This window comes from Roseateles sp. GW821-FHT09H11, from assembly GCF_059415845.1.
Genome location: NZ_JBWKOA010000005.1, coordinates 451,383 through 508,365, shown reverse-complemented (window position 1 = coordinate 508,365; position 56,983 = coordinate 451,383). Strand labels below are relative to the sequence as shown.

The following is a 56,983-nucleotide window of genomic DNA, read 5'->3' as shown; positions in this document are numbered from 1 at the left end:
GCTCCGCCGCATGACAGGGCTTCGCCGTGCAGGCCTCGAGCACTTCCGCCAGACGCTCCCGATGGTGCTGCTCCAACTGATCGATGCGCGCATGCAGGCCGCGGAACGGCTTGCCGTGGGCGGGCAGCACCAGCGTGTCGGCGGGCAGGGCGGTCAGCCGCGCGAGCGAGTCCAGGTAGAGCTGCAGCGGATCCGCTTCCGGCTCCCCATCGACGACCGACACGTTGGTCGAGATCCTCGGCAACACCATGTCGCCGGCGATCATCACGCCGAGCCCGTTCCCCTGCGTCTGGCTGAACAGGCTGATGTGCTCGGGCGCATGACCGTAGCCGACGAGGCAGCGCCAGTCGTGATCGCCGATGCGCACCGTCATGCCGTCCATGAGCCGGCGGAAGGCGGCGGGGATCGCCGGCACCATGCTCGGGTAGTAGCTGGCGCGGCCGCGGATCTTCTCCAGTGCCGCGGAGTCGGTCAGCCCATGGCTGCCGAAGAACGCCGCCGCCGCTTCGCCGCCCATGCCGACCGTCGACGACGAGGCGACCTTCGCCAGCTGATAGTCGGTGGCGCTGATCCACAGCCGGCACTGCCAGCGCTCGGTCAGCCAGTGGCCCAGTCCGAGGTGGTCGGGATGGAAGTGCGTGGCGATCACGCGCAGCACCGGCAGGCCGTCCAGGCGCTCGGCGAAGACGCGCTCCCAGTTCGCCTTTGTGGTGTCGTTGTGGATGCCGCAATCGACGATGGTCCAGCCCTCACGACCGTCGAGCACGTCGCGCAGCAGCCAGAGGTTGATGTGGTCCAGCGCGAAGGGCAGCCCCATCCGCACCCACCGCACGCCGGGCAGCAGGTCCAGTGCTTCGCCGGGACCTGGCAGCGTGTCGCCCAGGGGGTAGGAGAGTTCCGATTCGCGAGGATTGGCCATGGCTTTAGACTTACGTTTACGTCAACGTCATTTGCCAGTGTAGCCATGAGCCCCTCACCCCGCCCGACCCCGGCCGATGACCTGCCCGAGGACGCGCTGCCCGAGGCAGGCGACGACGCGGGGCCGCTGTTCACGATCACCGAACTGGCGGCCGAGTTCGACATCACTCCCCGGGCGATCCGTTTCTACGAGGACATGGGACTGCTGACGCCTGCGCGTGCCGGTCGCAACCGTGTCTACACGCAGCGCGACCGCACGCGACTGAAGCTGACCTTGCGCGGCAAGCGGCTGGGCCTGTCGCTGCAGGAGATCAAGCAGTTGGTCGACATGTACGACAACCAGTCGGACACGGTGCCGCAAGCGCGCGCCTTCCTTGGTGTCCTGGAGCAGCACCGCCGCCAGTTGCAGCAGCAGCTGAACGACATCGAGATCACCCTCGAAGAGATTGCTCAGCACGAAGAGCGCTGCCACGCGCTCCTCGCCGAGGCCGGCGCCGAACAACAACGAACCGCCTGACTCGGTCCCAAACCGCGGCAGTACGCCAGTGGTTGGGGACGGCAGGGCGCAGGGTTTCGGCGCTTGCCGCCGGGGCCCTGCGCTCTGGCGGCCAACGCCCCGGTTTCCGCAGGACAGCCCTGCGCAGGACAGCCCCTAAACTCCCAGCCAATGAACGGCTTGCACCTCACCGCCGACCTGGCCGGCTGCGCCAACGAAGATCTGCTCACGGACGGGTCAGGTCTTGCGCGGGCGATCCGAGCGGCCGCGGAGGGTGCGGGCCTGAGCGTCGTCGGCGAACACTGGCACCGCTTCCCCGACGCGTCGGACGGTCAGCCCGGTGGCATCACCGGCATGCTGCTGCTCGCGGAGTCGCACGTCGCGCTCCACACCTGGCCCGAGATCGCGTCGGTCACGCTGGACGTCTACGTCTGCAACTACGGCGGCGACAACTCCGCCAAGGCGCGCGCGCTGATGGCGACGATGGTGGCGCTGTTCGCGCCGGCCGACGCCCGGGAGCACACGCTCGTCCGAGGGCGGCTCGGCGCCGAGGCCCTTTAGTAGACTCTCGCCCGGGCCGCCAGAGCCCGGGAGTAGAGGGATTGATCGAAAGCACGACCGAGCTGACGCTGGTGCCGAAGGCGCCGCCGGCGGCACCAGCCACGTCCGCGCCTGCGCGCGGGCCGGGCTCGGTGTCGCCTGCGCCCGCGCCTGCGCGGCCGGTCGGCCGGTCGTCGGGCGCCGCGTCCGCGCCGGACGCCCCCGCCGCCCAGCGTCATGCGCAGCGGCTCGAGTTCACCGGCACCGGCGGCGACTACTTCCGCGTCTGGATCGTCAACGCGCTGCTGACGCTGGCGACGCTCGGCGTCTATTCCGCCTGGGCGAAGCGCCGCAAGGCCCGCTGGTTCGCGCGGCACACGCTGCTGGCGGGTGAACCCTTCGACTTCCACGGCGACCCGCGCCGCATCCTCGCCGGACGCGTGATCGCGCTGATCCTGCTGATCGCCTACGGCCACGCATTCGACTGGTCCGCGGTGGCGGGCTTCGCCATGCTGGCGGGGCTCTACGCGGCCGGACCGATGCTGTTCGCGGGCGCCCAGCGCTTCAAGCTGGGCAACACCAGCTGGCGCGGCCTGCGCTTCGGGTTCCAGGCAAACGCCGTCACCGTCTATGCGTCCTGCCTGCCGCTGCTGGTGGCGTGGACGCTGGCGTCGTTGGTCGCGGGCTGGGGCTCGAATCCGCTCGTCGACGGGCTGGCCGCATTGGCGCTGTTCCTGCTGCTGCCGCTCGCGCATGGCCGGCTCAAGCGCTTCCAGCATCGCCATGCCCGCTACGGCACGCTCGCCTTCGACTTCCAGCTGTCCGTCGACGCGTTCTACGGTCTGTACGTGCGTCTGGGGTTGGCGCTGATCGTCGGCGGCGTCGTGGCCGCGCTGCTCGGCTTCGGCGTGTCCGCCGCCTTGAAGCTGGTACCGGGCGCGGAAGAAGGGCCGGTGAGTACCGCCCTGCCGCTGATGGCGCTGGCCGTGGTCTGGACCTTCGCCTGGCCGGTCTACGTCGCGCGGCTTCAGCACCTCACCTGGACCCGCACGCACCTGTCGGGCGGCATCGGATTCGCCTACGCGATCTCAGAATTCGCGCTGTTCAAGACGCTGCTGACCCACGGCCTGCTGACGCTGCTGACGCTGGGCCTGTACTGGCCCTTCCTGGCCGTGCGGATCGCCAAGATGCGCATCGAGGGCCTGGTCGTGCTGTCCGATACCCCGATCGGTGAACTCGTCGTGACGGCCCCACAGCGTCGCGGTCGCGGTCGCGGCGCGATCGGCGACGGCGCCGCCGAGGCCTTCGGCCTGGACATCGGCTGGTGAGCGCGCAGGACCCGCCATGAAACCGCAGACCCTCACCGCCACCGCCCGCTGGTTCGACGGCGCCGGGAACCGGCCGCACGAGGTGCGCGTGCGCCTGAGCCGCAATCACTTCGAATTCATGCCGTGGCCGCCGCGCCCGCAAAGCTCGTCGTCGACGCCGCCGTCGGAGGCGGAGCTGGCCGCGTCGCGGCCGTCGATGCCCGGCCTGCGCCGCTACGCCCGCAAGGCGCTGCAGGTCGGCGAATGGTGGCGCGGCCGCCCGACGCCGGTCGGCCTGCCGGACGGCGGCACGGTCTGGCTCCCCGCGGACAGCGCGATGGGACGGGTACTCGGCGGCCAGTCGCTGATGTCGCTGGTCATCGGCAGCTGGAGCCTGGCCGCGTGCGCGCTGGTGGCGCTGATCGCGCTGGTCGTGTGGTTCGACCGCCAGGGCGTGGGGCTGCTGGCGCGTGCCGCGCTGCCGCTGATTCCGACGCAGCTCGACGGCGCGGTCGGCAAGCGGGTCGAGGAGCAGCTCGCGGCCACCTGGCTGAAGCCGTCCCAACTGCCGGCGCAACGCCAGCAGGCGATCCGCGCGCGCTTCGCCGACATCGCCGGACGCGTGTTCCCGGGCGTGGCCCTGGACGTCCGCTTCGCGCGCCAGGGCGACCGCCCCGGCTTCAATGCGATGGCGCTGCCCAACGGCACCCTCTTCGTCTTCGACGGTCTGGCGGAATTGCTGAGCGAGGACGAGCTGATCGCCGTGCTCGGCCACGAGGCCGGCCATGTGAAGCACCGCCACGCGATGCGCCACCTGGTGCAGGGCGCCGGGCTGCTGTCGGTGGCGGGCGTGGTGATGGGCGACTTCTCATCGGTCGCGGCGGGCACGCTGGCCTCGGCGCAGACGCTGCGCTACTCGCGCGACGCGGAGCGCGAATCCGACGCCGAGGCGCAGCGCCTGATCCTGCGGGAACACCTGCCCAACGAGACGCTGGTCGGCGCGTGGCTCAAGGTGCTGGAGCAGATGCGGCGGGACGGCCGCGTCGACAGCGGCACGGCATGGCTGTCGATACACCCGCCGATCGGCGAGCGCATCGAGAGCGCCCGGCGCGCGGCGCAGAACGCGGAACCGCCGCGCTGAGACCTACTTGGCGCTCGTGGAGGTTGACGATTCCTGGCCCTTGGCCACGGCGGTCTCCGCCGGCGGCGTCGCCGGTTTGAACTGGCCCATCACGTCGCGCTTGCCGCGTTCGAGGTAGGGCACCGGCTGGTCCATCCACGTGGGCCGCGGACTGCCGAGCAGGTAGTGATCGAAGAACTCGGCCATGTGCACGGTGAAGTGCTTCATGTTGTCGCGGTCGCGCAGGCCGTGCTTCTCGCCGTTGTAGTTGAACCAGTACGCCTCCTTGCCCAGGCGGCGCAGCGCGGTGAAGAACTCGATGCCCTGGTACCAGGGCACCGCGTCATCCTCGTCGTTGTGGATCGTCAGGTAGGGCGTGGTGACCTTGTCGACACGGAAGATCGGCGAGTTCTCCAGGTACAGGTCCGGACGCTCCCAGGGCGTGGCGCCGATGCGGCTCTGACCGTGCTCGTACTGGAACGCGCGACTGATGCCCGCGCCCCAACGGATGCCGCCGTAGCCGCTGATCATGTTGGCCATCGACGCGCCGGCCTCCGCCGCGCGGAACTGGTTCGTGTGCGTGATCAGGTAGTTGATCTGGTATGCGCCCCAGCTGTGTCCCTGGATGCCGACGCGCTTGGGATCGACGTAGCCCTTGGCGATCTGCTGGCGGATCGCCGGCAGCACCGTGTTCATCGCACTCTTGCCGGGCTGCCCGGTCGTGTAGACGATGTCCGGACGCAGCACCAGGTAGCCGTTGCTGACGTAGCGCGTGACGTTGATGTTCTGCGCCGGCGCCGGCGGGATGTAGCGGTACCGGTTGTCGGTCATCTTCTCGTAGATGTAGACCATCATCGGGTACTGCTTCTTCGGGTCGAAGTCGGCCGGCTTGGCCAGCAGCGCGCGCAGCTTCTTGCCGTCGGCGGCGGTGTACTCGATCAGCTCCTGCGTGCCCCATGCGTAGCGCGACTGCTGCGGGTTGGCGTCGCTGATCTTCTGCGGCTGCTGGAACGCGAGCGTCGAGGTCCACAGGTCCGGGAACTGCGTGAAGCTCTGCTGCGTGAAGACGATGCGGTCCGCGTCCTTGGCCTTGATCAGGCCGCCGATCATGCGGTCGTCCTGGATCAGCGCTTTCGGCACACCACCGGTCGCGTCGACGCGGTAGTAGCCGCTGGCGCGCGTGATGTCCTGCGTTCCCGCCAGCGTCAGTGCATCCGCGGGCAGGGGTTTCTTGTCGGCGTCCTCGGGATCGAGCGGCACGACGCGCAACTGCAGCTGCTGCTTGCGGCCCCAGCCCTGCGTGAGGTTGCGGGACTGGCCGGTGGCCGGCTGCACGGCCCAGAGGTCGAACTTGTCGTAGACGACGACGCTGTCGTCATCCGCGGTCCAGCCGGCGCTGCCGTAGGGGGAGGGCAGGTCGGGCACGTCGCGGTCGTCGTTGTCGAAGCGCGACTTGATCTTGCCGGTCAGGTCGATGGCGGCGGCGGTGTCGGTGCGCCAAGCCATCCAGCGCGCGGCCGGCGCGTCGAAGCCCAGCACGTAGCGGCCGGCCGGCGACAGCGTCGGCGCATGGCGCAGCTTGCGCGCCAGCGGCCGGGCCGCACCGGTGTTCAGGTCGACGGCATAGGCGTCCATGTAGGCACCTTCCCACGACATCAGCTGGCGATACGGCAGTTCGCTCAGGCCGAGCGCGACGGTGGCGTTCTCGTTGACCTGGATCGTGGGCAGGTCCTTCGTCGCGAGCTGCACGAAGCGCGCCGCGTCGACGTCGTTGCCCAGGTGCACGACCGCGCGGTAGCTGCGCGTGCGCTCCCGCTCGGCCTTGGCCTTCTGCGCCGACTGCAGCTCCGGATCCTTCCAGTGCCAGAGGTCGACCTTCATCGGCTCGGGCGCATCCTTGGCCTCGGGCGCGGGGAGCTCGGCGGTGCCGAGGAACAGGCGCTGGCCGTCCTTGCTGAAGGCGAGCGCGGCGTGCTCGCTCGGTGTCCAGCCGGCGGGCATGCCGGCGGTCTGCGCGCTGACCAGCACCGCGGCGCGCTCCTGGCCGGCCTTCCACAGGAAGAGCTTGAACGGCGTGGGATCGGGCTTGTCGGCCTTCTCGTCCTTCTTCTCGTCCTTCTTCTCCTCCTTGTCGTCGGCCCGCTTCGCCTTCTCCGCGGCCTTGGTCTCGGCGACGTGATCGCGGCTGCTGACGAACGCCAGGCGGCGGCCGGCCTCGTCGAAGCGCAGCTGCTTGTAGCTGCCGGCGCCCGACATCACCGCGCGCGCCTGCGTCGGCGCGGCCGGGTCGATCAGGTAGACGCCCTCGCGGGCCGTGTCATCGGGGGCAGGTCTTGCCTCGGCGACGACCGCAGGCGGAACGTCCGATACGGTGGATGCGCCGGGGACGCCTGGGGCGCTCGATGCCGACGCTGCCGGCACAGCGGGCGCGCCCGGCTTGGACGCGTCCTTCTTCGCCGGTTCCTTGACGGACACGACGTAGGCCAGCAGCGTTCCGCCGTTGTTCCAGGCGAAGTCCGACGCGTCCTTGAAGGTGTTGCGCTGCTTCGTCTCCGCGTCGATCAGCAGCAGGTCGTTGCCGGGGACCTTCTTGGCGGATGGCGCGCCGCCCTCGGCGGGCGCTTCCTGATCGCGCGGATTCGCGTCGAGATCGGCATCGATGCCGGCATCGATCCCGTCATCCATCTCGGCGTCGACCTTGGCCGGCGCCGCCTTGGCGTCCTTCGAGCCTTCCTTCTTCGCCGGCGCCTCCAGCAACAACGCCAGGTGCTGGCCGCCGTCCTTGCCCCAGGCGAAGCGCTTCACGCGGTCGACGGTCTCGACCTTGCCGGTGCTCAGGTCCATCCAGGCCGCGCCGGCCTTGGGGGCGTCGTCGCCCTTCTTCTTGTCCTTCTTGGCCTTGTCGAGCTCGATCCGCGTCGGCTGCACGGCGAAGGCGACGAATCGCCCGTCGGCGCTGAACTGCGGCGAGGTCCCGCGCGGCGCGCGGTACTCGCGGCCGTCGGCGACGTGGCGCACGACGAGTTCGCCATCGGCCTCCTGCGCGACCAGCGCGTAAGCGATCCACTGCCCGTCGCGGCTCAGCTGCGTGTGCTGGATGCTGCGCCAGGTGGCGTAGACGTCGTGCGTGATCGGCAGCCTGGCGGCGATGGGCTGCGCCACCGAAGCCGCCGCCGCGGCGACCGGCGTGGCGGACTGCGGTGGGGTGGCCGCGGACAACGGTGCGAGCGGTGCCAACGGCAGCAGGGCGAACGACAGCGCGGGGAGCGAGGACAGGAGGGACCGGTTGGACATGGGGCGGAAGAAGAAGTCGAGGAAGTGGGCGGACAGGCGGTGGGAGCCGAGGGACAGGAGCCGCGGATCAGCCGCCGGCTGAGTCCGCGGCGCCCGCGGCGGTCAGCATCTTCACGAGCCAGGCCTGCAGGTCCTGGATCTCGTCCATGCTGACCTCGTGGGCCATCGGGTACTCGTGCCACTCGACGTCGTGGCCGAGCCGGCGCAGCTCGGCCAGCGACGCGTGCGCGCGGGCCGGCACGACGACGCCGTCGTTGCTGCCGTGCGCCAGGAAGATCGGCGTGTCCGCGTTGGCGGCGTTCCGTTCGGCTTCGGTCGTGCCCAGCACGGGCAGATAGCCGGACAGGCCGACGAGCCCCGCCAGCCGTTTCGGATACCGCAGCCCGGTCATCAGCGTCATCGCGCAGCCCTGCGAGAAACCCATCAACACAACGCGCTCCGGCGGGATGCCGAACTCGCTTTCCTCGCGCGCGATCAGGTCCTCGATCAGGCGCTGCGACACGCGCAGGCCGTCGGCGTCCTCGCGCTGGCTGAGGTCGCCGTGGCGGATGTCGTACCAGGCGCGCATGCGCATGCCGCCGTTGATGGTGACGGGGATCTCGGGCGCGCTCGGCAGCACGACGCGCAGGCCGCCCAGCGCCAGCACCGGCGACAGGTCCAGGGCCTGGACCACGGGCACGAAGTCGTTGCCGTCGGCGCCCAGGCCGTGCAGCACCAGCAGGCTGAAACGGGGCGCCTCGCGGGTCTGCAGTTCGATGGTTTCGAGGTTCATGGACGGGAATGCTAGTCCGCCGCGCGGCGCCGGGCCTGGGTGGAAACGCCCTGTCGCGCCTCATCCGCTCCGCATCGCGCCCAGATGCAGCCGGTCGCACACGCCTCGCGGCGGGCCGGGCCGATGCGTAGTCTTCAACCCATCGCATCTTCCGATGCACGACTCTCCGGGAAAGGAGCCCACCATGTCCGACAGCGAAGAACTCAGCCGCCTGGCCGATCTGCATCAACGCGGCATCCTCAGCGACGAGGAGTTCGCCAAGGCCAAGGAGCGCGTGCTGAACGCCAGCGCCCGGTCGTCGAGCTCGACGTCCTATGCTTACGCCACGCCGCACGGCGGCAGCAGCGGCGCGCCGGTGGTGAACGCGATCAACACCTTCCGCCGCAGCCGCGACGACCGCTGGATCGGCGGCGTGTGCGGCGGGCTTGCCCGGCTGAGCGGACTGGCGGCGTGGTTCTGGCGGATCGTGTTCGTGGCGCTCACGACCTGCGCGGGCGGCGGGGTACTGCTGTACCTGCTGCTGTGGATCTTTGTGCCGCTGGAGGATTGAGGGAGACCGCCTGCCTGCGGAGGGTGGGGCGTTGGCCGCCGAGGCATGAGGCCCCGGAGTCAAGCTCCGAAACCTCACGCCTCGCCGTCCCCAACCACCACCGTCCTTCGACGGTTTCGCGACCGAGAACCCCGTGAGGCCGTGAGGGCTAGACCGAGCCGGTCAACACATACGCGGAGGCGAGCCAGCGGCGCTCGACCTCCGCGTTCTTCATCCGGGACTCGAGCAGCTTCCATGGGCACTCCAGTCCGTCCATGCGCACGATCGAGTGCATCGCCGCACCAAGCACGAACAGGTTGCTCACCGGCATCCACGGCGGCGCCCAGGCGAGTCCCGCCGCCACGATGCGAGCACCGGGCTTGAGCGCCGAGAAGGCGCGCTCCAGGCCTTCCTCGCTCTGCAGCACATCGTGCGTGAAGAAGAAGAGCGCCGCGTCCGCGCGGCGCTTGCCGAGCACTGACGCGTAGTCCGCGTCCTCCGCGGTGGCCGGCAGGAAGTCGATCGATGCATCGAGGTGATCGACCCGCGCGCGCTGCCGCGCCTGGCGCATCATCGTCTCGCAGGGCTCGACGGCCACGACGCGGCCGGTGCGTCCGACGGCGCGGTTGAGGCCGGGCAGGCTCAGCCCCGTGCCCGCGCCGACGTCGAGCACGGTCTGCCCCGGTTGCAGGCCGAGCAGCGCGATCGCCTCGCGCCGCAGCGGCGCCACCGGCATCAGCTCGTAGTCATAGACCGGCGCACGGCGCGCGTACAGCGCGTTCAGGGCCTGAAGCCCGGGCCGAGGGTCTGGCGTGTTCATGGACTCCCTTGTGCTGGCGGGCCAGCTTCGCGGCGTGCGACCCGCGGTGTCAAGCAAGAAAAACGGAGCGTCACGGAACCGTCATGCGGGACCGAAAGAATCGCGTCCCTATGTGCGTCCAACTCACCACAGGTACGCGGCTTGCCCGCCGTGCCGCCCGCTCGATCGCCGCGCTGTGCGCCGCGGTCGCCCTTCTGCCCCTCTCCGTGTCCGGGGCACACGCCGGGCCCGCCCCCGCTGATGCGGTGGCCGATCTGAAGTTCGCTCAGTTCTTCAAGTCGCCGATCGGGCCGGCGGGCCTGGAGCTCTCCGACCAGCTGCGCGCTGCCGATGGCCGCCCCGTGCGACTGGTCGGCTACATGGTCGCGCAGGAGCAGGCCAAGCCGGGCCGCTTCTGGCTCACGCCGCGCCCGGTGCGCATGAGCGAACACGCCGACGGCGAGGCGGATGACCTGCCCGCGGCCACGGTCACCGTGCTGCTCGATCCGGCCCAGCGGGACCGCCTCGTCGCCCATCGCAACGGACTGGTGACGCTCACCGGCACGCTGTCGATCGGCCGCGTCGAGGACGAGACGGGCCGCGTCTCCTGGATCCGCCTGCAACTGCCGACCGACGCCCTTTCCGATTCCCCCGACTCGAGCTCCCAACGATGAAACATCTGCCTTCCCTGCTCGCCGGCGCTTGCGCGTTGCTGGCGCTGAGCGCCGCGAACAACGCCGTGGCGGCTCCGACCGTCACCCGCCTGACGCCGCCGAGCGAGCGCTTCTCCAGCGGCCAGCCGGAGCCGGTCATCGCGCGCTTCCTGCCCGGTCAGCGCTTCGACCTGCAGGCCACGATCAAGCCGGACGCCGGCCAGCGCATCACCGCCGCGCGCTTCGTGATCGATGGGAAGCCTGTCGACGCGACGGTCGCGTTGCGCGACTGCGCCACCGGCTGCGTGAAGGGCGTGAGCGCCGAGACCGCGATCGCGACGATCCGCGCGGTGAGCCTGGAGAAGGCCGGCCGCCATGAGTTCAGCGTCGAGGCCACCCAGTCCGACGGTCAGAAGGTCGCCGCCACCGGCAATTTCGACGTGGTGCCCTTCACCGCGGCGATGGGCCCGAAGGTCAAGAACATCATCATCCTGCTGGGCGACGGCATGGGCGCCGCGCAACGCACCGCGGCCCGCATCGTCAAGGGCGGCTACGCGCAGGGCAAGGTGATCAACCCGCTGGCGATGGACACCTTCCCGGCGACCGGCATGGTCAAGACGGCGTCGCTGAACTCGGTGGTGACGGACTCGTCGCCGGGCATGACGTCCTACGTCTCGGGCAACAAGAACAACAACAATGAAGAAGGCGTGTTCCCCGACGACACCGTCGAGCCCTTCGACAACCCGCGCATCGAATACCTGTCGGAGTACCTGCATCGCACGCAGGGCAAGGCGCTGGGCATCGTGACGACGGCCGACGTGTTCGACGCGACACCGGCTGGCAACGCAGTGCACACGAGCAACCGCGGCGCGGGCACCGGCATCGTCGACCAGTTCTTCGACGACCGCTCGCGCACCGGCCTGACGGTGCTGCTGGGCGGCGGCCGCAAGTGGTTCCTGCCCGCGGGCACGGCGGGCTCGGAGCGCGCCGAGGGCAACGACTACGCGTTCTCGTCGACCGACCCGCACACGTCGGAGATCGTCAAGCGCTGGGGCGCCGCGCCGGGCGCGAAGGACAAGGGCCGCGACCTGATCCAGGAGTTCCAGACCGCCGGCTACCGCTACGCGCCGACGAAGACCGAGCTCGAGGCCGCCACGGCCGGCGCGGGTGCAGACAAGCTGCTGGGCCTGTTCGCGTTCTCCAACATGAACGTGGCGCTGGACAAGATCGACGGCCGCCGCGGCGCGAAGAAGGGCCTGGCGGGCGGCAGCGTCGTCGACGACTACGGTTTCCCCGACCAGCCGATGCTCGACGAGATGGCCAAGGCCGCGATCGCGACGCTGAAGAAGCAGTCCAAGGGCTTCGTGCTGATGATCGAGGGCGCCTCGATCGACAAGCAGGCGCACAACATGGACAGCGAGCGCTGGATGCTCGACACGATCGAGTTCGACCGTGCCGTGCAGGTCGCGCAGGATTTCGCGCGCGAGAACGGCGACACGCTGGTCATCGTGACGGCGGATCACGAATGCTCGGGCGCGGCGCTGATCGGCGGCTCGATGCTGACCGACCAGGCGCTGCTGGACGCGGCGACGAAGAAGGGTGCGGCCAACCTGCGCGACAAGGTCGTCGGCGTGTACGAGAAGGCGGGCTTCCCGCGTTACCGCATCGCCGCCGACGGTTATCCGGAAGCGACCGACATCGACTACCGCCTGCTGGTGGGATACGGCGCGAACGCGGACCGCTACGAAGACTGGCGCACCAACGCGACGCCGCTGCGGGATTCGCAGCAGCCGCTGGCCAAGTCCGAGCCGCTGAAGTGGTACCCGGCCAACGCCGCCGAGCGCGACGACGCGACGGGCGAGTTCCTGGTCACGGGCCAGGTGCCCGGCGAGCAGGCGGTGCACACCGCGACGGACATCCCGCTGTCGGCCTTCGGCCCGGGGGCGTTGGCGTTCACCGGCGTCATCGACAATACGGACGTGTTCTTCAAGCTCGCGCAGGCGGCGGTGAAGGGCGCGACGGCGCCGGCGGATGCAACCGGCGCGAAGCGGCCGGCGAAGCTCACCAAGCAGTGATCGTCATCGCCCGGCAGCGACTTCAATGGCGGGGCCCGTAAGCCCCTGTCCTGCGCAACTCGACACTGCGTCACTCGCAGACAACCGCGACGAAATCTGCGAGGCGGCGAACCTGAAGGGACAAGTTCCGACAAATGAACTTGTCCTTTTTTTTGCCGCTTTCGTGGTCGATCCGTTGTCCGATCTCCGGGCCCACATGCCGGTGTTCGGCTGGGTTATCAGAAGCTGGCCCTGCCGCTGGCGACGCGCGCCCTGATCACCGACGCGCTGAGGCGGGCAAACGATCCGACCCCGTCGCTGCGGGCCCGAGTGGCACGCTGGCAATGAGCGCGAGCGGCCTGGCCCGGCCGTCTGCACGTCGCTGTCGAGGTCACTGCAACAGTCCCGACAGCCGCGCCAGCGCATCGTCGATGACCTCCATGGGCACCTGCTCGATGCGTCGCGCCTTGCGCGCGTTGAGGTCCAGCATCCGGATCTTGTTGACCAGCGCCGCGCCCTGCGTCTTGCATCCTGTGCCGGTCAAGGTCACGGCGAAGCCAGCATGACGAGCGAAGTCGCCTCCCTGAGTGATGGGCGCCACCAGGACGTCTCCGAGCGCGTTGAACTCCTTGGTCGTCAGGACCAGGGCGGGGCGCATCCCGCGCTGTTCGAATCCCAGCGCGGGATCGAGAGGCACCGCGACGATATCGCCTCGGTCAAAAACTTTCCTCACCACGCTTCACCGCCTTCCGGCTTCATGCGATCCCAGTCCGCCATGTCCGCCGGTGGCGCTGCGGAGAGATCGCACTGGGCAATCATCTCGGCCAGCGTGTACTTGCGTTTCGGGGTCAGGACGATGCGACGGTCGGACGTGGTCTCCAGCGTCAGGGCATGACCCGCGGTCAGACCCAGGTTGCGGAGCACGGTCGGCGGGAGGATCAACGCGGTACTGTTTCCCATTTTCTTCAACACCACTTCCATGAGCGCCTCCCTTCCATTGCAGCCTGGGTCGGATTCTAGAAGGGCGATGCCGTTGACGTAAAACAAAGTTGTACGTTCGTTGCAACGCCGGGCGATCCTTCCGAGGCAGTGGAAGGAGATGACGATGTGGGCCGCCCGGCGTGCATCGAACGAGCCCAGATCCTGCACCCGAGACCGGCAGTTGGAAATCGCGCCAAGGGGGGCACTCCAAATGGCGAGACGCAGGAGCGACATCCCTCCTCGCATTTCTCATACCGGGAAACCTTGGCAACACTGCCCCGTTTGCGGCGCGTGGATCGAGCGGCGATCGCCGCCATCCACCACCCAACGCCCGCACCAGCGCCAGCCGGTTCTCCAACTCGCTCTGCAGGATGCGGATCAGGTCGTCGTCCTGCGCGAAGAGCTTGCGCCGCGCGTCGATGACTCAGAAGCAGGTGACGACAAGCGCCCCTTCGCCACCATCTCCTCCGCCGCCCGCACCAGGCACATGGCCGCCGCGCCGGCGGCCAGGCCCGCGCGCCACTGGCGCTCCTCCAGCACGCCGCCGATGCCGACCACCGGTACGCCCGCCATGCGCGCCCACCAGCGCAACTGCGCCAGCCCTTGCGGCAGCCACGGCATGTCCTTGGTCGTCGTCGGCCACAGCGGGCCGCAGGCGATGTAGTCCGGCGCCACGCCGCGCGCGCGGGCGAGCTCCCACAGGCTGTGGCTCGACAGGCCCAGCCGCACGCCGTGCCGCGTGCGGCGCTGCTGAAGATCGTCGCGGTCCTCGCCGCCCATTCCCGCCCAGTCCTCCTGGCCGAGGTGCAGCGCCCGCGCGCCTTCGTCCAGCGCCAGCCGCCAGTGGTCGTTGATCCACAAGCTCGCCGACCGGCCCGCCATGTCGCGCACCGCCTCGCGGATCGCCGAGCGCAGCGCCTCGTCATCGGTCGACGGGCCCCGCTTGATGCGCAGCTGCACATGCTCGAACTGGCCGCTGAGCGCCAGCGCCGCCACGCGTTCCGCTCGGTCCGTGATCGCGTACAGACCGGTGGCGAAGGGCGCCGGACGGCGCGACGCCGGCCACATCACCTCGCGCCAGCGCGTCAGCGTCGCGCGATCGGCTGTCGTCTCGTCGTCGAAGCCCATCACGGGCATCGCGCGGGGATCGTCCACGAAGCGTCGGTCCGGGCGCAGCGGTCCCGCGCCCGCGCCCGCCGCGTGGCCGTCGCGCAAGGCGCTCCAGGTGAGCATCTTCGCGAGGATCACCGCGTCGGGCACGGCGAAGCCGCGCGCCAGCGCGGCGGCCGCCGCGGTCGCGAAGGTGCAGCCGCTGCCGTGGTGGTGCGGCGGTCCGCCGTTGCGGCCGGACAGGCGCGGCAAGGCGATCCATCCCGTCGCCAGCGGACTGTCCAGCCAGTCCATCGAGAGCCCGTCGACCTGCGCCGCATCGTCGCCGCCAGTGATGCAGACCGCCTGCGCGCCCATACCGCGCAGCATCGCGGCCAGTTCCGGCACCGGCAGCTGGCCCGTCGCGACGCCGAGCAGCCGTTCCGCCTCGCGCCGGTTCGGCGTGATCAGCGCCGCGCGCGGGACCAGTTGATGGCGATAGGCGCCGAGCAGGTCGTCGTCGCAGAACGCCGCGCCGCCCGCGCTCGCGCCGAGCACCGGATCGACGACCAACGGGGCCTCGCCGATCTGCGCCAGCAAGGCGTCCACCGTCGCCGCGCTCGCGAGCAGGCCGGTCTTGACGACGCGCGGCGGCAGGTCCTGGCGCAGGGCGCTCAACTGCGCTCGCACCTGGCTGGCGGGAAGCGGGAACACCGCGTTCACGCCTTGCGAGTGCTGCGCCGTGACGGCCGCGACGACGGGGCAGAGATGAACGCCCATCGCCGCCGCCGCGCGCGTGTCGGCGCTCAAGCCCGCGCCGCCGCCGCTGTCGGTGCCGGCGACGCTCCAGATGACCGGCGGCGTCGGATCGTCGGTCCACGGCGTCAGGGTCAGCAGGTCCGGATCGATCGTCGCGGCCCAAGGTCCCGGCAGGCTCGGATGCGGCACGGCCGGCGACGGGCGGGCCATCGCGGCGGACTCGCGCCGATCGCCGTGTTCGTTCTGCCCGTTCATGCGTCCCCCAGCAGGAAGGCATGGCCGCCGACCGGCGTGCTCGCAACCGCGAAGGCCTGCGGCGCCATCAGGCCCGCGCGGAAGGCTTGCCGACCCGCGCGCACGGCGTCGGCGAACGCGCCGGCCATCGCCACCGGATCGGCGGCCTGCGCCACCGCGCTGTTCAGCAGCACCGCGTCGAAGCCCAGCTCCATCGCGCGCGCGGCCTGCGACGGGGCGCCCAGGCCCGCGTCGATCACCAGCGCGGTGTCGGGCAGGCGCTCGCGCAGCGTGCGCAGTCCGTGCAGGTTCAGCAGTCCCTGGCCTGATCCGATCGGCGCTCCCCACGGCATCAGCAGCGGACAGCCGGCATCCAGCAAGCGCCGGCCGAGGATCAGGTCCTCCGTGCAGTAGGGAAAGACGACGAAGCCCTCGCGCACGAGTTCGGTCGCCGCGGCGACCAGCTCGAACGGATCGGGCTGCAGCGTGTGGTCGTCGCCGATGACCTCGAGCTTGATCCAGGCCGTGCCGTAGAGCTCGCGCGCCATGTGGGCGAGCTGCACCGCCTCACGCGCGCTGCGGCAACCCGCGGTGTTGGGCAGCAGCCGCGCGCTCTGCTCGCGCCCGACCGCGAGGGCCTGCGCCAGCGCGCCGTTGTCGCCCGCCTGCAGCGTGCGCTTGAGGCCGACCGTCAGCAGCTGCGAGCCGGACGCGCGGATCGCGTCGCACAGCGTCGCGGGGCTGGGGTAACCGGCCGTGCCGAGGAAGAAGCGGCTGTCGAGCGCGACGCCGTCGATCAGCAGCGGATCGTCCGTTTGAAGATGCGGCGGTGACGGATGGGGCACTCCTGGATCGATGGATTGCGGATCGGTGGACTGCGCAACGGTGGTGAGCAGCATGTCAACCTCCGACGATCGGTTGGAAGAAGAGCACGACGTCGCCGTCGTTGAGCGCCGTGCCTGCGCGCGCGTCGCGGGCGACGAAGCGGCCGTTCAGCGCGGTGGCCACGGCGTCGGCCTCGCGTCGTTCGAGTTCGAGCAACTGCGCCAGCGTCGCGCCGGCGGGCATCGCCACGGCGCGGTCGTCGAGCCGCACGGTGATCGGGGGCGGGGTGGTCATGGGGAGATCTCCAGGAGAGGGGCGGCCAGTCCGGCGTCGTCGAGCAGCCGCTCGACCAGCGCCGGCGCGAGCAGCCAGCCGTGGCGGTACAGGCCGTTGAGCCGCAGCAGGCCGGGCTCGTGATGGGTGAAGGGCAGGTTGTCCGGCAGCGCCGGCCGGAGATGCCGATCGAGTCGCACGATGCGTGCCTCCGACAACACCGGCAGCACGCTCTGCGCCGCCGCCATCAGCTCGACGGCGGAGCGCAGCGAGACGGGACTGCGGTCCTCGCTCTCGATCTCGCTGGCGCCGACGACGAGCTCCTCGTCGGAGCGCGGCACGAGATAGACGCGATGCCGCGGATGCAGCAGCCGGACGGGCCGGCGCAGACCGTGAGCGGGCAGCGAGAGCGTGATGATCTCGCCGCGCACGCCGCGCAGCGGCAGCGGCGGCCGTGCGCCGAGTCCGCGCGCATCGATCGCCCAGTCGCCGCGCCAGCGCCCGCCGTCGGCGAAGTGCAGCTCGCCGGGCAACACCTGGTCGACCGCCCGCCCCCAATGCCAGTGCGCGCCTGTCGCGCCGTCGTGCAGCGCGGCCATCGCGGGTATCGGCGCGATCAGGCCCTCGCGCGGCAGCAGCCATCCCCGCAGGCCCGGCGCGAGCATCGGCTCATGTGCGCGCAGTGCGTCCGCATCGAGCGGTTCCGCGCCCGGCATGCGCATCAGCGCGCGCTGGGCCGCACCGAGGTCCGCGCGATGCGACAGCAGCAGGCTGCCGTCGATGCGCAGCGGCACCGGCTTCGACGCTGAACTCGAGCTCGAGCCAGAGCCAGAGCTAGAGCCCGAGCCCGAGCCCGAGCAGGACTCCGATCGCGACAGCGCCGCGACGATGCCCGGCCACAGCGCCAGCGAGCGCCAGCCCAGGGCGGCGATCTCGGCGCCGCCCTGTTCCTGCTCGGCGAGCGGACTCAGCATGCCGGCGGCGCTGAACGCGGCCGCGCCGTGCGCGTCGAACGCAGGCCCGGGACCGGGCGACGCGTCGAAGACCTCGACGCGATGTCCGGCCCGCGCGAGCGTCCACGCCAGCAGCCGTCCGGCGAGCCCCGCGCCGGCGATGGCGATCGCGGCCATCGCGCTCAGGCCTGGCGGATCGGGATGTAGAGCTCGCCGCCGCCGGCGAGGAACTCGGCGCTCTTCTCCCGCATGCCGGCTTGCGCCTCGGCATCCGCCGCAGCGCCGCCATGGCCGCCATGGCCGTCGGCCTCGCCGTTCGCCGCCAGCTGCGCGCTGTACTCCCGCACGTCCTGCGTGATCTTCATCGAGCAGAACTTCGGTCCGCACATCGAGCAGAAGTGCGCCACCTTCGCGCTGTCCTTGGGCAGCGTCTCGTCGTGGAACTCGCGCGCCGTCTCGGGGTCGAGGCCGAGGTTGAACTGGTCCTCCCAGCGGAACTCGAAGCGCGCCTTGGACAGCGCGTCGTCGCGCGCCCGGGCCGCCGGATGGCCCTTGGCGATGTCGGCCGCGTGCGCCGCGATCTTGTAGGCCATCAGGCCCTGCTTGACGTCGTCGCGGTCGGGCAGGCCCAGGTGCTCCTTGGGCGTCACGTAGCAGAGCATCGCGCAGCCGAACCAGCCGATCATCGCGGCGCCGATGCCGCTGGTGATGTGGTCGTAGCCCGGCGCGATGTCCGTGGTCAACGGGCCCAGCGTGTAGAACGGCGCCTCGTCGCAGTGCTTGAGCTGCTCGGTCATGTTGGCCTGGATCATGTGCATCGGCACGTGTCCGGGGCCTTCGATCATGGTCTGCACGTCGTGCTTCCACGCGACCTTGGTCAGCTCGCCCAGCGTGCGCAGTTCGGCGAACTGGGCCTCGTCGTTGGCGTCCGCCAGCGATCCCGGCCGCAGCCCGTCGCCCAGCGAGAAGCTGACGTCGTACGCCTTCATGATCTCGCAGATCTCCTCGAAGTGCGTGTACAGGAAGTTCTCGCGGTGATGCGCGATGCACCACTTCGCCAGGATCGAGCCGCCGCGCGACACGATGCCGGTGCGGCGCTTGACCGTCATCGGCACGAAGGGCAGGCGCACGCCGGCGTGGATGGTGAAGTAGTCGACGCCCTGTTCGGCCTGCTCGACCAGCGTGTCGCGGAACAGCGCCCAGGTCAGGTCCTCGGCCACGCCGCCGACCTTCTCCAGCGCCTGGTAGATCGGCACGGTGCCGATGGGCACGGGGCTGTTGCGCAGGATCCAGTCGCGCGTCGTGTGGATGTTGCGGCCGGTGGACAGGTCCATCACCGTGTCCGCGCCCCAGCGCGTCGCCCACACGAGCTTCTCGACCTCTTCCTCGATGCCCGAGCTCACGGCCGAGTTGCCGATGTTGGCGTTGACCTTGACCAGGAAGTTGCGGCCGATGGCCATCGGCTCGACTTCCGGGTGGTTGATGTTGGCCGGGATGATGGCGCGGCCGCGGGCGACCTCGTCGCGGACGAACTCGGGCGTGATGATCCCGGGGATCTGCGCGCCCAGGCCCTGGCCGCGCAGGCGCTGCTCGCGCTCGGTGTCGGACAGGTACTCGTGCATCCAGGCGCGGCGGCCGTTCTCGCGGATGGCGACGTATTCCATCTCGGCGGTGACGATGCCGCGTCGCGCGTAGTGCATCTGCGTCACGTTGGCGCCGGACTTCGCCCGGCGCGGCGGACGCGTCAGCGCGGCGCTCTGCGCGCGCAGCGCCTGCTGCTGCGCGGCCTCGCGCAGGCCGTCGTCGAAGAGCTGGATGGCGCGGCCGGTGTAGGGCTCGGTGTCCCCGCGCGACTCGACCCACGCGGCGCGTGTCGTCGGCAGGCCGCGGCGCACGTCGGTCTCGACGGCGGGATCGGTGTACGGGCCCGAGGTGTCGTACACCGTCAGCCGTTCGCCGTTGGTCAACGCGATCTCGCGCAGCGGCACGCGCAGTTGCGGATGCAACACGCCGGGCTCGTGCGTCTTGGTCGACGCGGGCAGCGGCGCGCGGCTGGCGGCGAGGCGGTCGTGGAAGGCGGCGGCGGCCGGGGGCAGGTCTTGCTGCAGGTCAGGCGTCGAGTCGGGCATCAGGGTCTCCGGTTGGGCGCCGGAGGCTGGACTGACGGGGACGTTCGGACGTTCGGAACAGACCCCTTCCTGGGCGGGGCGCACGGGCGCGGTGCGGGACCGCTGGGCGTTGGTGCGGGCCTGGGGGGCTCGCGATTCGCCGAGGTGCGCCTGGAAGGGCGGGCTCTTCTTACGCCGGTACGAACCGGATCAAGTTCAGCGGGTCCACGGCTTCATCGCCATGTCTCAGCCCGTGCCGGCGATGCGCGAAACGCGTCGTCGACCCAGGGCTCCCCGGAGCAGGCGCGCAGTATAGGTCCGGTCGCGCGCGGCGCGGCGCGGATGTGAATTCCTCGACGGAACCCCGACGCCATGGGGCTTCCAGGCCGCTGTTACATCCTGATTCCGGGGAAACACCGAGGGGGATCCACCCAGGTGACTTCTTACACTGCGGCGCTCATGCCGGGGCGCGAAAGAACCACAGCAACAAGCAGTAGACAAGACCGGCGTTGTCTCCAAAAGAGAGCAACCAGCGCAATCGAGAGGGTGGAGTGATGAGCAGCCGTAGTCTCCCGAGCGTCCGACGCCGCGGCCTGGTCGCGTGCCAGGTGTTGACCCAGGCCCTGACCTGGGGTCTGGTCGCGATGACCGCGCAGGCGCAGACCGCGCAACCCGCGCAGACAGCACCGACCGCGGCGGCCACGTCGGCCGCGCCGGTCGATCCGAAGGCGGCCTTGAGCGACGTCGACCGCGCCAAGCGCGATGCCGACAAGGTGTTCCAGTGGATCAAGTTCCACGCGGAGAAGGGCGAGAAGAAGCCCGCGCACGAAGCCAAGGCCGAGGCGCCCAAGCCGGTCGCCCGGCCCGTGGCCACGGCCGCGCCGGCCGCCGCGCCCGTGGCGCGTCGACAGGACCTGGACCCCGCCGCCGAGCGTGCGCTCGCGGCCCGCAATGCCGCGCCCGATACGGCGCCGGTGCCAGTCGTTGCCACGGCGTCGCCCGCGCCCGCGGCGATCGGTCAGTCCGCCGCGCAGACGATCGCACCGCCGACGCCCGTGCCGCAGCCGATGTCGGAAGCGCCGGCGCCGCAGGTCGTGTCGATGGCGGCACCGTCGACCGCCGCGCCGGCCGGCAAGGCGCCCGAGCCGGAGCCCGACGACGAGCCCGTGCCGCTGAAACTGCTGCGCAAGGTCGATCCCGAGTACCCCCGCTCCTTGCTGGCGCAGCAGCGCGCCGGCTCGGTGCTGGTGCAGTTCACGGTCCGGCCGGACGGCTCGGTCGATGGGGCGCAGGCCTTGCGCTCGCCGGATCGCAAGCTGAGCACGGCCGCGATCAACGCGGTCAAGCAGTGGCGCTTCGGACCGATCCCGGCGCCGCGTCAGGTCAGCGTGGAGATCGGCTTCCAGGTGGAGTGACGCCCCGGCGATCGAAGACGTGAACCGCGAGGGGGTGTGCAGCGCACCAACCCCTCCTTGTTCATGCTTCCTGGGGTGTTCGCCGTGTATCCATCGTTCTCTCAATCGCCGCCGTTCCTGAGCTTCGACTGGCCGTTCCCGTCGACCACGCCGTCGGAGGTGTGCGCTCGCAGCGACGTGAACGGACCGGCGCGCGATGAGTTGTCCGTCCTCTTCCGCCGGCTGACGGCGTCGCTTCCGGCGACGGGCCCGCATGCGGACGTGACGCAGGCCATCGGACGACAGGCGGCGGGGTGGACCGATCCGCGCTCGGCCATGGGCCCTGCGCAGGCGCAGATGTCGGGTGCCGGCAAGCGCCTGCTGGTCGAGTTGTGCCAGGCCCTGGAGGCCAATCCGCAGCCCGACATCCAGGCCTTGGCCTGCCACCCTCTGCGTGCCGGCTTCGTGCCCGGTACGGACCTGGATCCGCGCGCCGTCACGGCGATCGGACGGGCGCTCTCCGCGGTGATCGCCGCCAACGATCCGGACCTTGCGCTTCGTCGCCGCGAGCAGGCCCTGTCGAAGCTGGAGGCCTGGGCGCGCACCTGCAGTTTCCCGGGTGTCACGCCGGCCGACGTGGCGCGGAGTTTCCTGCAGTATCTCGGCTTCGACGAGACGTCCAAGGTCTCCGCCAAGCGCGAGTTCTGTGCGATGTCAGCCGATGCCCAGACATGCGACGCGGCCGCTGCGGCCTGTGCGGGGCTCCTGCCACGGCGCCCGGACTCCTCGGTGCCCGAAGAATACTTGCATGAACGCGTCGAGGAACTGCGCCAGCTGGCCGTCCAGTTTCGCGTCGGGCCGGTGGAATCGCTCGACCGGTTCATCGAACGATTCGCCGGGCGCAGTCCGACAGGCGGGCAGGTCGACCCGGTAGGCAATCTGCATCGCTTCGGGTTGGAGGCGCTGAAGCACCTGTGCTCGCGGGCGAAGGAACGGGGCTGGAAAGAGGAGGGCAAGGTGCGTGACGTGCTCGAGCGCGTGCTGCATGGCATCGGAAGTGCCGAGGAACCCGCGGCGCTTCTGCTGAGCGCCCTCCGATACCGTCTGCCCAGGTTGGATATCCGACCCGGCGACAGTGATGTGGAGGATCAGGCTCGTGTGCGTGTGATCCGCGATGCCGTTGAACGCAGCGCCGAAGGACCGCTGATGAACTGGTCGGCGCGGGAACGAGAGGCCCTCGTCGAATCGGCGGTGGCCAAGGTGGCGGAGCTGCTGGGGATTGCCCTGAGCGTGCCCGAAAGCCAGTGGTCGACGACCTCGGGGCTCATCGATGTCTCGACGGACAACCTGGCGGTGCTGCTCCAGAAGACCCGTGACGAGGCCGGACGTGCCGTCGACCCGCGGTTCTCCCATCGTCATTGACGACCCTGGGTGCGCGGCCGTCCTGGTCGCGGCGCTTCGGACCGCTGCCGGCGCCTACATCCCGTACATCGCCGCCTGATCGAACGGCGTCAGCGCCGCGGCCATCGCGTCCAGGAACAGCCGCGTGCGCAGCGGCATCAGGCGGCGCTGCGGGAACACCGCCCAGCAGGTCGACGGCTCCGCGCACCAGGCCGGCAGCACGCGCAGCAGCTCGCCGCGGTCGACGAAGGCCTGCGCATACTGGTTGCCGACCCAGGTGATGCCCAGGCCCGCGCGGGCCATCTGCAGCAGCATGTCCGGCGCGTTGACCAGCGTGCGGCTGTCCGGCACGCCGACCCATTCGATGCGCTGGTCCGCCTGTCCGTCGACGATGCCGAACAGGCGCCAGGGCAAGGGCTCGCCGGCGCGGCTCAGGATCATCAGGCCGTGCATGCTCAGCAGGCCCTCGGGCAGTTGCGGCTCGCCGTGCCGTTGCAGGTAGTCCGGCGAGGCATACAGGCCGCTGCTGAACATCGCCATGCGCCGGGCCGCCAGTTGGCTGTCCGGCGGCAGCTGGCCCATGCGCACGGCGATGTCGAAACCTTCGGCGATCAGGTCCACGCGACGCGGTGACAGGTCCAGCTCCAGCTGCACCTCCGGGTAGTCGCCGACGAAGCGGCTCAGCATCGGGATCAGCATCTGGTTGGCGAAGTCCGCCGGCATCGACACGCGCAGGCGCCCCGTCGGCCGCTGCTGCCGATGCAGCGCCAGCGCGAGCGCGCCGTCCACCTCGCCCGCCAGCACGCGCGCATGCTCCAGCACGCCCTGGCCGAACTCGGTCAGCGTCAATCGCCGCGTGCTGCGCTGGAGCAGCTTCTCGCCCAGCCGCTCCTCCAGCGCCGCGATCCGGCGTGACACCGTCGACTTGGGCAGCTGCAGCCGCTCCGCCGCGCGGCTGAAGCTGCCGCTTTCGATCACGCGGGCAAAGACCAGCAGGTCGTCGGCATCAAGGCTCATGGACGAGGTGCTTTCAAGGCAATTGGATTGTTCGTTGAATGGAACAATCTTATCCAGTTCGACGTCTTCCGGTGCTGACAGGGGATCAATAGAGTTCACTCCATCCCATCACACCCCGGCTGATCCAGCCGAAACGCCCGGAGAAACGCACCATGAACATCCTCCAGATCAACTCCAGCGCCCGCCGTCTGCATGAGGGCCAAGGCTCGGTCTCGACCCTGCTGGCCAATGAAGTCGTCGCCCAGCTGGTGGCCCGCAATGCCGGCGCCACGACAGTCGTCCACGATCTGGCGGTGCGCCCGCTGCCCGCGATGGACGAAGCCACCCTCGGCGCGCTGTTCACGCCGGCCGACGCCCGCACCCAGGCGCAGGCCGACCGCGTGGCCTTCAACGACCAACTGATCGCCGAGCTGAAGGCCGCCGACGTCATCGTGCTGACCGCGCCGATGATCAACTTCGGCGTGACCTCGCAGCTGAAGAACTGGATCGACGCGGTCGCCCGCGCCGGTGCCACCTTCAAGTACGGCGCCAACGGCCCCGAAGGGCTGGTGACCGGCAAGCAGGTCATCGTCGTCAGCACGCGCGGCGGTGTGTACCGCGGCCAGCCGGCGGACAACATCGTTCCCTACCTGCAGCTGACGCTGGGCTTCCTCGGCATGACCGACGTGAAGTTCGTGCTGGCCGAAGGCCTGAACATGGGCGAGGAAGCTGCGGCCAAGGGCCTGGCCACCGCCCGCGAAGAAATCGCCGCGCTGTTCGGCGAAACGCAGCCGGCTTGATCGCCGTGACGGTGGCGTAACCGGCCTGATAGACCGCGCGCGCCCTCCACGGGGCATGGGGGATCCCTCCTGGACCCCCAAGCCCCATGCCGGGCCGGCAGCACCCGCTGACGGCCGGCACAGACATTCATCGACACCTTGGAAAGGAATCCATCATGACCGCCGCCACCCCTGTCACCTCTCTTCGGACGCCCCGCCAGGTCGAGCGCCTGGTGCAGGGCAGGGCCACCAGCGACGGCGCCGGCGTCAAGCTGACGCGCGTGCTGACGCAGGACCTGCAGCGGCGCCTGGATCCTTTCCTGATGCTGGATGCCTTCGGCACGGACAACGCCGACGACTACATCGCCGGCTTCCCCGACCATCCGCATCGCGGCTTCGAGACGGTGACCTACATGCTCGAGGGCCAGATGCGCCATCGCGACTCGGCGGGCAATGAAGGCCTGCTCGGTCCCGGCGGCGTGCAATGGATGACCGCCGGCCGCGGCGTGGTGCATTCCGAGTTGCCCGAGCAGCAGGAAGGCCGCATGGAAGGCTTCCAGCTGTGGCTGAACCTGCCCGGCCGCGACAAGATGCGCGACCCCTGGTACCGCGACATCGCCAGCGCCGAGATCCCCGAGCTGACGCTGCCGGGCGCGACGGTCCGCGTGATCGCGGGCGAGAGCCACGGCGTGGCCGGCGCGATGCAGCGCGACGTCACGTTGCCGATCTACCTCGACGTGCATCTGGAACCAGGCGCGACCTTCGAGCAGGCGCTGCCGGCGACGCACAACGCGTTCCTGTACGTGTACCGCGGGGCGCTGCGCTTCGACACCGGCTGCCTGGTGCCGAGCGGCCGCATGGCGATCCTCGCCAACACGGCCGGCTCCGATGGTGCGCGACTGACGGCCTCCGATGAAGGCGCCCGCGCGATCCTGATCGCGGGTCAACCGCTCGGCGAACCGATCGCGCAGTACGGTCCGTTCGTGATGAACACGGAAGGCGAACTGCTGCAGGCGGTTCGCGACTTCCAGGCGGGCAAGTTCGCCTGAGGACAGGCCCGGCACCATGGGTTCGGTGCCGGAGCACTTGTCGCCGGAACCAGAACGGGTGGGAATGAACTGATACGGCCTCAACTTCTGGAGCGGCCATGTATCAATCCCCCGTTCATCGACAAGAGTCCGCAGGGCTGTCGATTGCGTCAACCATTGAGACCGGAGGTGCCGCCGATGCGGCGGTGGTCGACCCGATCCGATTCTCCGGCGAACAAAAGCGCTTCCTGCTGTCGCTGGTCGAGAGACTGGAAAAGCGTCCGTCACCGAGCACGGTGAATGCGGTCTGCGGCGAGTTGCGCCTGGCGACTGACGCACCGGATGCAAAGGCGCATGGAGCAAGGCCCGTGCCGCAACCCAGGCGAGCTTTGATCGCTGGTCCGAAGGCACTGGCCGTCCCCTCAACGAGCGCTCCCGCCGTAGCGCCGCTGCCGCAGTCCGACGATGTGGTGATCACTCAGGCTCTGACGGACATGGGGGCCGAGGAAGTCCGACGACGCTGCACACGACTGAGTAGCAGCGTTGACCGGCTGCTCCGCCTTGTGCCGGAGGACATGCACACCTTCCGAGGGCACCTGATCGCCCTGCGCGACCGTTATGCGACCCCGCCGGCGCGTATTGAGGGGGAGCACGCCGAGATGCTGGAGGGCGGCCACCTCGTGCTCACTGCAATCTGCAATGAGCTGGAAAGACGCGATCCCAGCACCCGCAAAGGAGCGCTCTGGTACCTATCGTTCAATGTGCCTAAGGAAGGCGAGAGAGGATCTCAAGTCAGCAGGCTGTTCCACGGCTTGACCTTCTCGGAGAGCTTCGATGTGGATGGAGACGGGTCCGGAGACAACGACCTTCATCTGAGCGAACGGCGCACGCGATTCGAAGCCTGGGCCGAGCCGCTGCTAAAGAGTTCGAAGTTGACGGTGGCAGAGGTCAGCCGGGGCATGAAAGACCTGGGCCTGGAACTTCCCGACTTGGAGGGCGAGGGAGTTTCCATGTGGCTGCACCCTGTCTACAACAACGCGGCCTGGCGCGCGTGTCTGGGGATCCCGCTCGATCCGAATGATGTGCCTGCGCTGGCGAACGTTGACAGAGCCGAACTGGTCCTGGCGCTGGATGGGTTGCGGCAACGCTGCGAGGGCCTGAGGGTGGACACGACCGCGCTCGACAGGTTCTCCGACACCTGGCTTGGACACAAGCCATCGGACGATCGCGACGACAGGGTGTGGCGGCTCCAGGGGGCCGGTGTGGATTCGTTGTGGCGTATCAACGAACACCTTGCCGGCAAGGGCGATCGCGGATCCAAGCGTCAGTTTCTGGTCAACATGATGCGCTCCTTGTCGGTGGCCCAGGACCCCGCAAACGAACTGCGCTTCCTTACCAACCGGATGAAGAAGTGAGCTGTCATGTATCACCACTCCGACTATCGCAACGCGGTCTCGGGACTGTCGACGGCGTCAATGATCGAGACCGACGGTCCTTCCGATGCCGCCATGGCCCGGATGATCCGGACTGCAAGGGAGCAGACGCACTACTCGGATGGACTGAAGCTGGAGACGTTCAAGCACTGGTCGGAATTTCCCGCAGCGCGCAAGGAGTTGTTCTGCTGCCTGCCATGGCTGACGACCTTGCTTCCCGGGGACGGCGAGGTGGCCACCGTGAGGGCCGCGATCGCCAGCAAGGCCGGAGAACTCAGCGACCCCATCCCCCCCTCACGACAGCGCTGATCGATCCCGACATCGATATCGACGGCGAACTCACCCGGATGCATCCCATCCGCAACAACGCGGCGTGGCGTGTCTGCCTGGGGATGTCCGTCGAACCGGGCCATGTGCCCCCCCTGGCGGGCCTCCGCTACGCGGACCAGGCTCCGGCGCGACACAACGGCGCAATCAGAATCTGACCGCAGCACGACAAAGCGGAGCTCATCGCTCCGTCGTGCCCCATGTCGTCGTTCCTCGCCCTCCCTTCGCCTCCGCTCGACGCCGCCTTCGATCCGCACTTCGGGTTCGCGCCCGGCATCGAGCCGGACCTCGCCCCTGTCGCGCCGGCCAAGGGCGTCGAGGCCGGACGCGACCCGGCGCGGGCCCTCGCCTCGGCCTGCGCCGACCTGTCGGCCGGCGCGAGCGCGCTGGGCGCGACACGCGAGGCGTCGCTGTTCGGCGACCTGCCGGCGCGCACCCAGGACGTCGAAGACCCGGCGTCGGAGTCCGATCGCAGAATCTTCTTCCATGGTGAGGGCGCGGCGCTGCTGCAGGCGCTCGCCCGGCTGGCCGTCGATCCGGCCATCGCCGCCTTGCTGCGGCGGGAACAGCTGGTCCTGGCCGCCGAGGCCATCGGCCTGTGCGTGAGAGGTTGCGTCACGGCGTTGCGCGACGCGGTGCACCGGCTGAGCTGCGCCGCGGGCGGTGCGACGCAGGCCGCCGCGCTGCGTCGCACCGAACTCGTCCGGCAGACGCTGATCGAGGTCGTGCGCGCGACCGTGGGCCGTGATCCGGACGAGGGGTTCCGGTCGCTCGCGAATTACGAGTCCCACTACGTCACCGCGCTGGAGCAGCGGTTGCGACTGCCGTTCGCCCCGGATCAGCCTCACGACCGCTACTTCGACGCCGGGACCTTGGCGCCCGAGATCGTGACGCGCGCCCGGCTCGCCTTGCGCCAGCGTGTGACGCCGACGGCGGTCGCGCGCTCGCTCGCCGAAGAGGCCTTGGAGCGCCTGCGCGCACGCCTGGGCGAGGCGGGTGTGAATCTGGCGTGCGTGTGGCCGGCGACTGCGGACCAGCAGGCGGTGATCGACGAGGAGATCGTCTCCATCGAGCGTGCGCTAGGACCGGTGGACCGCTGGGCCTTGTTCCATGAGGACACCGACAGCGGCCAGGCCGGCCTGCTCGGACATCCGACGTGGCTGGCCGTGCAGGTGCTACTGAACCTCATGGACAACGGGGCGCTGCCGGCCCGTGCGATCGACACGCGCCTGGCCTGGACGGCCGCCAACGGACCCCACCGGCTGCGCCAGCTGGGCGAGGGGCTCTGGTGGGTGCAGACCGGCCGCGCGGAGGACTTCGACCCCGGCGAGGCCTTGCCGGTTCGTGTCCGGCAGTTGCGCGAACTCGATCACGAGGAGACCCGGGGGCCGCCTCATCGCAGGCGCCTGGGCGCGGGGGAGCGCGAGGGCCTCGCGCGGATGCCGATCCTGTTCGATACCGAGGACGCCTTGCGATGGATCGCCCCGCATTGGCTGGTGACCGATGAGCTCACCGGCATCTGGTGGCGCCGCATGGGCGAGGCGCGCTGCAAGGACTGGCTGCAGAGCCATCGGACCGATGGCCTGCCGGCGGATCTGCGTCATCGGCTGATGCTCGCCGCGGACGCCGCCGACCAGACGTGGGCATTCGCCCGCCTGCTGCCGAGGAAAGAGGAGGCCGCGGCCCGGGCATGGCTCGTGTGTGACGGTCCCGGCATCGTGGCCGCCGCGGTCCGGCGCGACGACGTCACGCGGCTCCAGCGCTGGCAGGTCCTGCTGCAGATCGCCGCGCCGGCGCTGGGCGCGCGGCAGCGCGGGCGGGCGCTGGTGGCCCGCGACGACCACGGGCAGGCCGCGCTCGCGCGCGCCATGAGCCTGCCGGACGGCGCGGACACGGTACGCGAACTGGTGGCGACGATGCTCGCGATCCGGGCGCATCCCCGGCCAGCGCCGCTGTCCATGTGGCCGCCCTTCAACGAGATCCTCGCGGGAGGCGACGCGGACTCGCTCGGGGCCATCGGGGTGGCGCTCGCGGAAGGCCGGGCCGCGCCGCTGCAGGCCTTCCTGGACGCCGTCGAGGTCGCCCACGAACGTGGCGTGCTGACGCATCCGGAAGTGCGGGGACTGCTGATGGGACTCGACGATGCGGACGGTCCCGGGCACTGGTGCGGGTTCGAGTACGCGATGGCACGCAACCACGCCGACGTGATCGTCGTCTGGACGCAGGCCCTCATCGGCATGGCGCGACAGGGCGTGCTCGACGGCCCTGATCTCTTCGATGCCTTGAAGGTACCTCGGGTCGATGGCTCGGGCGTCTATCACCAGGCGATGCGCGAAGGATCGTGCGAGGCGGCGGCCCGCTATCGCGATGCGCTCCACGCCGCGCGGACGGATCGTCTCCTGTCGCGCGACCAGGTGGGCCGGCTGCTGCTCGGTGAGCGCGACGAGCCGCAGCCGCTGTTGCTCGCTGCTGCCGCGGGCCATGCGCGCGCGGTGGCGGAACATCTGCGGGAAGAGCTGACCGTGCTGGACCTCGGGCGCTTCTTCGACGTGGAAGACAAGGTGCATGCGCGCTGGTACCGGCGCGGTGGGCACGTCGCGATCGGCGCGGCGATGCGGTACGGCCAGGTCGAGGTGGTGGGTGTGCTGACCGGGCATGCGCTCGCCCTGCAGCGGGGTCTCTGGCGGCCGGCGTTGTTCCCGTCCTTCGAGGGGGTGCCGGGCGATTCGCCAGCGATCGGTGTCGCCGTGACGGCGGGCCATTTCGATGCGGTGGGCCTGTGGATGGGGGCGTTGGCCCGGGGCGTGGAAATGGGCTGGATCGACCGCCGGGACATGCTGACCCTCATCGCGGCCAAGGACCGCCGCGGCGTCCGTCTCTTCCACATGGCCGCGCTGGTGCTGGAGCCCGTCGCCCTGGGCGAGCTGCTGGATCTGACGGTCGAGACCGTCCGCCCGGCGCGGCTGCGATCGTCGGACCTGATGCGACTGCTCGGGCCGGGGCGGCGTCAGCCGTCTCCGCTCGCGGCGGCCCTGCTCGCGGACCGGGCCGGCGCGGTGCGGCAGATCGGACGCTGCCTGCTGCGTCTGCACGGCGAGGGCGCCTTGTCGTCGCGCGACCTGCACCGCCTGCTGGCCCTCCGGGGCCGGCCTCGCTGGTGGGGCGGCAAGGCGCCGCGTCAGACGCCGACGGCCGGTGGGCCGCGCCCCGCGGCCGCGATCGAGGCCTACGTCGCGCTCATCCGGTCGGCTGTCAGCAGCGGTTGGGTGGACGAGCCACGCGCGCATCGGTGGCTGCAGGCGTGGACAGCCGCTCCTGCCGACTAGTGCGGCGTCTTGAGCGGCGGCACGACGGGCGCCAGCAGCCGAGGGCCGTCGAAGCCGTGGACCGCGCCGAAGCGGCCGCCATCCTCGCGGCTGTTCCATTCCTCGGCGTAGACCTGCATCTCCTCGCGCGTGCGGCCGACGAAGTTCCAGAACAGCAGCACCGGCTCGCCGAACGGCGGGCCGCCGAGCAGCAGCGCGCGGCTCTTGCCGCCGCCCGACAGCAGCGTCAGCGACTGCGCGCCCGGCGCGATGTAGAGCAGCTCGCCGGGCTTGCTCGCGCCGGTGGATTCGCCGTCGAGCGTCACCGACAGCTCGCCCTCCAGCACCATCAGTCCGTACTCCTGATCGGGGTGCAGCGGGATCGTCGCCTCCGCGGCGCGCGTGGCGCTCAGGTCCACGCCCAGCAGCGGCGTGTGGCTGGGCACCGGCGAGCGGTGACCGCCGAACTCGCCCACCAGCAGCATCGTGTCGAAGCCGCCCGTCGCGAACGACGGCAGCTCGGGGAAGTGCTCGAAGGCCGGCTCGCGATGGCGGTCCGCGTCCGGCAGGGCGATCCACAGCTGGGCCAGCTGCAGGCGGTCGGACTGCGACTCCTCCGTGTGGCTGATGCCGCGGCCCGCCGTCATGAGGTTCACCTGGCCGGGGCGCAGCATCTGCTGGGAGCCCAGGCTGTCGCGGTGCAGCACCTCGCCCTCGATCATCCAGCTGAAGGTCTGCAGGCCGGTGTGCGGATGCGGGCCGACGCGCATGGCGTTCTCCGGCGTCAGGTCGGCGGGGCCCGCGTGGTCGAGGAAGCACCAGGCGGCGATCATGCGGCGCTTGGGCGTCGGCACCGCGCGCCGGATCGTCAGGCCGCCGACGTTGCCGAGATGCGCGGTGATGCGCTCCCAGCGGGCCGGGACGGGATCGGCAGGGCTGCCGGATGCGGGATCGGAATCGAGGGGGGCGCTCATGGGGCGGCTCCTTGTGCGAGGTCGTCGAGGATGGGGCAATCGGGGCGGTCGTCGCCGTGGCAGCAGTGTGCGAGCTCGGCCAGCGCGCGGCGCATCGCCTGCATCTCCGCCATGCGGCGGTCGAGGTCGGCGATGTGCGTCTCGGCGATGCGCTTGACCTGGCCGCTGGCGCGGCGGCGGTTCTGCCAGAGCTTGAGCAGCTCGGCGATCTCCGCCATCGAGAAGCCCAGGTCGCGCGCGCGGCGGATGAAGCGCAGCGTGTGCACCTCCTTCTCGCCGTAGAGGCGGTAACCCGCCTCCGTGCGCGCCACCGGCGGCAGCAGGCCCAGCGATTCATAGTGGCGCAGCATCTTCGGCGACACGCCGGAGCGCTCGGCGGCCTGGCCGATGGTCAGCGGCGACGGGGTCATCGCGCGGCTCCCTTCCAACGCTTGAGCAGCAGCGCGTTGCCCAGCACCGAGACGCTGGACAGCGCCATCGCCGCGCCGGCGATCACCGGGCTCAGCAGTCCCAGCGCGGCGAGCGGCACGCCCAGCAGGTTGTAGATGAAGGCCCAGAACAGGTTCTGGCGGATCTTGGCGACCGTGGCGCGCGACAGCGCGATCGCCTCCGCGACGAGTCGCGGATCGCCGCGCATCAGCGTGATGCCGGCGGCTTCCATCGCGACGTCCGTGCCGCCCCCCATCGCCATGCCGACGTCCGCGGCGGCCAGCGCCGGCGCATCGTTGATGCCGTCGCCCACCATCGCCACGTGCGTGCCGTCGGCGCGCAGTCCGGCGACGATGCGGGCCTTGTCCTCGGGCAGCAGCTCGGCGCGGACGTCGTCCAGCCCCAGGGCATCGCCCGCGGCCTGCGCGGCGGCGGCGTTGTCGCCGCTGAGCATCAGCGTGCGCAGGCCCAGCGCCTTCAGATCGGCGATCGCCGCGGCCGACGAGGCCTTGACCCGGTCGCCGAACGCCAGCATCGCGAGCAGCACCGGCGCACCGGGACCGTCGGCGGCGGCCAGCCACGACAGCGTGCGGCCCTGTGCCATCGCCGCCTGGGCTTGCGTCTCGAGCGCCGACAGGTCGACCCCGAGCTCCGCCATCCATCGCCCGCTGCCCAGCATCAACGCGCGGGCCTGGACACGGCCCTCGATGCCGCGTCCCGCGATCGCGCGCACCGAGGCCGCCGGCGCCGTCGTCAGCGCACGCTCGAAGGCGGCGTCGCGCACCGCGCGGGCCAGCGGATGCTCGCTGCCCATCTGCAGCGCGGCCGCGAGGCCGAGCGCATCGTCCTCGCGCACGCCGGGCGCCGCGACGAAGTCCGTCAAGCGCGGCTTGCCCTCGGTCAACGTGCCGGTCTTGTCGAACACGACCAGCTCGACGCGCCGTGCCTGCTCCAGCGCCTCGGCGTCCTTGATCAGCAGCCCGCGCCGCGCGGCCACGCCGGTGCCGACCATGATCGCCGCGGGCGTGGCCAGTCCCAGCGCGCAGGGGCAGGCGATCACCAGCACGGCGACCGCATGGATGAGCGCGCGTTCCCAGTCGCCCGTGGACAGGCCCCACGCCAGCAGCGTCACCGCCGCGATGCCGAGCACCGCCGGCACGAACACCGCGCTCACCTGGTCCACCAGCCGCTGGATCGGGGCCTTGTGGGCCTGCGCGGATTCGACCAGACGCACGATCCGCGACAGCGTGGACTCCGCGCCCAGCGCCGTGACCTCGACGAGCAGCAGCCCGTCGCCGTTGACCGCGCCGCCGACGACGCGGTCTCCTGCGGCCTTGTCCACCGGCAGGCTCTCGCCGCTGATCAGCGACTCGTCGACGGGACTGCGGCCCTCGCGGATGCGGCCGTCGGCGGGAATGCGCTCGCCCGGACGAACCACCATCAGGTCCTTCAAGCGCAGCTGCGCGAGCGGTAGCTCGATGTCCGTTTCGGCGCCGGCGGGTCCGCGGCGAACGCGCGCGTGGTCGGGGCGGAGCTGCTTGAGCGCGGCGATCGCGCTGAGCGTCTGACGCTTGGCGCGGCCTTCCAGCCACTTGCCCAGCAGCACCAGCGTGATGACGGCGGCCGCCGATTCGAAGTACAGCGCCGTGCTTATCGGACCTTGCCGGAGGAGCTCGTAGACGCTGAGGCCGTAGGCGGCGCTGGTGCCCAGCGCGACGAGCAAGTCCATGTTGCCGCTGCGGTCCTTCAGCGCGGCCCAGCCGGCGCGGTAGAAGCGCGCGCCGAGCCAGAACTGGACGGGCGTGGCCAACGCCAGCTGCCACCAGCCGGAGAGCATCCAGTGGCCCCCCCACGCCATGGCGATCATCGGCGCGATCAGCGGCAGCGTGAGCAGCGCGGCGGTCAGCACCGGCCAGCCGGTCGCGGCCCAGGGCGGCGGGGGTGGGGGCGAGTCGTCTTCCGCGGCGATCACGTGGGCGTCGTACCCGGCCTTGGTGATGGCGGCAACGAGCGCATCGACGGCGATGCTGGCGGGTGCGCGCACGGTGGCGCTTTCCGTGGCGAGATTGACTTCGGCGCCTTCGACGCCGGGCACCTTGCGCAGTGCGCGTTCGACGCGGTTGACGCAGCTGGCGCAGGTCATGCCGGACACGGCGAGCTGGAACTCGCCCGTGGCTCCGGCGGCGCCAGCGGCAATGGTGGGGGTGGTGGCGATGTTCATGGCGTCAGTCTCAAGCTTGCCATGATGGGAAGGTCAAGGCCATGCCCCTGATGGGAGAGGTGTCCGAGGCCCGAGCGACGCGGTGGATCGGTCGGAGGGATCCGGTGCCGGCCGACCGATTTGCGGAACATGTGCAGCGTATGAGGGCGGCCGGTACCGGATCCCGCAGACGTGCTCGACCGTGGCAGGCGAGGGACGACAGCCGGTATCGGATCCCGCAGACGCGCTCGACGACGGCAGGCTTGACCTTCCCATGGCGGCAAGGTTTAGGCTTGAGCCTGAAGACTGATCCGAAGGAGATCCCCATGCATGAATTCAAGCTTCCCGACATGAGCTGCGGCCACTGCCTGGCTGCCGTGACCGAGGCGGTGAAGGAGGCCGACGCGCACGCCGAGGTGAACGTCGACCTGCCGCAGAAGACGGTGAAGGTGGAGAGCGGCTTGAGCCGCGAGCAGCTGGCGGGTGTGCTCAGCGAGGCCGGCTACCCGCCGGCCTCCTGAGCGTGGGACAGGCGCTCAGGCGCCTGCTTGATCAAGCCTGCTTGAGCGCCTCGCTGTCGAACGGCAGCTGGCGCAGCCGCTTCCCGGTGGCTGCGAATATCGCGTTGGCCACGGCCGGCGCGATCGGCGGCGTGCCGGGTTCGCCGATGCCGCCGGGCGCTTCGTTGCTCTGCACGATGTGCACGTCGACCTTGGGCATCTCGTTCAGGCGCAGCACCGGGTAGTCGTGGAAGTTGCTCTGTTCGACCTTCCCGTCCTTGAACGTGATGCGTCCGTACAGCGCTGCCGACAGCCCGTAGACCACCGCGCCCTCGATCTGCCGGGCGATCGTCTGCGGGTTGACGGTCTGGCCGCAGTCCACCGCCGCGGTCACGCGATGGACCTTGATGCCGCCGTCCTTGGCCACGGACACCTCCGCCACCTCGGCGACCCAGGTGCCGAAGCTTTCCGCCACCGCGATGCCGCGATGCCGGCCCTTGGGCAGCGCCCGGCTCCAGCCGGCCTTCTCGGCCGCCAGCAGCAGGACGCCCCGGGCGCGCGGGTGCTTCTCGAGCAGCGCCAGCCGGTACTTCAGCGGATCGGCCTTGGCGGCGTGCGCCAGCTCGTCGATGAAGCTCTCGATGAAGAACGCGTTCTGCGAATGTCCCACCGAACGCCAGAACCACACCTGCGGCCCCGGCTCCGCGCGGCCGTAGGCGATGCGCTGGTGCGGGATCTCGTAGGGGTGGTCCGCGAGCCCTTCGACGGCCATTGCATCGACGCCGTTCTCGGGGATCTTCATGAAGCCCGACGCCGCCATGATCGACGGGCTCGCGACATCGGCGCGCAGCATCAGCGGCTGGCCCTTGTCGTCGAGCCCCGCCTCGAAGCGCACGCGCGACGTCGGCCGGTAGTAGCCGGCGGCCATGTCGTCCTCGCGGGCGTAGACCAGCTTGACCGGGCTGCCGCTGAGCTTGGACAGCAGCGTCGCGTCGATGGTGAAGTCCGGCGCGAAGCGGCGTCCGAAGCCCCCGCCCAGCAGCATCGTGTTGACCTTCACCTTGGCCGGCGTGACCTGCGCGACCTGCGACAGGATGCCCTGCGCCGGCCCCTGGCTCTGCGTGCCGGCCCAGATGGTGACCTCGTCGCCCTTGACCCAGGCCAGGCAGTTCAGCGGCTCCATCGCGGCGTGGGCGAGGTAGGGCACGTCGTACTGCGCGGACAGGTTGCGCGCGGCGTTGGCGCTGCCGTCCTTGACGTTGCCCACGTCGCGCGCGATCGCGGTGGCGTTCTGCAGGCCTTCATCGAGCGCGCTCGAGACCTTCTCCGACGACAGGTCCGCATGCGCGCCCAGGTCCCATTCGATGCCGAGGGCGTCGCGGCCCTGCTTCGCCGCCCAGTAGCCGTCGGCCAGCACGGCCACGCCCGACGGGATGGCGATGACCTTGCGTACGCCCTTGATGGCCTTGGCCTTGCCTTCGTCGAAGGCCTTGGGCTTGGCGCCGGCGATCGGCGCGCGCGCCATCACCGCGACCAGCAGGCCGTCCACGTGCGCGTCGATGCCGAACTTGGCTGTGCCGTTGATCTTGGCCGCGCTGTCCAGCCGGCGCGTCGGCTTGCCCATGATGCGGAAGTCCTTGCGGTCCTTCAGCGTGGGCTTGTCCGGCACCGGCTGTTTCGCGGCGGCGTCGACCAGCGAGCCGTAGCTGGCCTTGCGGCCGTTCGGGCCGATCACCTGGCCGCGTTCGGTGCGCAGCGACGAGGCGTCCACGCCCCATTGCTTCGCCGCCGCGGCGACCAGCATCTGGCGCGCGGCGGCGCCGGCCTGGCGCACCGGCGTCCAGTGCGCGCGCACCGTCGTGCTGCCGCCGGTGGCCTGCATGCCGAACATCGGGTTGTTGTAGGCGGCGTCCGCCGGCGCCTGCTCGACGGAGACCAGCGCCCAGTCGGCGTCCAGTTCCTCGGCCACCATCATCGGGATCGCGGTCAGCACGCCTTGGCCCATCTCGGCCGAGCCGCAGACGACCGTGACCTTGTTGTCCGGCGTGATCCGCAGCCAGGCGTTGGGCGCGAAGGTGTTGGAGGCGGCGCCGGGCTGTGCCAGCGCCGCGCGACCCGCGGCCAGCGGCAGCGCGAACGACACGGTCAGCGCCGCGCCGCCCTTGAGCAACGAACGACGGCTCGTGGAAACCGGAGAGGCGGGAGCAGCAGGAGAAGCGGGCGAGGACGGCGTTGTCATCGCGTCCTGGTCGAACATCATGCTCATGATCAGCCTCCCTTCGCCAGCGTGGTCGAGGCGTCGTGGATCGCCGCCCGGATCTGGTTGTAGGTGCCGCAGCGGCAGACGTTGCCGCTCATCGCGCCGTCGATGTCGGCGTCGGTGGGCTTCTTCTTGCCGGCCAGCAGCGCACAGGCGCTCATGATCTGGCCGCTCTGGCAGTAGCCGCACTGCGGCACGTCGATCTTGAGCCAGGCGTGCTGCACCGCGCGGCCGGTGGGCGTGGCGCCCACGCCCTCGATCGTGGTGATCTTCTTGCCCGCGGCCGCCTCCAGCGGCGTCTGGCACGAGCGCACCGGCTGCCCGTCCAGGTGCACGGTACAGGCGCCGCACAGCGCCACGCCGCAGCCGAACTTGGTGCCGGTCAGTTGCAGGTCTTCGCGCAGCGCCCACAGCAGGGGCATCTGCGGATCGGCATCGAGCGTCACCGCCTTGCCGTTCACGGTCATCGAAATGGACATGGGGGGTTCCTCCTGGGGACGCCTGGGCGGATCCGTCGCGCCCGGCCCTTCTGAAAGGGGGTCGGGTCTTGCGTCGGGGGTGCGCAAGCGTATCGCTTTCGAACTTCCAGCGTGCGGGGTCAGGGCTTGAGGGGGGCGACGCCCGTCGAAGTCCTGAATTCTTCGGGGGAACCCGGCAGGGTTAACTCGCATGAAAGGGCGGTCAGCGCACCTGAATGGTGCCGCTTTCAACTCAGAGGGTTTTCCCTTCCTGGAACCGCTGTCATGCCCTGTTTCCACGCGCCCTTCGCCCGCTTTTGCGGCATCAGGGCGTTGATCGCCCGCCAATGCGAAGAGTGAATGCTGCGATGTGAATGATTGTTGCGGTTTTGCAATGGATGACGACGGACATGGGGGAGGGGGCTCCCCAGAATCCGCCCCCTCGCGCCCCTCGGGAGATCCCCGGACGCGACCCCGGTGCCCACCCGGCTGCCGGTCTCCTCGGCCGATGCCACCCATCCGGCCCTTCATCAATTCGCAAGTGGAAGTATGAGAAAAAACACCCAGCTCTCCCTGTCCCTGAGCGCCGCCGCGGCGCTGCTGTGCTGCGTCCAGATCGCGCAGGCCCAGGCACAGGACACGACCCAGCTTCAGCGCGTCGAGGTGACCGGCTCCAACATCAAGCGCCTGGCCTCCGAGACGGCCTCGCCGGTGCAGGTCTACAACCGTGACGAGATCCGCCGCACCGGCGCCAACACCGTGCGCCAGGTGCTGGACACGCTGACCTCGACCTCGAGCAGCGAGATCAGGGACGACGGCAACACCTCCAGCTTCGCGTCGGGCGCCTCGGGCGTGTCGATGCGCGGCCTGGGCAAGGGCGCCACGCTGGTGCTGCTGAACGGCCGCCGCGTCGCCAACTTCGGCCTGGCCGACGGCGCCAAGGACACCTTCGTCAACGTCGACTCGATCCCGGCCGACGTGGTCGAGCGCATCGAGGTGCTCAAGGACGGCGCATCCGCCATCTACGGCTCCGACGCGATGGCCGGCGTGATCAACATCATCACGCGCCGCTCGTACAACGGCGTCGGCGCTTCGGCCAGCTACACGTTCAACGAGCACCCGAGCGTCGGCGCGCAGCGCCAGGCCAGCGTCGTGGCCGGCTTCGGCGACCTGGACAAGGACCGCTTCAACGTCTTCGCCAACATCGAGGCGTACCGGCGCGAGGGCTACACCGTGGCCGACGTGAAGGACGACTATCCGGCCTGGCACAAGGGCTTCTACAACCCGGCCTTCGGCGACCCGAGCCTGAGCTCCTACCCGGGCAACCTGCGCGTGGGCACGACCCGCGTGCCGGTGGCGGGCTGCACGACGCTGAATTCGGCGGGCCAGTGCGTGACCGACATCAACGGGCTGAACCCGGTCTCCGACCCGGCCCGGCGCGTGAACCTGTTCAGCGCGGGGCGCCTGAAGGTCACGGAGGACATCCAGGCCTTCGCCGAGGTGTCCTACTCGAAGACGACCACCGAGTACCTGACCGTGCCGATGACCATCGGCGCCGGCGCCACCTCGCGCTGGTACGACGGCTACAACAAGGTCGCGCAGTCGGTGCCGCATCCGGTGCTGTCGGCCACGAACCCGGCCAACCCCACCGGCCAGGCCCGCGGCATCGACTACCGGTTCATGGACGACCCCAGCCTGTTCAACTATGACGGCACCGGCAAGCAGTACCGCGCGCTGACCGGCCTGCAGGGCACGTTCCGCGACATGGACTGGGAAGTCTCGATCGGCCGCAACGCCGCCGAGGCCGAGAAGCTGGCCCGCTGGGGTTCGCGCGACCTGTTCGCGGCCGTCGCGTCGGGCGAGTACAAGATCGGCGGCGGCAACAGCCGCGAACTGCTGGAGCGCCTGTTCCCGGTCAACGGCTCCAAGGGCAAGAACCACCAGACCTGGGTGGACGCCAAGCTGAGCGGCGAGCTGTTCCAGCTGCCGGGCGGTCCGCTGGCCTTCGCGCTGGGCGCCGAGCACCGTCAGGAAGGCGTGTCGATCAAGTCGACCGACAACGTCCTGAAGGCGCAGATCGTCGGTCGCGGGTCGGTGCTCATCGACGGCGAGCGCAACCTCGACGCCGCCTTCCTGGAGCTGAACGCCCCCGTGCTGAAGAAGCTGGAGCTGAACGGCGCGCTGCGCTTCGACAAGGCCTCGGGCTTCGACGGCCGCGTGTCGCCGAAGCTGGGCGTCCGGTTTGAGGTGCTGCCGCAGTTGCTGCTGCGCGGCACGGTCGCCGGCGGTTTCCGCGCGCCCAACATCCCCGAGACGCTGGGCCAGGTCGGCGTGACCGGCTTCTTCAACAACACGGTGGATCCGGCGCGCTGCGCGACCGCCACGGCCATCAGCGACATCCTCAAGAAGGGCAACGCCGCCGACCAGTCCGATGCCGCGCTGGCCCTGGCCAGCGGCTGCCGCGCCTCGGTGCCGGCGATGATCTCGGCCAACCCGGACCTGAAGCCGGAGACGTCCAAGAGCGTGACCGTGGGCTTCGTGTTCGAGCCGACCAAGAACGCGTCGATCGCCGTCGACTACTTCAAGATCGAGCGCAAGAACGAGATCAACTCCCGTGATCCGTCCTACGTGCTGGACCGCGAAGGCAAGCCCGGCTACGAGAACATGATCAGCCGCGGCGCGCTGACCGCGCAGGAGCAGGCCTGGGCGACCCGCGCCAACCAGCTGTCCGGCGGCACGCTCGCCTGGCAGGCGGGCCAGATCACCTCGCTGCTGCTGCAGTACGAGAACTTCGGCAAGACCGAGACCTCGGGCGTGGACATCGATGTCAAGGGCCGCGTGGCGGCGGGCTCGTTCGGCACGCTGAACCTCGGCGTGGCGGCGACCTATGCGCTGACCTACAAGGCCTGGGACATCGACGCGAACACGTGGCGTCCCAACCAGGTCGGCCTGTACGAGAACCCGCGCCTGAAGGCCGTGTTCTCGGCCGCCTGGAACAAGGGCGACTGGACGACCGGCCTGCGCTTCAACTACACGTCCCGGACCGCGCTGAACCGCGACGAGACGGACGTGGCCAGCTGGGGCGAGGAGGGTTGCCAGAAGACCCTGAAGCCGGGCGCGCTGCCCTGCTACATCGACGAGGACATCCGCACCGACTTCAGCCTGGGTTACACCGGCATCAAGAACCTGCGCCTGTCGCTGAACATCAACAACCTGATGGGCGACGAGCGTCCGGTCAACCTCCGCGATGGCTACCGGATCCGTCCGCGCAGCTACAAGGTGGGCGCGTCCTACGACTTCTGATCGCCGCGCGCGATCTCCGGATACCGCCGTCGGGTTTCCCCCGACGCGGTGGTCCGCACCCAAGCCCGGCCTCGGCCGGGTTTTTTTCGTCCGTCGGTCGCGGCGAGGGTGCCTCAAGCATGTCGAACCGGACAAGAACCGCGGAGGACCCCCTGCCTTTTGACACCGTGGATGCCTGGGTCATGGGAATGACCCGGCATATCCGTGTGATTTGCGCCTGCATTTGAGGGGGTTTGTGGGGATAGGGTTCCCCCTGCTTTGACCCATGACTTTCGGGTTTCTTCTTATAGGTCTGTCGCTCTTTTGCTGCGCGATGTAGCAAATGTTTAAGTCGGTGAACCACTTGTTTGAGCTGCTGAAAAAATCCCGTCACGCATCGCACCGGGCACATCGACCGGGGTGCGCTCTGCAACCGTTCGGGAAACAGCGCCATTACCGGGTGCGACCCCACTTCAGAAGAGGACCGCAATGTCTCGTCAACTTACCCACAGGGCGCTGGTACTCACCAGCATCGCGATTGCCAGCACGCTGGCCTGCGGCATCGCCGCCGCGCAGGATTCGCAACAACTGGAGCGCGTGGAGGTCACCGGCTCCAACATCCGCCGGACATCCGCCGAAGGCACCTCGCCGATCGACCGGATCACGGCCGCGGAAATCCGCGCCAGCGGTGCGAAGACCGCGCTCGAACTGATGAAGATGGTGCCCGCGGTGGGCACCGATGGCTTCAACGACACCCCGACGCAGAACGGCTTCTCGCGCGGCGTCGCGACGGTGTCGCTGCGTGGCCTGAGCTCCACCTCGACGCTGATCCTGCTGAACGGTCGCCGCATCGTCCCGGCCGCCTACGCGAACCCGAACAACGGTACGTCGACGCTGTACGACCTGAACTCGATCCCCGCCTCGGCGATCGAGCGCGTTGAAATCTTCAAGGACGGCGCGTCCGCGGTGTACGGCTCCGACGCGGTCGGCGGCGTCATCAACTTCATCACGAAGCAGGACTTCCAGGGCGCCCAGATGGGCGCCACGGTCGGCGCCAACGACGACGGCGAGTTCTCGCGCCAGACGATCAACGGCAGCTTCGGCATCGGCGACTTCGCCAAGCAAGGCTTCAACGTGATGATCGGCGCGGACCTGACCCACCGCGGCCGCACGATGACCCGCGACGTCAAGGACATCCACGCCGACGACTATCGCGCCATCAACCTGCGTCTGAACCCGTTCGGCTCGAGCGTCTCCAACCAGGCTTTCTTCACGAAGGAATCGGCGCCCAACAGCCTGAACTTCCCGCAGAACACGGCGGCGTCGCGCGTGATCAACCAGACGAACTGCGATCCGTCGCGCCTGCTCACCGGCAGCGCCGTGCACGGCATCAGCACGTTGCCGCTGCTGGGCCGCACCTTCTGCAATTTCAACCTCGACGACTACAACGAGGCGCAGAACAAGGGCACCGACCTCAGCCTGATGAGCCGCGGCACCTTCCGCGTCACCAACGACATCACCGCCTTCGCCGAAGCGGGCTACTCGCGCGTCGAGCGCGATTACCTGGCCGCCTCGCGCACCATCAGCGGCCTGAGCCCGACCAGCAACTTCATCATCGGCGGCGGCACGGTCCCGACCTACCAGGCGATCCTGCCGATCGGCCACCCGGACAACCCGTTCAACAACGACGCCGTCCCGGGCCGCGCCGCGGTGCAGTACCGCTTCGAGAACGCCCCCGGCGGCACCAACCTGGTCAACCAGCAGTACCGCGCGCTGGCCGGCGTGAAGGGCTCGTTCGGCAACTGGGACTGGGAGACCGCCCTGCTGTGGAACAAGGCCAAGCGTGACGAGACCTCCAACGGTTTCCTGAACTTGGACGTGCTGCGCACCCTGTTGACCGGTCGCACGATCGCGCAGGTCGCGGCCGACCCCAACCTGTCGCCGTCGCTGACCAACAAGGCCGATTCCACGATCAAGCAGTGGGACGCGAAGGTCTCGACCGAATTCGGCTCGCTGCCGGGCGGCGCGATCGGCATGGCGACCGGCGTCGAGCTGCGTCGCGAATCGATCGGCATCGATCCGGATCCGCTGAACGCCGCGGGCAAGATCCTGGGCCTGGCCAACACGGCCGTCGACGGTGGTCGTAACGTCAAGTCGGCGTTCATCGAGTTCCGCACCCCCTGGTTCAAGTCCTTCGAAATGGACTTCGCCGGTCGCTACGACAAGTACGACAAGATGAAGGGCAACTTCGTGCCGAAGGTCGGCGCGAAGTGGACGGTCATCCCGACCCTGTCGTTCCGCGGCACGTACTCCGAGGGCTTCCGCGCTCCGGCGGTGTCGCAGGTCAGCGCGGGCGGCGCGCAGTTCTTCGTGAACGGCCTGATCGACCCGGTGCGTTGCGAAGAGGACGGCGTGACGCCGAAGCCCGGCGCGGCGGCCTCGGACTGCTCGAAGAGCGTGTCCGGCACCGGCGGCGCGAACCCGGCGCTGAAGCCCGAGAAGTCCAAGAGCCACTCGCTGGGCATCGTGTTCTCGCCGAGCAAGCACCTGGACATCCTGGTGGACTACTTCAACATCAAGAAGAATGGCGAAGTGGCGCTGGGTTCGGCTCAGGACGTGATCGACCACCCCGAGCGCTACGACCCGAGCGCGCTGATCCGCGACACCAATCCCGCGCTGCTGCTCAACGGTGTGGCCGGTACCGGCCCGCTGCTGGTCGTGGCGACGCCCTGGACCAACCAGGGTTCGACGGAGGTGTCGGGCGTCGACTTCGAGGTCAAGACCAACATGAACCTCAAGGAAGGTCTGCGCTGGACCAACCAGCTGCGTGGCACGTACATGACCAAGTACAGCCGCGTCGAGGTGCCGGGCTACGACGACAACAACCTGGTGGGCACCAACGGCGGCCTGTACGACTGGGCGACCTCGGCCGGCGACATCCCGCGCCTGAAGTTCCGCGCCACCTCGACGCTGGACATCGACAGCAAGCACTCGATCATGGGTGCGCTGAACTGGATCAGCGGCGTGTCCTTCCTGCGTCACATGGACAGTTCGTCGAACCCGGCGATCATCTACAACGGCACGACCTGCCATTGGGGTGGCCCGAGCTCGGATCCGCGCATCACCGGCCGGACCACGCTGGGCGTGGCGCCGACGCCGACCAACGGTCGCGACCTGTACATCAACCGCTACCCGAATTGCGCGGTCGCCAAGTGGATGACGTTCGACCTGGCCTACACCTACACGGGCTTCAAGGATCTGGCGCTGACGCTGAACATCCAGAACATCACCGACGAGAAGGCGCCGTACTACCCGACGACCAACAACAGCGCGACGGCCATTCCTGGCTGGAACGCCGGCATGCACAGCGGCACCGGCCGCTACTGGACGCTGAACGCCAGCTACAGCTTCAAGTGATCGACACCGGCTCCGGCCGGTTCGAACGCCAAGCAGAAAGGGACCGCGAGGTCCCTTTTTTTCGTCCGCGTCAGTCCCCGCAGCGCCGTGTCGGATCAACGTCGACGCTTCTTCTTGGGCGAGGGCACTCGCACGCGGGCCTGGTCCTTGGAATGTTCGAAGCGCGCGGCCAGCGCGTCGATGAACAGCCGCGTGCGGGCCGGCAGCAGACGCCGCGACGGGAACACGAGCTGCAGCGGACCGACCTCGCCGGCCCATTCGGGCAGGACCTCGACGAGGCGGCCGTCGTCGAGTTCGTCGACCACGTCCCAGACCGCGCGGCGCACCAGGCCCAGGCCGGCCAGCGCCCAGTCGTGCGCCTGCTCGCCGTTGTCGGTGACGAGCCGGCCCTGCACGGTGACCGTGCGCGGCGACGGTGACACCGCGGGATCGGCAGGCATGAACAGCCAGTCGGATTGCCGGGTGGCGATGCGCTCCTGCAGGATGCAGTCATGACCGGCGAGGTCCTCGAGCGAGCGCGGCGTGCCGCGGCGGCGCAGGTAGTCCGGCGTCGCGCAGAGCACGCGCCGGTTCGGGCCGAGGCGGCGCGCGACCAGCCGCGAGTCCGCCGGTCCGCCGATGCGCACGGCGCAGTCGAAGCCTTCCTCGATCAGGTCCACGAGCGCGTCGGACAGCGAGACCTGCACGGTGACGTCGGGATGCGCGCGCATGAACTCCGCAGCCAGCGGGCCGATGCAGCGACGGCCCAGCGCGACGGTCGAGGTGACGCGCAGCAGCCCGCGCGCCTGCTGTCGGCCCTGCGTGAGCTCGGCCTCGGCGTCGTCGATGTCGGCGAGGATGGTCTGGCAGCGCTCGAGGTAGATCGCGCCTTCGTCAGTCAGCGCGAGGCGTCGCGAGCTGCGCTGCAGCAGCCGCACGCCGAGCCGCGCCTCCAGCCGCGCCAGCCGCTTGCTGCCGACGGCGGGGGAGAAGCCCAGCTCGCGTCCGGCCGCGGACAGGCTGCCCGCCGCGACGGCGCGCACGAACAGGCGCATGTCATCGAGTTCATTCATCGGAAGACTCCAACGGATCGCCGCGTTCCCCCTCTATCGAGGGAGGTGGCGGGTGCCCTCTTCGGGGTGTCATCTGTTCCATCCGGGAACAGATACTTGTGCGGCGCGATGGATTCTCATCCGGATCGGTTGAGATCACAGTGTCCGCATTGAAATCACCGTTGGAGTCCTCCGATGACATCCGTTTCGACATGGCCGGTCCGCCCGGCGGGAGTTCCGGCGTGAGCGCCGTCATCACTCCTGGCGCGGCGAAGGACGGCGTGCCGCGCGCGTCGCGCGGTTTCCCGCTGCCGATCCTGGCGTTGGCGCTGGCGGCATTCGCCATCGGCACGACGGAGTTCGTGATCATGGGTTTGCTGCCGGCGATGGCGCAGGACCTGGCGGTGAGTCTGCCGCGCGCGGGGCTGCTGGTGACCGGTTATGCGCTGGGCGTGGCCTTGGGCGCGCCGCCGCTGGCGGCGCTCAGCGCCGGCTGGCCGCGCAAGCGGGCGCTGCTGGTGCTGATCGCGCTGTTCATCGCGGGCAACCTGCTGTCCGCGATCGGCGGCGGCTACTGGACGGTGATGGCTGGGCGCATCGTCGCGGCGCTGGCGCACGGCTCCTTCTTCGGGATCGGCGCGGTGCTGGCGAGCGAACTGGTCGCCCCCGATCGCAAGGCCGGCGCGATCGCGCTGATGTTCACCGGGCTGACGCTGGCCAACGTGCTGGGCGTGCCCCTGGGCAACCTGATCGGCCAGGAATGGGGTTGGCGCGCGAGCTTCGGTGCGGTGGCGGGGCTGGGCATCGTCGCGGCGATGGCGCTGGTGGCCCTGCTGCCGAAGGCGAAGGACGCCGATGCCGGCGCTCAGGCGGGCAACGACTGGTCGGTGCTGAAGCGCCCGCAGGTGCTGATCGCACTGGCGCTGACGGCGGTCGGCTTCGGCGGCATCTTCACGGCGTTCACCTTCATCGCGCCGATGCTGGCGGAGGTCACCGGCCTGACCCCGGGCTGGATCACCGGTGTGCTGTTCCTGTTCGGCCTGGGCCTGACGATCGGCAACACGCTGGGCGGCAGGCTGGCCGACTGGAAGCTGATGCCGTCGTTGATGGGCGTGCTGGTCGCGCTGGCGGTGGTGCAGGCGCTGCTGGCGGTGGTGCTCGACTGGCAATGGCCCACGATCGTGACCGTCTTCGTCTGGGGCATGGCCGCGTTCGCCACGGTGCCTGGATTGCAGATGCGGATGATGCAGCAGGCGCCCGATGCGCCGGCGCTGGTGTCGACGCTCAACATCGCGGCGTTCAACCTGGGCAATGCGGGCGGTGCGTGGCTGGGTGGGTGGATGCTGACGCACGGTGCATCGCTGCGCTCGCTGCCGATGGCGGGGGCAGGGCTTGCCGTGGTCGGGATCGGTCTGGCGGCGATCAGCGTGCTCATCGAACGGCGGGCTCGCTGACTTCAGCGATGGCCGCAATGAGGAAGGGCGACCGCATGCGGTCGCCCTTTCGCCGGGAATCAGCTTGCCAGTGCAGAGGCTGAGGGGTCCGGCCAGTTCTGTCGCGTGTGAACGAGGTCCAGTACTTCGATGGCCTCGGGCGTGACGCGATACGGTACGAAGTAGTTGGGGGTGAGGACGATCTCGCGGATCCCGGCCACGCGCGACGAGGCGCGATAAAGCATCGGGAACGACAGGGCCAATCGCAGCTTCTTGACCATCTGCCGACCGAACTCTTCTGCAGCCAGTTGATTGTGTCGGGCCATTTCCTCGAGGATCAGATCGATGCGGAGCAGCGCGCGGGCGCGACATTCAATCGTTTTGGGATTGAGCATGGCGGCTCCTCATGTCCTGAAGCTTGCGCTCCATCCAGTCGACGAAGTCATCGAAAGGAATGCTCGGTCGCGGGTCTTCGATCGACAGGCGGATCTGCTCCCGATACCAACAGTCCCAGGCTTCCTGATCAAAGTTGTCCTCGCTGATGCGAGGCGCGTACGCGCCGGGGGCAGTGGGTGGAGGGATCTGCATCGGCGCATGGCCGGTGCCTCGCAGCTCTTGAGCTGCGGGATCGATGTCGTGGTTCACGTTGTCGGTCTCCATGGAATGACTCGAAAGTCGGAGCCGTCATCGTTCCCGAACAGGGACCGTCGAACTATGACCTCAACTGCTGATCTTTTGACCTTCCCAGGTCTTGCGCGCTTCGACGCGTTGCGCTGAGGGTCAGGCCTTGCCGTCGACGGCGTCCATGCCGCCGCCGTCCAGCGCCTCGGCCACGCGGGCCTTCAGTCGACGCAGGGCCTTGAGCTCCTGGTCCGGCGCCTGCAGCGCCGGCCACAGCAGCGCGACCAGATCGCGAGCCGCCGCGTCCACCTGGATCTGCCGGCCGGCGATGATCACCTCCCACAGCATGTGTTCCATCGGCCCGAACACCAGCGAGCGCAGCAGCCGCAGCGGAATGTCCTGCCGCACCTCGCCCTGCGTCTGGCCGCGCGCCAGCAGGTCCATCAGCGGCGCCGTGTAGCGCCGCTGCAGGTCGACGAAGGCCGCGCCGAAGTCCTGGCCCTCGCCGCGCGCCACCGGCGCCTCGCGCTTGCGGCCTTCCGACAGCACTAGCTCGCACAGCCCCGTGCCCTGGATCAGGAACAGCCGCAGGTGGGTGTGGACCACGAACTCCAGCTGGTCCCGGATCGGCCGCTCGCGCGGCAGGCCCGATTCGATGGCCTCGATGATCTCGTCGTACCAGTCGCCGATCACCCGCATGCAGAGCTCGCGCTTGCCGCGGAAGTAGGTGAAGACCGTCGCCTCGGAGATCCCCAGCCGCTGCGCGATCTCGGTCGTCGTGGCGCGCTCATAGCCGCGCTCGGCGAACACCGCGCGGCTCGCGCGCAGGATGTCCTTCACCCGCTGCTCGGCCTTCGCGCCCACCGGCGAACGGCGCTGCGCGGGCAGGGCGGCCGCGGAGGGCGGATCGAGGCGGGCGTCAAGGCGGGTGTCCTCTCGGGACATCGGTGCGGGGCTCATGTGGAGCGCATTCTCCGGGTTTGTTGAGCCGGGCTCAAGTCGTTTCTCCGCAGGCTTGGAAACCCCCGCCATCTCGCTTATGCTTCGCGCCTTGCGTCGCTCCGGCGATCCCGGAACGGCGCCGTCAGCCAGCGCCCCCGCACCGAATTGAGCGCGGCTCATAAGACCGTCCCCGACGGTCACAAGACCGGAGACCCAGAACCATGCCCTTGCTGCCCACCAAGCTCAACGCCCGTTCGGCCGACTTCAAGGCCAACGCGGACGCGATGCGCGGCCTGATCGACGACCTCAACGCCCGTCTGGCGAAGATCGCCGAGGGCGGCGGCGAGGCCGCGCGCGCCAAGCACGTCGGGCGCGGCAAGCTGCTGCCGCGGGACCGCGTGGAGATGCTGCTCGACCCGGGCACGCCCTTCCTGGAACTGGCGCCGCTGGCGGGCCTGGACATGTATGACAACGCCGCCCCGGGCGGCGGCGTGATCGCGGGCATTGGCCGGGTGTCCGGCGTCGAGTGCGTGATCGTCTGCAACGACGCGACCGTCAAGGGCGGCACCTATTACCCGATCACCGTCAAGAAGCACCTGCGCGCGCAGGAGATCGCCGACCAGAACCGCCTGCCCTGCATCTACCTGGTGGACAGCGGCGGCGCCAACCTGCCCAACCAGGACGAGGTCTTCCCGGACCGCGACCACTTCGGACGCATCTTCTTCAACCAGGCGAACCTCTCCGCCAAGGGCATCCCGCAGATCGCCGTGGTGATGGGCTCCTGCACGGCGGGCGGCGCCTACGTGCCGGCGATGAGCGACGAGACCGTCATCGTCAAGAACCAGGGCACGATCTTCCTGGGCGGCCCGCCGCTGGTGAAGGCCGCGACCGGCGAGGTCGTCAGCGCCGAGGACCTGGGCGGCGGCGACGTGCACACGCGCCTGTCCGGCGTGGCGGACCACCTGGCCGAGAACGACACGCACGCGCTGGCGATCGCGCGCCAGTCGGTCGCGCGGTTGAACTGGCGCAAGCAGGGCGAATTGCTGACGCAGTCGCCCCAGGCGCCGGCCTACGATCCCGCCGAGCTGCACGGCGTGATCCCCACCGACACGCGCAAGCCCTTCGACGTGCGCGAGGTCATCGCCCGCATCGTCGACGGCAGCGCGTTCGATGAATTCAAGGCCCGCTATGGCAACACGCTGGTCTGCGGCTTCGCGCACATCGAGGGCATGCCGGTCGGCATCGTCGCCAACAACGGCATCCTGTTCGCGGAGAGCGCCAACAAGGGCGCGCACTTCATCGAGCTGTGCTGCCAGCGCAAGATCCCGCTGGTGTTCCTGCAGAACATCACCGGCTTCATGGTCGGCCGCAAGTACGAGAACGAAGGCATCGCCCGCGCCGGCGCCAAGATGGTGACGGCGGTGGCGTGCGCGCAGGTGCCCAAGTTCACCGTGATCATCGGCGGCAGCTTCGGCGCTGGGAACTACGGCATGTGCGGCCGCGCCTACTCGCCGCGCTTCCTGTGGATGTGGCCGAACGCCCGCATCTCGGTCATGGGCGGCGAGCAGGCCGCGTCGGTGCTGGCGACGGTCAAGCGCGACGGCATCGAGGGCAAGGGCGGCCAGTGGTCCGCGGACGAGGAAGAGGCCTTCAAGGCGCCGATCCGCCAGCAGTACGAAGACCAGGGCCATCCGTACTACGCCAGCGCCCGGCTCTGGGACGACGGCGTCATCGATCCGGCCGACACGCGCCGCGTGCTGGCGCTGGGCCTGTCGGCCGCGCTGAACGCGGAAATTCCCGAGACGAAGTTCGGCGTGTTCCGGATGTGAGGCCTTGATGTCGATGATCGCGCGCCTCCTTCGCAAGACCTTTTCGGCCCGCCATGGCCTGACGGCGGCCGCGCTGTGCCTCGCCGCAGGGGCGGCGGGCGCCGCGACCGCGGAGGACCTCTCGCGCATCAACGAACAGCTGGGCCGCGTGGCCGCGCCATGGTGCGGCAAGCTTGCCGAGTTCGACGCGCAGGGCGTGCGTCGCTGCACGATCACGTCCGGCATGGTGGCGGCGGGAGGCGGGCCGGCCGCCGCCTCGTTCCTCGATGGCGCCTGGATTTCGGAAGAACTGCTGGTGGCCCTCAATCGCGACGAACTGGCGGCGGCGATGGGTCACGAGATGGCGCACCTCGTTCTGGGGCACGGTCTGTTCAGGTTCAATCAGGCGCAGGCGGGACAGGTGGGCCGGCACACCGACGGGCTGTCGACCCTCATCGAGGCCAGCAGTGTGATGCCGCGCGACGATACGCCCAAGGACCAGAGGCTCCAGGAACTGGATGCGGACACCCTGGGGCTGGTCTTCGCCGGCCTGGCGGGTTACGACGTCCGGCAGGGCGCGGACCTGTGGCGTACCGGAGCGCGGCGCATCGTGGGATTCGAGAAGGTCTCGGCGAAGACCCACCCTTCTTTCACGACGCGGGCGTCCCGCGCGCGCGCCGTGGCGAGGGCATTCTGCGATGCGGTCCGCGACGCACGCATGCCCTTGCCGATCGCGGAGCGCTTGCAGCCGCCGTATCCGCTCAATCATGAAGAATTGGCCCGTCAGCTCGACCCCGACGCGCTGACGCGCGCCTGCGCCCACGCGGCGGCGCCAGAGCCGTCCTCATCCCGCCCGTCGCCGTCGAAGGTGACGTCCCGTCCTCTTGCCCCGACCACGCCGTGACGACCGGGACTGCCGTGACTGCATTGACCGACCTCACCCTGCGGCCCCTTGCGCCTGACGACTCCATCGAGGCCCTGACCGCGCTGCTGCACGCGTCCTACGCGTCGCTCGCGGCGCAGGGCTGGAACTTCACGGCCGTCGACCAGAGCGTGCAGACGACGCGCGAGCGCGTAGCCGCCGGGCAGGCCTTCGTCGCGCTGACCGCGACCGGCGAACTCGTGGGCACCATCACCATCGCGCCGCCGAAGCGACCCGATGGCCGCTATCTCGGCGACCCGGTGCCCGAGTGCTACACGCAGAGCGACACCGCCATCCTGGCCCAACTGGCCGTGCATCCGTCGTGCCGCGGGCAGGGCGTCGCCGAACGGCTGATGGACATCGCCGAAGCCTGGGCGCTGGCCCAGGGATATGCGCACGTGGCGCTCGACACCGCCGTGCCCGCCGAAGCGCTGCGCCGCCGCTACGAGCGCCGCGGCTACGCCTACGTGGGCGACGTGCAGTGGGCCGGCAAGACCTATCCCAGCGTGCTGATGCGCAAGGTGCTGGTGCGCCCGGCAGGACGCGCAGAAACCGCATGAAGGACGAGGACCGCATGAACGTCGTTCCGCGCTCACGCCCACGCGCCGCACACAGGGTGGTTCTCGGCCTCGTGATCGCGCTGGGCCTCATCGCCGCCGGCGCGCACGCGCAGGACGCGACCGTCGGCGAGGCGCCGCAGGCCGCGCCGGCGCGACTGGCCACCGACATCCGCGAGGCCGTCGTCCGCGTGCCGGTGTCGGTCGAGAACCACATCGGCCGCACCGTCCAGGCGGACCTGATCGTGACGACCTTCCGACCGGCGGGACAGGGGCCGTTCCCGCTGGTGGTGCTCAACCACGGGCGCCCGGTCTACGAGCAGGAACGCGCCGCGATGAAGCGTCAGCGGCTGGAAAGCGCGGCGCGCTTCTTCGTCCGCAAGGGCTTCGCCGTCGCCGTCCCGACACGCATCGGTTACGGCGAGCTGGCCTCGGTCGGCGATCCGGAATCCAGCATCAGGTGCGACACGCCGCGCTACGAGACTGCCGCGGCCGCGGCGGCCGCGCAGGTGGCCGCCGTCGTGCGCTTCATGCAGTCCGCGGCCGACATCGACGCGCGACGCGTGGTGCTGGCCGGCCAGTCCCTGGGCGGCTTCGCGACGATGGCCGCGACCGGCGAGCGACTGCCCGGCGTCGTGGCCGCCATCGATTTCGCCGGCGGCCATGGCGGCAGCCCCGATCTGCACAGCGGCGAGCCTTGCCGCCCCGACGAACTCACGCGCCGCTTCGCCGACTTCGGCCGCCGTGCCGCCGAAGGCGGTCATCCGGTGCCCACGCTGTGGGTGTTCACCGAGAACGACCGCTTCATCGCGCCACGTTTCCAGGAGCGCTGGTCCGCGGCCTACCGCGAGGCCGGCGGATTGGCGCAGACGCGGCTGATGCCGGCCTTCGGCGAGGACGGCCATTCGCTCTTCGTCAAGGGCAACGACCTCTGGCAGCCGATCGTCGACGACTTCCTGAAGCCGCTGGGCTTTCCGATTCCCGGCGCGCTGGCGGTGCCGTCCGGCGGCACGGTCGCTGTCGAGGACACGTCGGCGCTGCCCTCGGACGGGCGCGTCGTCAACGGCTACCGCAAGTTCCTCGCGGCCAAGGAGCCGCGCGCCTTCGCGACCAACGGCAACCATTGGGGCCTCGCGACCGGCGACGACGCGCCGTCGCGCGCGCTCGCGTTCTGCGACCAGCACACCGACGGCGAGGAACGCTGCCGTCTCTACGCCATCAATCGGACCGTCGTCTGGAGCCACCCATGATCTCGACCCGCTCGACCGATGCCCTGTCTCCGACCACGCTGCGCGTCGAACGCTCCGGTCCGTCCGATGCCGTCGCCCGCGTCACGCTGAACCGGCCCGACGTCCGCAACGCCTTCAACGACACCGTCATCGGCGAGCTGACCGCGGTGTTCGAGGCGCTCGGCCGCGACCCGTCGCTGCGCGCGATCGTGCTGGCCGCCGAAGGCAAGGCCTTCTGCGCCGGCGCCGACCTGAACTGGATGAAGGCGATGGCCGGCTACAGCTGGGACGAGAACCACGCCGACGCCGGCCGCCTCGCCCACATGCTGTGGACGCTCTACAGCTGCCCGGTGCCGGTGATCGCGCGCGTGCAGGGCGACGTCTACGCCGGCGGTGTCGGGCTGGTGTCGGTGTGCGACATCGTCGTGGCCGCCGAGTCCGCCGGCTTCTGCCTCTCCGAGGCCAAGCTCGGTCTGCTGCCGGCGACGATCGGTCCCTATGTCGTGCGGGCGCTCGGCGAGCAGGCGTCGCGCCGATACTTCGTCACGGCCGAACGTTTCTCCGCGGCCGACGCGCATCGCCTGGGTCTCGTCCACGAACTGGCGACCGATGCCGAAGCGCTGGACGCGAAGGTCGAGGCGCTCGTCGCGTCGCTGCTGGCCAATGGGCCGGCCGCCGTGCGGGCGTGCAAGCGCCTCGTCCAGGACGTCGCGCATGCCCCGATCAGCGCGGCGCTGCGCGACGACACCGCACGACGCATCGCCGACATCCGCGCCAGCGACGAGGGTCGCGAGGGCGTGCAGAGTTTCCTGTCGAAGGGCAAGCCCTCGTGGCTCGCCTGATCGATCCCGCCGATCCGACGCGGGTGCCCGCTCGAGCACCGCGTCCTTGTTTTCCGAGAGCAGGTCTTTTGAATGTCTGAAGCAGTACGACAAGATTGGCAGCGCCGCAGCCTCGCGGCGGTCTGGCACCCGTGCACGCAGATGGCGCGCGCGCAGGACGTGCCGCCGCTGCCCATCGCCCACGGCGCGGGCCCGTGGTTGTTCGACCACGAGGGCCGGCGCTATTTCGACGCCAACAGCTCGTGGTGGGTGAACCTGTTCGGCCATGCCGACCAGGGCCTGAACGACGCGATCAAGCGGCAGCTCGAAACGTTGCCGCACGTGATGCTGGCCGGCTGCACGCACGAGCCGGCGGTGCGGCTGGCCGAGCGCCTGTCCGCGCGCACCGGCGGCGCGCTGGGGCATCTGTTCTTCGGCAGCGACGGCGCCTCGGCGGTCGAGATCGCGTTGAAGCAGAGCTTCCATTCTTGGCGCAACCGCGGTCTCACGGACAAGCGCGAGTTCGTCTGCTTGAAGAACGGCTATCACGGCGAGACCATCGGCGCGCTGGCCGTCACCGACGTCGCGATCTTCCGCGACGCCTACGACCCGTTGCTGATGCGCAGCCACATCGTGACCTCGCCCGACCAGCGTCTGGGCAACGAGGCGCAGGCGATCGATGAGATGCGCGCGCTGCTGGCCGATCGACACGATCACATCGCCGCCGTCATTGTCGAGCCGCTGGTGCAGGGCGCCGCCGGCATGTCGATGTACGCGCCCAGCTACCTGAAGGCGCTGCGCGCGCTGTGCACCGAATTCAAGGTGCACCTGATCGCCGACGAGATCGCGGTCGGTTGCGGCCGCACCGGCACCTTCTTCGCATGGGAGCAGACGGCCCCCGCCGCAAAGGCGGACTGGCCCGACTTCCTGCTGCTGTCCAAGGGCATCACCGGCGGCACGATGCCGCTGTCGCTGGTGCTGACGACCGACGACGTCTATGAAGCGTTCTGGTCGCAGGACGTGACGCGGGGGTTCCTGCACTCGCACAGCTACACCGGCAATCCGCTGGCATGCGCCGCCGCGAACGCGGTGCTGGATCGCTTCGACGCGGGCCAGCTCGAACGCAACCAGCAGCAGGCCGCGTGGCTCACCGAAGCGTTCGCGCCGCTGGCCGCCGATCCGCGCGTCACCCATCTGCGCCAGCGCGGCATGATCCTGGCCTTCGACATCCATCCGAAGACGACGGTGCCGGTCGAGCGCTTCTCCGAGAAGTTCCACCTCGCGGCCCGCAAGCACGAACTGCTGATCCGCCCGATCGGCCAGACCGTGTACCTGATGCCGCCGTACCTGATCGACGAGGCGGCGGCGAAGTTCCTGGCGAACGCCGTGACCGCGACGCTGGAGGAGGTGCTCCATGCTGCTTGATCACCTGAAGTCGAAGCTGGACGCGATCCGCGCCCAGGACCTGACACGCGTCACCCGCATCGCCGAGACCGGCACCGCGGCGCGCCAGACGGTGCGTGGCGCCGACGGCGTCGCGCGTGAGCTGACGATGTTCTGCAGCAATGACTACCTCGGTCTCGCCGCGCATCCGGCGGTGGCAGAAGCGCTGATCGAGGGGGCGCACGTCTACGGCGGCGGCTCGGGCGCATCGCCATTGGTGAGCGGCCATTCGCGTGCGCACCATGACGTGGAAGCGCTGCTGGGCCGCTGGTTCGAGCCCCACATCCCGAGCGCCAAGGCGATCGGCTTCTGCACCGGCTACATGGCCAACCTGGCGGTGGTGACCGCGCTCGGCGACGTCGACGCGGAGATCTTCAGCGAGACGCTGAACCACGCCTCGTTGATCGACGGCACGCGGCTGGCGAAGGCCAAGGTCTCGCGCTACGCGCACTGCGACGTCGAGGACCTGCGCACGCAGCTCGCGGCCAGCTCGGCGCGCGTGAAGCTGATCGTGACCGACGCCGTCTTCAGCATGGACGGCGACATCGCGCCGCTGCCGGCGCTGCTGGCCGCGGCCGAGGAATTCGACGCCTGGCTGATCATCGACGACGCGCACGGGCTGGGTGTGCTCGGCGAGAACGGCGTCGGCTCGCTGGAGCACTTCCAGTTGCGCAGCGAGCGGCTGATCCTCGTCGGCACGCTGGGCAAGGCGGCGGGGCTGGCTGGCGCCTTCGTCGTCGCGCATTCGACGATCACCGACTACCTGCTGCAGGCGGCGCGCAACTACATCTTCTCCACGGCTTCGCCGCCCGCGGTGGAGCACGCGCTGCTGACCAGCCTGGACCTGATCCGGGGCGATGTCGGGCGCGAGCGTCGCGCGTCCTTGCGCGCGTTGCAGGCGCGCTTGCGCGATGGCATCGGGGCGCTGCTCGATCGGCATCCGACGCTCACCTGGAAGCTCGCCGATTCGCAGACACCGATCCAGCCGCTGATCGTCGGCGGCAACGCCGAGGTGATGGCGCTCGCCGCCGCGCTCGAGCGCGAAGGCCTGCGCGTGCCCGGCATCCGTCCGCCGACGGTGCCCAAGGGCGAGGCGCGTCTGCGCATCACGCTGTGCGCCACGCACACCGAGGCGGATGTCGATCGCCTCGTCGCCGCGCTGGAGGCCTGCGCATGAGCACGATGCATCCGCTCCACGGCTTCTTCATCACCGGCACCGACACCGAGATCGGCAAGACCTGCATCACCGCCGGCCTGACGCGCGCGTTCGACGGCCTGGGCCGCTACGTGACGCCGATCAAGTCGCTGGCCGCCGGTCAGACGCAGAACGCCGACGGCGTCTGGGTCAACGACGACGTCGCCCAGCTGCATGCCGCGCAGCAGCAGGGCATGACGATGGACGAGGTCGGCCCGCTGCAGTTCCGCGAGCCGTGCGCCCCGCACATCGCCGCGAAGCTCGAAGGCCGCGAGATCGATCGCGCCGCGTTGCTGGCCGCGATCCGGCGCTCGGCTTCCAAGGGCGACTTCGCGCTGATCGAAGGCGTCGGCGGCTTCCGCGTGCCGCTCACCGACGACTGGGACACCGCCGACCTGGCCGTCGACCTGGCGATGCCGGTGGTGCTCGTGGTCGGGCTGCGGCTGGGCTGCATCAACCACGCGCTGCTGACGGCCGAGGCCATCCTCGCGCGTGGCCTGCGGCTGGCGGGCTGGGTCGCGAACACCGCCGACCCCCATCAGCCGCATGTGGCGGACAATCTGGCCGCCTTGCGCGCGCGCCTCGACGAGGCGCTCGGCGTGCCGTGCTGGGGCCATGTGCCCCGACTCCAAGATCCCTCTCCCGCGGCCGTGGCCGCGCACCTGCAGCAGCCGCTGCTGTTGAACGCATTGAAAGCATGACGATGAAGCAGACCGTCAACCAGATCCAGACGCTGACGCCCACCACCGACGAGCAACGTCGCAACGCCAAGCCCTGGACCGTCAACGAGATCGCCGCGCTGTTCGAGCTGCCGTTCAACGACCTGCTGTTCCGCGCGCAGCAGGTGCATCGCGAGCACTTCGATCCGAACGCGGTGCAGCTGTCCACGCTGTTGTCGATCAAGACCGGCGGCTGCGAGGAGGACTGCAAGTACTGCCCGCAGTCGGCGCACTTCGACACCGGCCTGAAGGCCGAGAAGCTGATCCCGCTGCAGGAGGTGATGGAAGCCGCCCGCGCCGCCAAGGCCAACGGCGCGACCCGCTTCTGCATGGGCGCCGCCTGGCGTTCGCCGAAGGAGCGCCACCTGGAGGCCA

General features: G+C 69.8%; 48 protein-coding genes and 1 riboswitch (2 of these 49 only partly in view). Of the genes, 27 read left to right on the top strand and 21 right to left on the bottom strand.

Translation table 11 applies throughout. The annotated features are described in order from the left end of the window. A protein-coding gene (locus tag AC07PR_RS19195) for an MBL fold metallo-hydrolase (protein ID WP_377159867.1) crosses the window boundary here: on the bottom strand, window positions 1–919 show its 5' portion. It extends 149 nt beyond the left edge of the window; the window shows 919 of its 1,068 coding nt (coding positions 1–919); it begins with the start codon at window positions 917–919; its stop codon lies off the left edge, out of view. 45 nt (window positions 920–964) lie between these two features. On the opposite strand from AC07PR_RS19195, the gene AC07PR_RS19190 reads away from it, so the two are divergent. The 4 genes from AC07PR_RS19190 to AC07PR_RS19175 all read left to right on the top strand — a co-directional run bounded on the left by AC07PR_RS19190 (window position 965) and on the right by AC07PR_RS19175 (window position 4,402). Continuing rightward, window positions 965–1,435 carry a MerR family transcriptional regulator gene (locus tag AC07PR_RS19190; protein WP_495136218.1) on the top strand — a complete coding sequence of 157 codons (471 nt, stop codon included), beginning with the start codon at window positions 965–967 and terminating at the stop codon, window positions 1,433–1,435. A gap of 150 nt (window positions 1,436–1,585) precedes the next feature. After that, window positions 1,586–1,975 (top strand): S-adenosylmethionine decarboxylase family protein, encoded by a 390-nt coding sequence (locus AC07PR_RS19185; RefSeq protein ID WP_495136217.1) that lies wholly within the window; start codon window positions 1,586–1,588, stop codon window positions 1,973–1,975. Between the two features lie 41 nt (window positions 1,976–2,016). After that, on the top strand, window positions 2,017–3,282 hold the full coding sequence (locus AC07PR_RS19180) for a YjgN family protein (protein ID WP_495136216.1): 1,266 nt from the start codon (window positions 2,017–2,019) through the stop codon (window positions 3,280–3,282). A gap of 16 nt (window positions 3,283–3,298) precedes the next feature. Continuing rightward, window positions 3,299–4,402 carry a M48 family metallopeptidase gene (locus tag AC07PR_RS19175; protein WP_495136215.1) on the top strand — a complete coding sequence of 368 codons (1,104 nt, stop codon included), beginning with the start codon at window positions 3,299–3,301 and terminating at the stop codon, window positions 4,400–4,402. A 3-nt stretch (window positions 4,403–4,405) separates the two neighbouring features. Here AC07PR_RS19175 and AC07PR_RS19170 read toward each other — a convergent pair whose 3' ends face one another. Next, on the bottom strand, window positions 4,406–7,675 hold the full coding sequence (locus tag AC07PR_RS19170) for a S9 family peptidase (protein ID WP_495136214.1): 3,270 nt from the start codon (window positions 7,673–7,675) through the stop codon (window positions 4,406–4,408). Between the two features lie 67 nt (window positions 7,676–7,742). Continuing rightward, entirely contained in the window at window positions 7,743–8,447 is a 705-nt protein-coding gene (locus AC07PR_RS19165) for an alpha/beta hydrolase (protein WP_495136213.1), read from the bottom strand. A 184-nt stretch (window positions 8,448–8,631) separates the two neighbouring features. Here AC07PR_RS19165 and AC07PR_RS19160 point away from each other — a divergent pair, with 184 nt between their 5' ends. After that, window positions 8,632–8,997, top strand: a complete 366-nt coding sequence (locus AC07PR_RS19160) for a PspC domain-containing protein (protein ID WP_377159881.1) — start codon at window positions 8,632–8,634, stop codon at window positions 8,995–8,997. Between the two features lie 148 nt (window positions 8,998–9,145). Here AC07PR_RS19160 and AC07PR_RS19155 read toward each other — a convergent pair whose 3' ends face one another. Continuing rightward, the gene (locus tag AC07PR_RS19155) at window positions 9,146–9,796 is read right to left on the bottom strand and encodes a class I SAM-dependent methyltransferase (RefSeq protein WP_495136212.1); all 651 of its coding nucleotides are present in this window, start codon (window positions 9,794–9,796) and stop codon (window positions 9,146–9,148) included. A gap of 110 nt (window positions 9,797–9,906) precedes the next feature. On the opposite strand from AC07PR_RS19155, the gene AC07PR_RS19150 reads away from it, so the two are divergent. Further along, window positions 9,907–10,449 (top strand): hypothetical protein, encoded by a 543-nt coding sequence (locus tag AC07PR_RS19150; RefSeq protein ID WP_495136211.1) that lies wholly within the window; start codon window positions 9,907–9,909, stop codon window positions 10,447–10,449. Next, window positions 10,446–12,503, top strand: a complete 2,058-nt coding sequence (locus AC07PR_RS19145; protein ID WP_495136210.1) for an alkaline phosphatase — start codon at window positions 10,446–10,448, stop codon at window positions 12,501–12,503. Before AC07PR_RS19150 ends, AC07PR_RS19145 begins: the two co-directional genes overlap by 4 nt. Before the next feature lie 370 nt (window positions 12,504–12,873). On the opposite strand, the gene AC07PR_RS19140 is transcribed toward AC07PR_RS19145, so the two are convergent. The 7 genes from AC07PR_RS19140 to thiC all read right to left on the bottom strand — a co-directional run bounded on the left by AC07PR_RS19140 (window position 12,874) and on the right by thiC (window position 19,725). Continuing rightward, window positions 12,874–13,218 carry a type II toxin-antitoxin system ChpB family toxin gene (locus AC07PR_RS19140; protein ID WP_495136209.1) on the bottom strand — a complete coding sequence of 115 codons (345 nt, stop codon included), beginning with the start codon at window positions 13,216–13,218 and terminating at the stop codon, window positions 12,874–12,876. Continuing rightward, window positions 13,212–13,697 carry an AbrB/MazE/SpoVT family DNA-binding domain-containing protein gene (locus AC07PR_RS19135; RefSeq protein WP_495136208.1) on the bottom strand — a complete coding sequence of 162 codons (486 nt, stop codon included), beginning with the start codon at window positions 13,695–13,697 and terminating at the stop codon, window positions 13,212–13,214. Before AC07PR_RS19135 ends, AC07PR_RS19140 begins: the two co-directional genes overlap by 7 nt. Before the next feature lie 144 nt (window positions 13,698–13,841). Then, the gene (locus AC07PR_RS19130; RefSeq protein WP_495136207.1) at window positions 13,842–15,566 is read right to left on the bottom strand and encodes a bifunctional hydroxymethylpyrimidine kinase/phosphomethylpyrimidine kinase; all 1,725 of its coding nucleotides are present in this window, start codon (window positions 15,564–15,566) and stop codon (window positions 13,842–13,844) included. Continuing rightward, window positions 15,563–16,444 carry a thiazole synthase gene (locus tag AC07PR_RS19125; protein ID WP_495136206.1) on the bottom strand — a complete coding sequence of 294 codons (882 nt, stop codon included), beginning with the start codon at window positions 16,442–16,444 and terminating at the stop codon, window positions 15,563–15,565. The genes AC07PR_RS19130 and AC07PR_RS19125 overlap by 4 nt, the downstream gene beginning before the upstream one ends. A 1-nt stretch (window position 16,445) precedes the next feature. Next, complete coding sequence (gene thiS, locus AC07PR_RS19120) at window positions 16,446–16,664, bottom strand: sulfur carrier protein ThiS (protein WP_483107925.1); 219 nt, start codon at window positions 16,662–16,664, stop codon at window positions 16,446–16,448. After that, a complete protein-coding gene (locus AC07PR_RS19115) occupies window positions 16,661–17,773 on the bottom strand; it encodes an FAD-dependent oxidoreductase (protein WP_495136205.1) in 1,113 nt (370 codons plus the stop codon). Before AC07PR_RS19115 ends, thiS begins: the two co-directional genes overlap by 4 nt. Before the next feature lie 5 nt (window positions 17,774–17,778). Continuing rightward, entirely contained in the window at window positions 17,779–19,725 is a 1,947-nt protein-coding gene (gene thiC / locus AC07PR_RS19110) for a phosphomethylpyrimidine synthase ThiC (RefSeq protein WP_495136204.1), read from the bottom strand. Window positions 19,726–19,874: 149 nt separating this feature from the next. Beyond that, window positions 19,875–20,011, bottom strand: a riboswitch (TPP riboswitch). Between the two features lie 247 nt (window positions 20,012–20,258). On the opposite strand from thiC, the gene AC07PR_RS19105 reads away from it, so the two are divergent. Further along, a complete protein-coding gene (locus AC07PR_RS19105) occupies window positions 20,259–21,119 on the top strand; it encodes an energy transducer TonB (RefSeq protein WP_495136203.1) in 861 nt (286 codons plus the stop codon). A gap of 36 nt (window positions 21,120–21,155) precedes the next feature. Further along, window positions 21,156–22,520, top strand: a complete 1,365-nt coding sequence (locus AC07PR_RS19100) for a hypothetical protein (RefSeq protein WP_495136202.1) — start codon at window positions 21,156–21,158, stop codon at window positions 22,518–22,520. A gap of 54 nt (window positions 22,521–22,574) precedes the next feature. Here AC07PR_RS19100 and AC07PR_RS19095 read toward each other — a convergent pair whose 3' ends face one another. After that, window positions 22,575–23,516 carry a LysR family transcriptional regulator gene (locus AC07PR_RS19095; protein WP_495136201.1) on the bottom strand — a complete coding sequence of 314 codons (942 nt, stop codon included), beginning with the start codon at window positions 23,514–23,516 and terminating at the stop codon, window positions 22,575–22,577. A gap of 152 nt (window positions 23,517–23,668) precedes the next feature. On the opposite strand from AC07PR_RS19095, the gene AC07PR_RS19090 reads away from it, so the two are divergent. From AC07PR_RS19090 to AC07PR_RS19070, 5 genes are all read left to right on the top strand, one after another. Next, complete coding sequence (locus tag AC07PR_RS19090; protein WP_377159912.1) at window positions 23,669–24,295, top strand: FMN-dependent NADH-azoreductase; 627 nt, start codon at window positions 23,669–23,671, stop codon at window positions 24,293–24,295. A 155-nt stretch (window positions 24,296–24,450) separates the two neighbouring features. Next, on the top strand, window positions 24,451–25,323 hold the full coding sequence (locus AC07PR_RS19085; protein WP_495136200.1) for a pirin family protein: 873 nt from the start codon (window positions 24,451–24,453) through the stop codon (window positions 25,321–25,323). Window positions 25,324–25,421: 98 nt separating this feature from the next. Then, window positions 25,422–26,717 (top strand): hypothetical protein, encoded by a 1,296-nt coding sequence (locus tag AC07PR_RS19080; protein WP_495136199.1) that lies wholly within the window; start codon window positions 25,422–25,424, stop codon window positions 26,715–26,717. Between the two features lie 6 nt (window positions 26,718–26,723). Then, window positions 26,724–27,044 (top strand): hypothetical protein, encoded by a 321-nt coding sequence (locus AC07PR_RS19075; protein ID WP_495136198.1) that lies wholly within the window; start codon window positions 26,724–26,726, stop codon window positions 27,042–27,044. Between the two features lie 218 nt (window positions 27,045–27,262). Further along, window positions 27,263–30,388: a hypothetical protein gene (locus tag AC07PR_RS19070; protein WP_495136197.1), complete on the top strand. Its 3,126-nt coding sequence runs from the start codon at window positions 27,263–27,265 to the stop codon at window positions 30,386–30,388. On the opposite strand, the gene AC07PR_RS19065 is transcribed toward AC07PR_RS19070, so the two are convergent. Genes AC07PR_RS19065 through AC07PR_RS19055 form a run of 3 tightly spaced genes read right to left on the bottom strand, consistent with a single transcriptional unit; the run spans window position 30,385 to window position 33,991 of the window. Beyond that, on the bottom strand, window positions 30,385–31,341 hold the full coding sequence (locus AC07PR_RS19065) for a pirin family protein (RefSeq protein ID WP_483107914.1): 957 nt from the start codon (window positions 31,339–31,341) through the stop codon (window positions 30,385–30,387). The genes AC07PR_RS19070 and AC07PR_RS19065 overlap by 4 nt on opposite strands. Beyond that, window positions 31,338–31,751, bottom strand: coding sequence for a Cu(I)-responsive transcriptional regulator (gene cueR, locus AC07PR_RS19060; protein ID WP_483107913.1), 414 nt, complete (start codon window positions 31,749–31,751; stop codon window positions 31,338–31,340). Before cueR ends, AC07PR_RS19065 begins: the two co-directional genes overlap by 4 nt. Continuing rightward, window positions 31,748–33,991: a heavy metal translocating P-type ATPase gene (locus AC07PR_RS19055; RefSeq protein WP_495136196.1), complete on the bottom strand. Its 2,244-nt coding sequence runs from the start codon at window positions 33,989–33,991 to the stop codon at window positions 31,748–31,750. Before AC07PR_RS19055 ends, cueR begins: the two co-directional genes overlap by 4 nt. 305 nt (window positions 33,992–34,296) lie before the next feature. On the opposite strand from AC07PR_RS19055, the gene AC07PR_RS19050 reads away from it, so the two are divergent. Beyond that, window positions 34,297–34,491: a heavy-metal-associated domain-containing protein gene (locus AC07PR_RS19050; RefSeq protein ID WP_377159922.1), complete on the top strand. Its 195-nt coding sequence runs from the start codon at window positions 34,297–34,299 to the stop codon at window positions 34,489–34,491. A gap of 31 nt (window positions 34,492–34,522) precedes the next feature. Here the strand turns inward: AC07PR_RS19050 and AC07PR_RS19045 are convergent, their stop codons facing one another. Together AC07PR_RS19045 and AC07PR_RS19040 are read right to left on the bottom strand one after the other, a co-directional pair. Then, entirely contained in the window at window positions 34,523–36,736 is a 2,214-nt protein-coding gene (locus tag AC07PR_RS19045) for a xanthine dehydrogenase family protein molybdopterin-binding subunit (RefSeq protein WP_377159924.1), read from the bottom strand. A gap of 2 nt (window positions 36,737–36,738) precedes the next feature. After that, window positions 36,739–37,209: a (2Fe-2S)-binding protein gene (locus AC07PR_RS19040; protein WP_495136195.1), complete on the bottom strand. Its 471-nt coding sequence runs from the start codon at window positions 37,207–37,209 to the stop codon at window positions 36,739–36,741. A 528-nt stretch (window positions 37,210–37,737) separates the two neighbouring features. On the opposite strand from AC07PR_RS19040, the gene AC07PR_RS19035 reads away from it, so the two are divergent. Both AC07PR_RS19035 and AC07PR_RS19030 read left to right on the top strand, forming a co-directional pair. Beyond that, window positions 37,738–40,491, top strand: a complete 2,754-nt coding sequence (locus tag AC07PR_RS19035; RefSeq protein WP_377159928.1) for a TonB-dependent receptor plug domain-containing protein — start codon at window positions 37,738–37,740, stop codon at window positions 40,489–40,491. 468 nt (window positions 40,492–40,959) lie between these two features. Beyond that, on the top strand, window positions 40,960–43,887 hold the full coding sequence (locus AC07PR_RS19030) for a TonB-dependent receptor plug domain-containing protein (RefSeq protein ID WP_495136194.1): 2,928 nt from the start codon (window positions 40,960–40,962) through the stop codon (window positions 43,885–43,887). Window positions 43,888–43,982: 95 nt separating this feature from the next. Here the strand turns inward: AC07PR_RS19030 and AC07PR_RS19025 are convergent, their stop codons facing one another. Continuing rightward, window positions 43,983–44,939, bottom strand: a complete 957-nt coding sequence (locus tag AC07PR_RS19025; protein ID WP_495136193.1) for a LysR family transcriptional regulator — start codon at window positions 44,937–44,939, stop codon at window positions 43,983–43,985. 260 nt (window positions 44,940–45,199) lie between these two features. Here AC07PR_RS19025 and AC07PR_RS19020 point away from each other — a divergent pair, with 260 nt between their 5' ends. Then, window positions 45,200–46,372, top strand: a complete 1,173-nt coding sequence (locus AC07PR_RS19020) for an MFS transporter (RefSeq protein WP_495136275.1) — start codon at window positions 45,200–45,202, stop codon at window positions 46,370–46,372. Between the two features lie 59 nt (window positions 46,373–46,431). On the opposite strand, the gene AC07PR_RS19015 is transcribed toward AC07PR_RS19020, so the two are convergent. From AC07PR_RS19015 to AC07PR_RS19005, 3 genes are all read right to left on the bottom strand, one after another. Further along, window positions 46,432–46,746, bottom strand: a complete 315-nt coding sequence (locus tag AC07PR_RS19015) for a type II toxin-antitoxin system RelE/ParE family toxin (protein ID WP_377159940.1) — start codon at window positions 46,744–46,746, stop codon at window positions 46,432–46,434. Continuing rightward, a complete protein-coding gene (locus AC07PR_RS19010) occupies window positions 46,724–47,011 on the bottom strand; it encodes a hypothetical protein (RefSeq protein WP_495136192.1) in 288 nt (95 codons plus the stop codon). The genes AC07PR_RS19015 and AC07PR_RS19010 overlap by 23 nt, the downstream gene beginning before the upstream one ends. A gap of 120 nt (window positions 47,012–47,131) precedes the next feature. Next, the gene (locus AC07PR_RS19005) at window positions 47,132–47,917 is read right to left on the bottom strand and encodes a TetR/AcrR family transcriptional regulator (RefSeq protein ID WP_377161716.1); all 786 of its coding nucleotides are present in this window, start codon (window positions 47,915–47,917) and stop codon (window positions 47,132–47,134) included. Window positions 47,918–48,135: 218 nt separating this feature from the next. Here AC07PR_RS19005 and AC07PR_RS19000 point away from each other — a divergent pair, with 218 nt between their 5' ends. The 9 genes from AC07PR_RS19000 to bioB form a co-directional block, all read left to right on the top strand. Beyond that, window positions 48,136–49,743 carry a carboxyl transferase domain-containing protein gene (locus AC07PR_RS19000; protein ID WP_377159944.1) on the top strand — a complete coding sequence of 536 codons (1,608 nt, stop codon included), beginning with the start codon at window positions 48,136–48,138 and terminating at the stop codon, window positions 49,741–49,743. 7 nt (window positions 49,744–49,750) lie between these two features. Continuing rightward, window positions 49,751–50,626 carry a M48 family metalloprotease gene (locus AC07PR_RS18995; protein ID WP_495136191.1) on the top strand — a complete coding sequence of 292 codons (876 nt, stop codon included), beginning with the start codon at window positions 49,751–49,753 and terminating at the stop codon, window positions 50,624–50,626. Between the two features lie 14 nt (window positions 50,627–50,640). Further along, a complete protein-coding gene (locus tag AC07PR_RS18990) occupies window positions 50,641–51,204 on the top strand; it encodes a GNAT family N-acetyltransferase (protein WP_495136190.1) in 564 nt (187 codons plus the stop codon). Between the two features lie 14 nt (window positions 51,205–51,218). After that, window positions 51,219–52,451 carry an alpha/beta hydrolase family protein gene (locus AC07PR_RS18985; protein WP_483107902.1) on the top strand — a complete coding sequence of 411 codons (1,233 nt, stop codon included), beginning with the start codon at window positions 51,219–51,221 and terminating at the stop codon, window positions 52,449–52,451. Continuing rightward, window positions 52,448–53,272: an enoyl-CoA hydratase/isomerase family protein gene (locus AC07PR_RS18980; protein WP_495136189.1), complete on the top strand. Its 825-nt coding sequence runs from the start codon at window positions 52,448–52,450 to the stop codon at window positions 53,270–53,272. The genes AC07PR_RS18985 and AC07PR_RS18980 overlap by 4 nt, the downstream gene beginning before the upstream one ends. A 72-nt stretch (window positions 53,273–53,344) precedes the next feature. Then, window positions 53,345–54,676, top strand: coding sequence for an adenosylmethionine--8-amino-7-oxononanoate transaminase (gene bioA / locus AC07PR_RS18975; RefSeq protein WP_495136188.1), 1,332 nt, complete (start codon window positions 53,345–53,347; stop codon window positions 54,674–54,676). Further along, window positions 54,666–55,871, top strand: coding sequence for an 8-amino-7-oxononanoate synthase (gene bioF / locus AC07PR_RS18970; protein ID WP_495136187.1), 1,206 nt, complete (start codon window positions 54,666–54,668; stop codon window positions 55,869–55,871). The genes bioA and bioF overlap by 11 nt, the downstream gene beginning before the upstream one ends. Next, window positions 55,868–56,590 (top strand): dethiobiotin synthase, encoded by a 723-nt coding sequence (bioD, locus tag AC07PR_RS18965; RefSeq protein WP_377159963.1) that lies wholly within the window; start codon window positions 55,868–55,870, stop codon window positions 56,588–56,590. The genes bioF and bioD overlap by 4 nt, the downstream gene beginning before the upstream one ends. Continuing rightward, window positions 56,587–56,983, top strand: partial view of a biotin synthase BioB gene (gene bioB / locus AC07PR_RS18960; protein WP_495136186.1) — the start only. 689 nt of this gene lie beyond the right edge of the window; only the first 397 of its 1,086 coding nucleotides appear in the window; it begins with the start codon at window positions 56,587–56,589; its stop codon lies beyond the right edge, outside the window. Before bioD ends, bioB begins: the two co-directional genes overlap by 4 nt.

Coding starts and splice junctions, on each gene's coding strand:
- AC07PR_RS19190 (WP_495136218.1), top strand. CDS start 965: ATGAGCCCCTCACCCCGCCCGACCCCGGCCGATGACCTGCCCGAGGAC.
- AC07PR_RS19185 (WP_495136217.1), top strand. CDS start 1,586: ATGAACGGCTTGCACCTCACCGCCGACCTGGCCGGCTGCGCCAACGAA.
- AC07PR_RS19175 (WP_495136215.1), top strand. CDS start 3,299: ATGAAACCGCAGACCCTCACCGCCACCGCCCGCTGGTTCGACGGCGCC.
- AC07PR_RS19170 (WP_495136214.1), bottom strand. CDS start 7,675: ATGTCCAACCGGTCCCTCCTGTCCTCGCTCCCCGCGCTGTCGTTCGCC.
- AC07PR_RS19165 (WP_495136213.1), bottom strand. CDS start 8,447: ATGAACCTCGAAACCATCGAACTGCAGACCCGCGAGGCGCCCCGTTTC.
- AC07PR_RS19160 (WP_377159881.1), top strand. CDS start 8,632: ATGTCCGACAGCGAAGAACTCAGCCGCCTGGCCGATCTGCATCAACGC.
- AC07PR_RS19155 (WP_495136212.1), bottom strand. CDS start 9,796: ATGAACACGCCAGACCCTCGGCCCGGGCTTCAGGCCCTGAACGCGCTG.
- AC07PR_RS19150 (WP_495136211.1), top strand. CDS start 9,907: ATGTGCGTCCAACTCACCACAGGTACGCGGCTTGCCCGCCGTGCCGCC.
- AC07PR_RS19145 (WP_495136210.1), top strand. CDS start 10,446: ATGAAACATCTGCCTTCCCTGCTCGCCGGCGCTTGCGCGTTGCTGGCG.
- AC07PR_RS19135 (WP_495136208.1), bottom strand. CDS start 13,697: ATGTCGCTCCTGCGTCTCGCCATTTGGAGTGCCCCCCTTGGCGCGATT.
- AC07PR_RS19130 (WP_495136207.1), bottom strand. CDS start 15,566: ATGAACGGGCAGAACGAACACGGCGATCGGCGCGAGTCCGCCGCGATG.
- AC07PR_RS19125 (WP_495136206.1), bottom strand. CDS start 16,444: ATGCTGCTCACCACCGTTGCGCAGTCCACCGATCCGCAATCCATCGAT.
- thiS (WP_483107925.1), bottom strand. CDS start 16,664: ATGACCACCCCGCCCCCGATCACCGTGCGGCTCGACGACCGCGCCGTG.
- AC07PR_RS19115 (WP_495136205.1), bottom strand. CDS start 17,773: ATGGCCGCGATCGCCATCGCCGGCGCGGGGCTCGCCGGACGGCTGCTG.
- thiC (WP_495136204.1), bottom strand. CDS start 19,725: ATGCCCGACTCGACGCCTGACCTGCAGCAAGACCTGCCCCCGGCCGCC.
- AC07PR_RS19105 (WP_495136203.1), top strand. CDS start 20,259: ATGAGCAGCCGTAGTCTCCCGAGCGTCCGACGCCGCGGCCTGGTCGCG.
- AC07PR_RS19095 (WP_495136201.1), bottom strand. CDS start 23,516: ATGAGCCTTGATGCCGACGACCTGCTGGTCTTTGCCCGCGTGATCGAA.
- AC07PR_RS19090 (WP_377159912.1), top strand. CDS start 23,669: ATGAACATCCTCCAGATCAACTCCAGCGCCCGCCGTCTGCATGAGGGC.
- AC07PR_RS19085 (WP_495136200.1), top strand. CDS start 24,451: ATGACCGCCGCCACCCCTGTCACCTCTCTTCGGACGCCCCGCCAGGTC.
- AC07PR_RS19080 (WP_495136199.1), top strand. CDS start 25,422: ATGTATCAATCCCCCGTTCATCGACAAGAGTCCGCAGGGCTGTCGATT.
- AC07PR_RS19075 (WP_495136198.1), top strand. CDS start 26,724: ATGTATCACCACTCCGACTATCGCAACGCGGTCTCGGGACTGTCGACG.
- AC07PR_RS19070 (WP_495136197.1), top strand. CDS start 27,263: ATGTCGTCGTTCCTCGCCCTCCCTTCGCCTCCGCTCGACGCCGCCTTC.
- AC07PR_RS19065 (WP_483107914.1), bottom strand. CDS start 31,341: ATGAGCGCCCCCCTCGATTCCGATCCCGCATCCGGCAGCCCTGCCGAT.
- cueR (WP_483107913.1), bottom strand. CDS start 31,751: ATGACCCCGTCGCCGCTGACCATCGGCCAGGCCGCCGAGCGCTCCGGC.
- AC07PR_RS19055 (WP_495136196.1), bottom strand. CDS start 33,991: ATGAACATCGCCACCACCCCCACCATTGCCGCTGGCGCCGCCGGAGCC.
- AC07PR_RS19050 (WP_377159922.1), top strand. CDS start 34,297: ATGCATGAATTCAAGCTTCCCGACATGAGCTGCGGCCACTGCCTGGCT.
- AC07PR_RS19045 (WP_377159924.1), bottom strand. CDS start 36,736: ATGAGCATGATGTTCGACCAGGACGCGATGACAACGCCGTCCTCGCCC.
- AC07PR_RS19040 (WP_495136195.1), bottom strand. CDS start 37,209: ATGTCCATTTCGATGACCGTGAACGGCAAGGCGGTGACGCTCGATGCC.
- AC07PR_RS19035 (WP_377159928.1), top strand. CDS start 37,738: ATGAGAAAAAACACCCAGCTCTCCCTGTCCCTGAGCGCCGCCGCGGCG.
- AC07PR_RS19030 (WP_495136194.1), top strand. CDS start 40,960: ATGTCTCGTCAACTTACCCACAGGGCGCTGGTACTCACCAGCATCGCG.
- AC07PR_RS19025 (WP_495136193.1), bottom strand. CDS start 44,939: ATGAATGAACTCGATGACATGCGCCTGTTCGTGCGCGCCGTCGCGGCG.
- AC07PR_RS19015 (WP_377159940.1), bottom strand. CDS start 46,746: ATGCTCAATCCCAAAACGATTGAATGTCGCGCCCGCGCGCTGCTCCGC.
- AC07PR_RS19010 (WP_495136192.1), bottom strand. CDS start 47,011: ATGGAGACCGACAACGTGAACCACGACATCGATCCCGCAGCTCAAGAG.
- AC07PR_RS19005 (WP_377161716.1), bottom strand. CDS start 47,917: ATGTCCCGAGAGGACACCCGCCTTGACGCCCGCCTCGATCCGCCCTCC.
- AC07PR_RS19000 (WP_377159944.1), top strand. CDS start 48,136: ATGCCCTTGCTGCCCACCAAGCTCAACGCCCGTTCGGCCGACTTCAAG.
- AC07PR_RS18995 (WP_495136191.1), top strand. CDS start 49,751: ATGTCGATGATCGCGCGCCTCCTTCGCAAGACCTTTTCGGCCCGCCAT.
- AC07PR_RS18985 (WP_483107902.1), top strand. CDS start 51,219: ATGAACGTCGTTCCGCGCTCACGCCCACGCGCCGCACACAGGGTGGTT.
- AC07PR_RS18980 (WP_495136189.1), top strand. CDS start 52,448: ATGATCTCGACCCGCTCGACCGATGCCCTGTCTCCGACCACGCTGCGC.
- bioA (WP_495136188.1), top strand. CDS start 53,345: ATGTCTGAAGCAGTACGACAAGATTGGCAGCGCCGCAGCCTCGCGGCG.
- bioF (WP_495136187.1), top strand. CDS start 54,666: ATGCTGCTTGATCACCTGAAGTCGAAGCTGGACGCGATCCGCGCCCAG.
- bioD (WP_377159963.1), top strand. CDS start 55,868: ATGAGCACGATGCATCCGCTCCACGGCTTCTTCATCACCGGCACCGAC.